At 72.3% G+C, this 57,671-nt stretch carries 45 protein-coding genes (2 of these 45 cut by a window edge); 21 read left to right on the top strand and 24 right to left on the bottom strand.

The features are described from left to right. The 4 genes from ACSYGO_RS19150 to ACSYGO_RS19135 all read left to right on the top strand — a co-directional run. Positions 1-688 carry the 3' portion of an acyl-CoA dehydrogenase family protein gene (locus ACSYGO_RS19150; protein WP_426681082.1) on the top strand. The gene continues 470 nt to the left of window position 1, outside the view, so only the last 688 of its 1,158 coding nucleotides appear in the window; its start codon lies beyond the left edge, outside the window; it ends in the stop codon at positions 686-688. 35 nt (positions 689-723) lie between these two features. Further along, the gene (locus ACSYGO_RS19145; RefSeq protein WP_426681083.1) at positions 724-1,611 is read left to right on the top strand and encodes an acyl-CoA thioesterase; all 888 of its coding nucleotides are present in this window, start codon (positions 724-726) and stop codon (positions 1,609-1,611) included. A gap of 3 nt (positions 1,612-1,614) precedes the next feature. Further along, on the top strand, positions 1,615-2,592 hold the full coding sequence (locus tag ACSYGO_RS19140; RefSeq protein ID WP_460387132.1) for a cation diffusion facilitator family transporter: 978 nt from the start codon (positions 1,615-1,617) through the stop codon (positions 2,590-2,592). A gap of 296 nt (positions 2,593-2,888) precedes the next feature. Next, a complete protein-coding gene (locus tag ACSYGO_RS19135; RefSeq protein WP_460387131.1) occupies positions 2,889-3,317 on the top strand; it encodes a hypothetical protein in 429 nt (142 codons plus the stop codon). 87 nt (positions 3,318-3,404) lie between these two features. Here the strand turns inward: ACSYGO_RS19135 and ACSYGO_RS19130 are convergent, their stop codons facing one another. Together ACSYGO_RS19130 and ACSYGO_RS19125 are read right to left on the bottom strand one after the other, a co-directional pair. Beyond that, positions 3,405-4,193 carry a phosphatase gene (locus ACSYGO_RS19130; protein ID WP_426681086.1) on the bottom strand — a complete coding sequence of 263 codons (789 nt, stop codon included), beginning with the start codon at positions 4,191-4,193 and terminating at the stop codon, positions 3,405-3,407. A gap of 152 nt (positions 4,194-4,345) precedes the next feature. After that, entirely contained in the window at positions 4,346-5,887 is a 1,542-nt protein-coding gene (locus tag ACSYGO_RS19125) for a PucR family transcriptional regulator (RefSeq protein ID WP_460387130.1), read from the bottom strand. A 217-nt stretch (positions 5,888-6,104) separates the two neighbouring features. Here ACSYGO_RS19125 and ACSYGO_RS19120 point away from each other — a divergent pair, with 217 nt between their 5' ends. The 3 genes from ACSYGO_RS19120 to ACSYGO_RS19110 all read left to right on the top strand — a co-directional run bounded on the left by ACSYGO_RS19120 (position 6,105) and on the right by ACSYGO_RS19110 (position 10,319). Then, a complete protein-coding gene (locus tag ACSYGO_RS19120) occupies positions 6,105-7,565 on the top strand; it encodes a sodium:solute symporter family protein (protein WP_432172110.1) in 1,461 nt (486 codons plus the stop codon). 103 nt (positions 7,566-7,668) lie between these two features. Next, positions 7,669-8,637, top strand: a complete 969-nt coding sequence (gene speB, locus ACSYGO_RS19115; protein WP_460387129.1) for an agmatinase — start codon at positions 7,669-7,671, stop codon at positions 8,635-8,637. Next, positions 8,634-10,319: a thiamine pyrophosphate-binding protein gene (locus ACSYGO_RS19110; protein WP_426681089.1), complete on the top strand. Its 1,686-nt coding sequence runs from the start codon at positions 8,634-8,636 to the stop codon at positions 10,317-10,319. The genes speB and ACSYGO_RS19110 overlap by 4 nt, the downstream gene beginning before the upstream one ends. A 69-nt stretch (positions 10,320-10,388) precedes the next feature. Here ACSYGO_RS19110 and ACSYGO_RS19105 read toward each other — a convergent pair whose 3' ends face one another. After that, complete coding sequence (locus tag ACSYGO_RS19105) at positions 10,389-11,192, bottom strand: endonuclease I family protein (protein WP_432172109.1); 804 nt, start codon at positions 11,190-11,192, stop codon at positions 10,389-10,391. A 341-nt stretch (positions 11,193-11,533) separates the two neighbouring features. On the opposite strand from ACSYGO_RS19105, the gene ACSYGO_RS19100 reads away from it, so the two are divergent. After that, the gene (locus ACSYGO_RS19100) at positions 11,534-12,469 is read left to right on the top strand and encodes a serine hydrolase (RefSeq protein WP_345641234.1); all 936 of its coding nucleotides are present in this window, start codon (positions 11,534-11,536) and stop codon (positions 12,467-12,469) included. Between the two features lie 375 nt (positions 12,470-12,844). After that, a complete protein-coding gene (locus ACSYGO_RS19095; protein ID WP_426681091.1) occupies positions 12,845-16,579 on the top strand; it encodes an ABC transporter ATP-binding protein in 3,735 nt (1,244 codons plus the stop codon). A 42-nt stretch (positions 16,580-16,621) separates the two neighbouring features. Here ACSYGO_RS19095 and ACSYGO_RS19090 read toward each other — a convergent pair whose 3' ends face one another. Continuing rightward, positions 16,622-17,098 carry a hypothetical protein gene (locus ACSYGO_RS19090; protein ID WP_426681092.1) on the bottom strand — a complete coding sequence of 159 codons (477 nt, stop codon included), beginning with the start codon at positions 17,096-17,098 and terminating at the stop codon, positions 16,622-16,624. A 155-nt stretch (positions 17,099-17,253) separates the two neighbouring features. Between ACSYGO_RS19090 and ACSYGO_RS19085 the strand changes: the two genes are divergently transcribed. Then, entirely contained in the window at positions 17,254-17,643 is a 390-nt protein-coding gene (locus tag ACSYGO_RS19085) for a hypothetical protein (RefSeq protein ID WP_426681218.1), read from the top strand. Between the two features lie 92 nt (positions 17,644-17,735). Then, positions 17,736-19,184 carry a S28 family serine protease gene (locus ACSYGO_RS19080; RefSeq protein WP_426681093.1) on the top strand — a complete coding sequence of 483 codons (1,449 nt, stop codon included), beginning with the start codon at positions 17,736-17,738 and terminating at the stop codon, positions 19,182-19,184. 28 nt (positions 19,185-19,212) lie between these two features. On the opposite strand, the gene ACSYGO_RS19075 is transcribed toward ACSYGO_RS19080, so the two are convergent. From ACSYGO_RS19075 to ACSYGO_RS19065, 3 genes are all read right to left on the bottom strand, one after another. Then, positions 19,213-19,851 (bottom strand): hypothetical protein, encoded by a 639-nt coding sequence (locus ACSYGO_RS19075; protein WP_460387128.1) that lies wholly within the window; start codon positions 19,849-19,851, stop codon positions 19,213-19,215. Positions 19,852-20,016: 165 nt separating this feature from the next. After that, the gene (locus tag ACSYGO_RS19070; protein WP_426681095.1) at positions 20,017-21,915 is read right to left on the bottom strand and encodes a glycoside hydrolase family 3 protein; all 1,899 of its coding nucleotides are present in this window, start codon (positions 21,913-21,915) and stop codon (positions 20,017-20,019) included. A 653-nt stretch (positions 21,916-22,568) separates the two neighbouring features. After that, positions 22,569-23,480, bottom strand: a complete 912-nt coding sequence (locus ACSYGO_RS19065; RefSeq protein WP_460387127.1) for a LysR family transcriptional regulator — start codon at positions 23,478-23,480, stop codon at positions 22,569-22,571. 88 nt (positions 23,481-23,568) lie between these two features. Between ACSYGO_RS19065 and ACSYGO_RS19060 the strand changes: the two genes are divergently transcribed. Together ACSYGO_RS19060 and aroA are read left to right on the top strand one after the other, a co-directional pair. After that, positions 23,569-24,477, top strand: coding sequence for an EamA family transporter (locus ACSYGO_RS19060; RefSeq protein WP_037765671.1), 909 nt, complete (start codon positions 23,569-23,571; stop codon positions 24,475-24,477). Positions 24,478-24,481: 4 nt separating this feature from the next. After that, on the top strand, positions 24,482-25,717 hold the full coding sequence (aroA, locus tag ACSYGO_RS19055; protein WP_426681098.1) for a 3-phosphoshikimate 1-carboxyvinyltransferase: 1,236 nt from the start codon (positions 24,482-24,484) through the stop codon (positions 25,715-25,717). A gap of 32 nt (positions 25,718-25,749) precedes the next feature. On the opposite strand, the gene ACSYGO_RS19050 is transcribed toward aroA, so the two are convergent. Next, the gene (locus tag ACSYGO_RS19050; protein ID WP_460387126.1) at positions 25,750-27,441 is read right to left on the bottom strand and encodes a caspase, EACC1-associated type; all 1,692 of its coding nucleotides are present in this window, start codon (positions 27,439-27,441) and stop codon (positions 25,750-25,752) included. A 206-nt stretch (positions 27,442-27,647) separates the two neighbouring features. Here ACSYGO_RS19050 and ACSYGO_RS19045 point away from each other — a divergent pair, with 206 nt between their 5' ends. Next, complete coding sequence (locus ACSYGO_RS19045) at positions 27,648-28,292, top strand: GNAT family N-acetyltransferase (protein WP_460387125.1); 645 nt, start codon at positions 27,648-27,650, stop codon at positions 28,290-28,292. An 80-nt stretch (positions 28,293-28,372) separates the two neighbouring features. On the opposite strand, the gene ACSYGO_RS19040 is transcribed toward ACSYGO_RS19045, so the two are convergent. The 4 genes from ACSYGO_RS19040 to ACSYGO_RS19025 all read right to left on the bottom strand — a co-directional run bounded on the left by ACSYGO_RS19040 (position 28,373) and on the right by ACSYGO_RS19025 (position 32,458). Then, complete coding sequence (locus tag ACSYGO_RS19040) at positions 28,373-29,173, bottom strand: sugar phosphate isomerase/epimerase family protein (RefSeq protein WP_432172103.1); 801 nt, start codon at positions 29,171-29,173, stop codon at positions 28,373-28,375. Positions 29,174-29,228: 55 nt separating this feature from the next. Further along, positions 29,229-30,161 (bottom strand): bifunctional helix-turn-helix transcriptional regulator/GNAT family N-acetyltransferase, encoded by a 933-nt coding sequence (locus tag ACSYGO_RS19035; RefSeq protein WP_426681102.1) that lies wholly within the window; start codon positions 30,159-30,161, stop codon positions 29,229-29,231. Positions 30,162-30,630: 469 nt separating this feature from the next. Continuing rightward, positions 30,631-31,227, bottom strand: coding sequence for a dihydrofolate reductase family protein (locus ACSYGO_RS19030; protein ID WP_095934487.1), 597 nt, complete (start codon positions 31,225-31,227; stop codon positions 30,631-30,633). A gap of 181 nt (positions 31,228-31,408) precedes the next feature. Next, positions 31,409-32,458 carry a LacI family DNA-binding transcriptional regulator gene (locus ACSYGO_RS19025; RefSeq protein ID WP_460387124.1) on the bottom strand — a complete coding sequence of 350 codons (1,050 nt, stop codon included), beginning with the start codon at positions 32,456-32,458 and terminating at the stop codon, positions 31,409-31,411. Between the two features lie 919 nt (positions 32,459-33,377). Here ACSYGO_RS19025 and ACSYGO_RS19020 point away from each other — a divergent pair. The 3 genes from ACSYGO_RS19020 to ACSYGO_RS19010 are packed head-to-tail and all read left to right on the top strand — an operon-like array spanning position 33,378 to position 36,504. Beyond that, positions 33,378-34,529 (top strand): Gfo/Idh/MocA family protein, encoded by a 1,152-nt coding sequence (locus ACSYGO_RS19020; protein ID WP_460387123.1) that lies wholly within the window; start codon positions 33,378-33,380, stop codon positions 34,527-34,529. Further along, positions 34,526-35,680 carry a dihydrodipicolinate synthase family protein gene (locus tag ACSYGO_RS19015; RefSeq protein ID WP_460387122.1) on the top strand — a complete coding sequence of 385 codons (1,155 nt, stop codon included), beginning with the start codon at positions 34,526-34,528 and terminating at the stop codon, positions 35,678-35,680. The genes ACSYGO_RS19020 and ACSYGO_RS19015 overlap by 4 nt, the downstream gene beginning before the upstream one ends. Next, positions 35,677-36,504, top strand: coding sequence for a sugar phosphate isomerase/epimerase family protein (locus ACSYGO_RS19010; protein ID WP_432172100.1), 828 nt, complete (start codon positions 35,677-35,679; stop codon positions 36,502-36,504). Before ACSYGO_RS19015 ends, ACSYGO_RS19010 begins: the two co-directional genes overlap by 4 nt. Positions 36,505-36,854: 350 nt before the next feature. Here the strand turns inward: ACSYGO_RS19010 and rbsD are convergent, their stop codons facing one another. From rbsD to ACSYGO_RS18985, 5 genes are all read right to left on the bottom strand, one after another. Then, positions 36,855-37,244: a D-ribose pyranase gene (gene rbsD, locus ACSYGO_RS19005; RefSeq protein ID WP_426681106.1), complete on the bottom strand. Its 390-nt coding sequence runs from the start codon at positions 37,242-37,244 to the stop codon at positions 36,855-36,857. Further along, the gene (locus ACSYGO_RS19000; RefSeq protein ID WP_426681107.1) at positions 37,241-38,143 is read right to left on the bottom strand and encodes a ribokinase; all 903 of its coding nucleotides are present in this window, start codon (positions 38,141-38,143) and stop codon (positions 37,241-37,243) included. Before ACSYGO_RS19000 ends, rbsD begins: the two co-directional genes overlap by 4 nt. Positions 38,144-38,314: 171 nt before the next feature. Continuing rightward, entirely contained in the window at positions 38,315-40,267 is a 1,953-nt protein-coding gene (locus tag ACSYGO_RS18995; protein ID WP_426681108.1) for an ABC transporter permease/substrate-binding protein, read from the bottom strand. Next, positions 40,257-41,825, bottom strand: coding sequence for a sugar ABC transporter ATP-binding protein (locus ACSYGO_RS18990; protein ID WP_460387121.1), 1,569 nt, complete (start codon positions 41,823-41,825; stop codon positions 40,257-40,259). Before ACSYGO_RS18990 ends, ACSYGO_RS18995 begins: the two co-directional genes overlap by 11 nt. Continuing rightward, positions 41,822-42,838 carry a LacI family DNA-binding transcriptional regulator gene (locus ACSYGO_RS18985; RefSeq protein ID WP_432172097.1) on the bottom strand — a complete coding sequence of 339 codons (1,017 nt, stop codon included), beginning with the start codon at positions 42,836-42,838 and terminating at the stop codon, positions 41,822-41,824. The genes ACSYGO_RS18990 and ACSYGO_RS18985 overlap by 4 nt, the downstream gene beginning before the upstream one ends. Positions 42,839-43,199: 361 nt before the next feature. Between ACSYGO_RS18985 and recD2 the strand changes: the two genes are divergently transcribed. Both recD2 and ACSYGO_RS18975 read left to right on the top strand, forming a co-directional pair. Continuing rightward, positions 43,200-45,452 carry an SF1B family DNA helicase RecD2 gene (gene recD2 / locus ACSYGO_RS18980; RefSeq protein ID WP_426681111.1) on the top strand — a complete coding sequence of 751 codons (2,253 nt, stop codon included), beginning with the start codon at positions 43,200-43,202 and terminating at the stop codon, positions 45,450-45,452. A gap of 300 nt (positions 45,453-45,752) precedes the next feature. After that, a complete protein-coding gene (locus ACSYGO_RS18975) occupies positions 45,753-47,042 on the top strand; it encodes a citrate synthase (RefSeq protein WP_028803556.1) in 1,290 nt (429 codons plus the stop codon). Positions 47,043-47,714: 672 nt separating this feature from the next. Here ACSYGO_RS18975 and ACSYGO_RS18970 read toward each other — a convergent pair. The 4 genes from ACSYGO_RS18970 to ACSYGO_RS18955 form a co-directional block, all read right to left on the bottom strand. Further along, positions 47,715-50,006, bottom strand: coding sequence for a heavy metal translocating P-type ATPase (locus ACSYGO_RS18970; RefSeq protein ID WP_432186047.1), 2,292 nt, complete (start codon positions 50,004-50,006; stop codon positions 47,715-47,717). Between the two features lie 110 nt (positions 50,007-50,116). Further along, on the bottom strand, positions 50,117-50,356 hold the full coding sequence (locus ACSYGO_RS18965) for a heavy-metal-associated domain-containing protein (protein ID WP_432172094.1): 240 nt from the start codon (positions 50,354-50,356) through the stop codon (positions 50,117-50,119). A gap of 90 nt (positions 50,357-50,446) precedes the next feature. Then, on the bottom strand, positions 50,447-51,397 hold the full coding sequence (locus ACSYGO_RS18960; protein ID WP_426681114.1) for a PrsW family intramembrane metalloprotease: 951 nt from the start codon (positions 51,395-51,397) through the stop codon (positions 50,447-50,449). Between the two features lie 374 nt (positions 51,398-51,771). Then, positions 51,772-52,443: a TetR/AcrR family transcriptional regulator gene (locus tag ACSYGO_RS18955; RefSeq protein WP_432172234.1), complete on the bottom strand. Its 672-nt coding sequence runs from the start codon at positions 52,441-52,443 to the stop codon at positions 51,772-51,774. Positions 52,444-52,615: 172 nt separating this feature from the next. On the opposite strand from ACSYGO_RS18955, the gene ACSYGO_RS18950 reads away from it, so the two are divergent. Both ACSYGO_RS18950 and ACSYGO_RS18945 read left to right on the top strand, forming a co-directional pair. Then, positions 52,616-55,147, top strand: coding sequence for an MMPL family transporter (locus tag ACSYGO_RS18950; protein ID WP_460387120.1), 2,532 nt, complete (start codon positions 52,616-52,618; stop codon positions 55,145-55,147). Between the two features lie 42 nt (positions 55,148-55,189). After that, a complete protein-coding gene (locus ACSYGO_RS18945) occupies positions 55,190-56,233 on the top strand; it encodes a zinc-dependent alcohol dehydrogenase family protein (RefSeq protein WP_435225861.1) in 1,044 nt (347 codons plus the stop codon). On the opposite strand, the gene ACSYGO_RS18940 is transcribed toward ACSYGO_RS18945, so the two are convergent. From ACSYGO_RS18940 to ACSYGO_RS18930, 3 genes are all read right to left on the bottom strand, one after another. Next, the gene (locus ACSYGO_RS18940) at positions 56,214-56,807 is read right to left on the bottom strand and encodes a GNAT family N-acetyltransferase (RefSeq protein WP_432186050.1); all 594 of its coding nucleotides are present in this window, start codon (positions 56,805-56,807) and stop codon (positions 56,214-56,216) included. The genes ACSYGO_RS18945 and ACSYGO_RS18940 overlap by 20 nt on opposite strands. Positions 56,808-56,855: 48 nt before the next feature. Beyond that, positions 56,856-57,056, bottom strand: coding sequence for a helix-turn-helix transcriptional regulator (locus tag ACSYGO_RS18935; RefSeq protein ID WP_426681118.1), 201 nt, complete (start codon positions 57,054-57,056; stop codon positions 56,856-56,858). A 426-nt stretch (positions 57,057-57,482) separates the two neighbouring features. Continuing rightward, positions 57,483-57,671, bottom strand: partial view of an AraC family transcriptional regulator gene (locus ACSYGO_RS18930; protein ID WP_432172089.1) — the final stretch only. Its footprint extends 876 nt past the window's final position; the window shows 189 of its 1,065 coding nt (coding positions 877-1,065); the start codon falls outside the window, past its right edge — the gene reads right to left on this strand; its stop codon occupies positions 57,483-57,485.

Here is a 57,671-nt window from a genome sequence, read left to right as displayed (position 1 = left end):
GACCTTCATCACCGGCGGCGTCCACGCCGACCGTGTGATCGTCTGCGCCCGTACCTCCGCGCCCACCGCCGAGGACCGCCGCTTCGGCATATCCCTCTTCGCCGTGGACACCAAGGCCGAGGGCTACTCCGTGGGCCGCAAGCTCGACAAGCTCGGCCTGAAGACCTCCGACACCGCCGAGCTCGCGTTCGTCGACGTCAAGGTGCCGGTCGAGGACCTCCTCGGCGAGGAGAACAAGGGCTTCTACTACCTCGGCCACAACCTGGCGTCCGAGCGCTGGGGCATCGCCTTCGGCGCGTACGCGCAGGCCAAGGCGGCCGTCCGGTTCGCCAAGGAGTACGTCCAGGACCGCACCGTCTTCGGCAAGACCGTCGCGTCCTTCCAGAACACCAAGTTCGAGCTGGCCGCCTGCCAGGCCGAGGTGGACGCCGCCGAGGCCGTCGCCGACCGCGCCCTGGAGGCCCTCGACGCGGGCGAGCTGACCCCGGCCGAGGCCGCCAGCGCCAAGCTGTTCTGCACCGAGGTCGCGCACCGCGTCATCGACCGCTGCCTCCAGCTGCACGGCGGCTACGGCTTCATGAACGAGTACCCGATCGCCCGCCTGTACGCGGACAACCGCGTCAACCGCATCTACGGCGGCACCAGCGAGATCATGAAGACGATCATCGCCAAGGACATGGGTCTGTAAGGTCCGCGAAAAAAGTTCACGATACAACTGACGACATGAGTCAGGCACTTCAGTCCCTGCTCGATCTGCTCGACCTGGAGCGGATCGAGCAGGACATCTTCCGCGGCCAGTCCCGCTCCGCCGTCGTCCCCCGGGTCTTCGGGGGACAGGTGGCGGCGCAGGCACTGGTCGCCGCCGGGCGCACGGTCCCCGAGGACCGGCACGCGCACTCCCTGCACGCGTACTTCCTGCGTGCGGGGGACCCCGGCGCGCCCATCGTGTACTCGGTGGACCGCATCCGCGACGGCCGCTCCTTCACCACCCGGCGGGTCGTGGCCGTCCAGCACGGCCAGCCGATCTTCCACCTCTCCGCGTCGTTCCAGACGTACGAGGAGGGCATGGAGCACCAGGCCCCGATGCCGTCCGCACCCGACCCGGAGACGCTGCCGACGGGCGCCGAACTGCTGCCGCGGTACGCGGACGTGTTCGCCGACCCGGTCATCGCGGAGCGCCTGCTGGAGGCGCGCGAGTCCGTCGACCTGCGCTACGTCGACGCACCGCCGTACGGCACCGTCGGGCAGATCCGCGAGCCGCGCTCCCAGGTGTGGTTCCGCACCAACGGCAAGCTCGACGGGGCCATCGACGAACCGCTGCTGCACGTCGTCCTCGCCACCTACGTCTCCGACATGACGCTCCTCGACTCCATCCTGCTCGCGCACGGGCGCGGCGGCTGGGCGGTCGGAGACGTCGTCGGGGCCTCCCTGGACCACGCGATGTGGTTCCACCGCCCGTTCCGCGCCGACGAATGGCTGCTGTACGACCAGGAGTCCCCGTCCGCGTCGGGCGGCCGGGGCCTGGGCCAGGCCCGTATCTACACCCAGGACGGCCGACTGGCGATCTCAGTGATCCAGGAGGGCGTGGTCCGCATCCCTCGGTCAGACTGAGGCATGGCTGAAGAGGCTGGGGCACAGCGGAGCGACGGCGGCGGCGAGAGCACCTTCACGGTGATCGTCGCCGCCGTCGCCAATCTCGGCATCGCGCTCGCCAAGGCGGTCGCCGGCATCATCAGCGGTTCCAGCGCGATGCTGTCGGAGGCCGCGCACTCCGTCGCCGACACCATCACCGAGGGGCTGCTGCTGACGGCGCTGAAGCGCAGCGAGAAGCCGGCCGACGAGGACCATCCGCTGGGGTACGGCCCGGAGCGCTACATCTGGGCGCTGCTCGCCGCCGTCGCCACCTTCGTGGGCGGTGCCGTGTTCTCCCTGTACGACGGCATCCACACCCTGGTCGCGGGCGAGGAACTCGGCGACCCGCTCGTCTCCTACATCGTGCTCGGCATCGCCTTCGTCCTGGAGGGCTTCTCCCTGCGGACGGGCGTGCGGCAGGCGCGGGGCGAGGCCGAGCGCCACGGCGCGCCGTTCCGGCGGTACCTCAGGCGCACCCCCGACACCGCGGTGAAGGCCGTCGTCATGGAGGACTCGGCCGCGCTGGTGGGTCTGCTGCTCGCCGCGGGCGGCCTGCTGGGCGGCCAGCTGACCGGCTCGGGCGTCTGGGACGGCGTCGCGTCGCTGTGCATCGGCCTCCTGCTGCTGTACGTGGCCTGGGTTCTCGGCCGCTCCAACGCGGAGTTGCTCATCGGCCGCGCCCTGCCCCGGCCGGTGCGGGAGCGGATCAGGGCCGAACTGCTGGCCGTCGAGCACGTGGAGGCCGTACTGGAGCTGACGACTCTGGTGCAGGGGCCGCGGGACGCGCTGGTCGCGGCCAAGGTCGACTTCCGTGACGTGTCGACCGCCGCCCAGGTCGAATGGGCCTGCGAGCGGGCCGAAGAGCGTCTGCGGGCGGCGTTTCCCGTGGTGAGCCGGGTGTACCTCGACCCGACGCCGGGCCCCGGCAAGGGCGGGTCAGCCGGGGTGCATGATGCCTGAGTTGCTCTCGAGATGACGTGTGGCGACTGCGGGATTAGGCTCTATGGGTGAAATGCCGCGACGCACGGCATACCGTCCGACGAGGTTCCGTCACCGCGGGAACCCGGTCACAGCGGTCACCCGCGCAACCTGGCGCAGGGGGCTCTGGAGACGTCGGCGGCAGGGCCGTGCTCCTCAGAACGCCGCGGTAAGCCCATAGACCGCGCCGCACCTTCTTCCTTCTTCTGCGGCGGCGGCCATCCACCTCGCGTCGGTCCCTCTGGGAGCCGCGAGAGACGATGGAGAGGTAATTTCCCATGCGATCACAACGCGCCAGGCGCGTCTTCGTGATGTCGGCTGCCGGTCTGCTGATGGCCGGTGGTGCCGCGATCGGCACGGCGGGCACCGCATCGGCGAGCTCGAACCACAACTCCAGCTACAGCAGTTCCTGGAACGACGACGACGACGATTACGGCTACGGCGGCTACGGCGGCTACGACGACGACGACGATTACGGCGGCTACGGCGGCGACCACGGCGGTGGCGGCTACGGCGGCGACCACGGCGGTGGCGGCTACGGCGGCGACCACGGTGGCGGCGGCTACGGCGGCGACCACGGTGGCGGCGGCTACGGCGGCGGCGGTCACGGCGGCGGTGGCGGCGGTGGTCACGGCGGCGGTGGCGGTGGTCACGGCGGCGGCGGTGGCGGCGGCCACGGCGGCGGTGGCGGCGGCGGCGGACACTGATCCGACCGCACCGCACAGGACGATGTGCGACTCCGTCAGCGGAGTCGCACATCGCGCCGGTCCACGGCCCAGAGGCCGTGGACCGGGCTACGCCAGGCCCGCCTCGGCCAGCAGATAGGCCGTCATGGGGTCGTAGTACCGAGGGCTCTTGACGTGGTCGTCCAGGGGGATCGTCACCTGGAGGGTCCCTTCGGCCTCCGCGAGGAACAGCGCGGGGTCGTTGCAGTCGGCGTACCCGATGGAGTCCAGGCCGAGTTGGCCGGCGCAGCCCGCCCACCCGTGGTCCGCGACGACCAGGTCGGGCAGCGGACGGCCCTCGCGCTCCAGACCGGTGAGGATCGCCCGCATCGGCTCGCCGGAGTGGGTGTGCCAGAGGGTGGCGCCGTGCTCCAGGACGGCGACGTCCGCGAACTGGAAGACATAACCCTCGTCGGTCTGCAGACCGTCCGGGATGACGACGATCTCGCAGCCGGCGGCACGCAGGGCCGCGGCGGTCGCGCGGTGCACGTCGAGCAGACCACCCGGGTGCCCGGTCGCGAACAGCACCCGCTGCTCGCCGTCGGCCGCCTTGCGCAACCGGGCCGCGGCCCGCTCCAGCGCGTCCACCGTCAGTTCCGGGTCGATGGTGTCCTGTCCGTACCGGTACTCCGGGTCGTCGCTCACCCCGCAGCGCTCCGCCATCACCGCGAGGACGTCCTGCTCGTCGGTCCAGCGGTCGCCGAGCTCCAGGCCGAGCCAGAAGTTCCGGTCGCCGTTCGCGAGCTTGCGGTAGTGGGAGAGGTTGTTCTCGCGGGGCGTGGCGACGTCACCCGCGATGCGGGTCTGTACGAGGTGGTCGACGAGCTCGGCGCGGCTGGGGGTCCCGGGTATCGGCATGCCTCCCATTGTGCCGGTGCGCCCGGTCCCGGGGGCGGCCGTCCCGACGGCTGGGACACGGGTCACTCGACGGCCGAGGGGCACTCGTGTGCCCGTGCCGGCCCGCGGACCTGCGGCCTTGCCGACGCGCCGGGACGATGCGCCCGAAGACGTCAGTCCTGCCGCAGGGCGAACCACAACTCCATCCGCACATCCGGATCGTCGAGGTCCGCCCCCAGCAACGCGGCACACCGGGCGATGCGTTGGCGCACCGTGTTGCGGTGCACCGACAGGGCCACCGCCGTGCGGTCCCAACTGCCGTGCAGGGAGAGCCAGGTGCGGAGAGTCTCGGTGAGCGCGGGGGTGCCGGCGACGGGGGCGAGCAGGGTGCGGGCGTGGGCCTCGGCGTCCGCGGGAGGGACGAGGTCGGCCAGCACCGGACGCTCGCCGTGCCGGACCAGCGCGGTGCGCGTCGCGCGGGCGCGGGCCAGGGCGCGGGCGGCCTGGGTGTCGGCGGTCGGCCACTCCTGCGGGGTGACGGGTGCGCTGACCCCGCACGTCCAGCCCGCCTGCTCGGCGGGCACGCGGCCGCCGGGGACGAGGACGCGGACGACGTCACCGCCGGCGTCGACCAGCGCGGAGCCCAGCGCCGCCCCGAGCGCGGACGCGGCGACGGCGTCCGGCGCGGGGCCGTCGGCGGCGGGCCGCGCGTGCACGACGACCCAGCGGTCGTCGCCGAGGAGCGGGGCCACGTCCTGCGGCGCGGCCCCCAGCAGCATGCGGACGAGCGCCGCCGTGCGCGCCGCGCCGCTGCCGCTCTGGTGCTCCCCGGTGAGCAGGGAGAGCAGCACGGCCGCCACGGAGGCGATGGTGTGGTCCCCCGGCTCCCGGTGCGGTGCGCCGACGCCGAGCACGAAGCCCCGCCCGGCGCCGAGGGCGTAGGCGGACAGGTGGAGACCGCCCGCGGTGTCGGCGGCGGAGGTGGGGCCGGGGCCCTTGGCCTCTTCGGGCCGCACGACGCCGGCGAGCTCCGCGAGCGCCCTGGCGGCGGGGGACTCGGCGGCCGGGGCCGCCCGGCCCGCCGTGGCCAGTACCGCGCCGTCCGGTCCGTACAGCACGGCCCAGCCGCTCACGCGCCGGGCGAGCTGCCGCAGCACGGCGGGCACCGGGTCCGGCCGCGCCGCGGCGGCGGCGAGGCTCTGCTGGGCCTCCGTGGTGCGCCGCAGCTCCGCCATGCGGGCCTGGGCCATCAGCTGCCAGACGGCGCGCGCCACCCCGGAGAAGGTGGTCTGCGGCGGGACCTCCAGCAGGGGAAGCCCGTGGGTGTCGCAGGCGGCGACCAGGGCGCGCGGCACGGTGTCGTGCACCGGGGCCAGCCCGAACCCCAGTGCCGCCCCGCCCGCCGCCACGATCCGGGAGACGTAGGCGTCGAAGTACTCCTCCAGGCCGCCGGCCCCGCCCGGCCGGGGAGGACCCCCGTCCGGGCCCGCCGCCTGCGGGACGTGCACCCCGGCGGTCAGCAGCAGCTCGCCGCCGAGCAGGTACGGATAGGGGTCCGCCATCTCCGACGTGTGCGCCCAGTGGATCACCGTGCCCTCGTCCACCGGTCCGGCGATCTGGCGCAGGCCGAGGTCCTCCCGGGCCGTCAGCGCACTCAGCGGCACCGGTGTGGTGGGTGGGGTGGGAGGTGCGAAAGGGGCAGATGGGTCCGGCATGGTGGACGTTCCCTCCATCCGGTTCAGGAACAGTGGATGAAACGTACACTTCAGAGTCGCTTTTCGGCCACCTAGGGTCAGTGCCGTCGGCAGCCGCGGGTACGGGCGTATGTCCCCGCGATCCGCTGTCGGTCTCCCGGCCGGGGCGTTGCTCCCGGCCGCGTCCCCCAACCATCTGCACGACACGCCACCGAGAGTGCGCGAAGGAGGGCCCAGCATGGCCGTCGACTACACAGTGATCGTCGTCTACCTGGCCGGCATGCTTGCCATGGGCTGGTGGGGCATGCGCCGCGCCAAGTCCAAGAGCGAGTTCCTCGTGGCGGGACGACGGCTGGGTCCGGCCATGTACTCCGGCACCATGGCCGCCATCGTCCTCGGCGGCGCGTCCACCATCGGCGGCGTCGGCCTCGGCTACCAGTACGGGCTCTCCGGCGCCTGGATGGTGTTCACCATCGGGCTCGGCCTGCTCGCCCTGTCGGTCTTCTTCTCGGCGCGCATCGCCCGGCTGAAGGTCTACACCGTCTCCGAGATGCTCGACCTGCGCTACGGCGGCCGGGCCGGCGTGATCTCCGGCGTCGTCATGTGGGCGTACACCCTCATGCTCGCGGTCACCTCGACCATCGCGTACGCCACGATCTTCGACGTCCTGTTCGACATGAACCGCACGCTCGCCATCGTGATCGGCGGCTCCATCGTCGTGGCGTACTCGACGCTCGGCGGCATGTGGTCGATCACCCTCACCGACATGGTGCAGTTCGTGGTGAAGACGATCGGTGTGCTGCTGCTCCTGCTGCCCATCGCGGTGGTCAAGGCCGGCGGCTTCAGCGAGATGAAGGCCAAGCTGCCCACCGAGTACTTCGACCCGCTGGGCATCGGCGGCGAGACGATCTTCACCTACGTGCTCATCTACACCTTCGGCATGCTGATCGGGCAGGACATCTGGCAGCGCGTGTTCACCGCGCGCAGCGACAGGACGGCCAAGTGGGGCGGCACCGTCGCGGGCACCTACTGCCTGGTCTACGCCCTCGCCGGCGCCGTCATCGGCACCGCCGCCAAGGTGATGTACCCCAAGCTGCCCAGCGCCGACACGGCCTTCGCGACCATCGTCAAGGACGAACTCCCCGTCGGTGTGCGCGGACTGGTGCTGGCCGCCGCGCTCGCGGCCGTCATGTCCACCTCCTCCGGCGCCCTCATCGCCTGCGCCACCGTCGCCAACAACGACATCTGGTCGCGGCTGCGCGGTGTCGTGCGGCGGGACGGCGAGGAGCACGACGAGGTCAAGGGCAACCGCGTCTTCATCCTCGTCATGGGTGTCGCGGTGATCTGTACGGCCATCGCGCTCAACAACGTCGTCGAGGCGCTGACCGTCGCCTACAACCTGCTCGTCGGCGGCCTGCTCGTGCCGATCCTCGGCGGCCTGCTGTGGAAGCGCGGTACCGCGGCCGGCGCGCTGGCCGCCGTCGCCGTCGGCGGCCTCGCGGTCATCGGCCTGATGGCGGGCTACGGCATCCTCGCCAACGAGCCCGTCTACTACGGCCTGCTGTCCTCGCTCGTCGCCTACGTGGTGGTCTCCCTGGCCACCAGGCCGACCGAGGCCGCCGTCCTCGCCGCCTGGCGGGAGCGCCTGGCCGGCCGGGGCACCGAACCCCAGTCCGAGCCGGTCCCGGCTCACCAGTAGAGTCCTCGCAGTCGTACAAAGAAGTACATAGCCGTGCATACATGTACAGGGCTGCGCATAGCTGTAAATACGCGATGACGCGTAAGAGGAAAGGCACTTCACCATGAGCAGCAACGAGACGCCCCGCGGTCCCGTCGACTCGTCCCGCATCCCGCGGTACGCGGGCCCCGCGACCTTCGCCCGGCTGCCGCGCCTCGACGAGGTCGGCACCGCCGACGTCGCCGTGGTCGGCGTGCCGTTCGACTCCGGCGTCTCGTACCGGCCGGGCGCCCGCTTCGGCGGCAACGCGATCCGCGAGGCGTCCCGGCTGCTGCGCCCCTACAACCCCGCGCAGGACGCCTCCCCGTTCGCCCTCGCGCAGGTCGCCGACGCCGGTGACATCGCGGCGAACCCGTTCAACATCAACGAGGCCGTGGAGACCGTCGAGGCCGCCGCGGACGAGATCCTCGGCACCGGCGCCCGCATGATGACCCTGGGCGGCGACCACACCATCGCGCTGCCGCTGCTGCGCTCGGTCGCCAAGAAGCACGGCCCGGTCGCGCTGCTGCACTTCGACGCGCACCTCGACACCTGGGACACGTACTTCGGCGCCGAGTACACGCACGGCACCCCGTTCCGCCGGGCCGTCGAGGAGGGCATCCTCGACACCGAGGCGCTCTCCCACGTCGGTACCCGCGGCCCGCTGTACGGCAAGCAGGACCTCACCGACGACGAGAAGATGGGCTTCGGCATCGTCACCTCGGCCGACATCTACCGCCGCGGCGCGGACGAGGTCGCCGACCAGCTCCGCCAGCGCATCGGCGACCGTCCGCTGTACATCTCCATCGACATCGACTGCCTCGACCCGGCCCACGCCCCGGGCACCGGCACCCCGGAGGCGGGCGGCATGACCTCCCGCGAGCTGCTGGAGATCCTGCGCGGACTGTCCTCCTGCAACCTGGTCTCCGCCGACGTCGTGGAGGTCGCGCCGGCCTACGACCACGCGGAGATCACCGCCGTGGCCGCGTCCCACACGGCGTACGAGCTGACCACCATCATGTCCCGCCAGATCGCGAAGGCCCGGAACAAGTGACTCACGACCACGACCTGGTACTCCGTCCGACGGCGGCACAGACGGAGGCCGCGCTGAACCCGCCCGCCGGCCGCAACGGCGGAGACCTGGTCGTGGAGACCCTCACGGGTCTCGGGGCGACCACCGTCTTCGGGCTGCCCGGCCAGCACGCGCTGGGCATGTTCGACGCGCTGAGCCGTTCCTCGCTGCGGTACGTCGGCCTGCGCGTCGAGAACAACGCGGGGTTCGCGGCCGACGCCTACGGCCGGATCACCGGCGAGGCCGCGCCGCTGCTGCTGTCGACCGGCCCGGGGGCGCTGACCTCCCTGGCCGCGCTCCAGGAGGCGGCGGCGGCCTCCGCCCCCGTCCTCGCGATCAGCAGCCAGATCCCCACCGCGGGTCTCGGCGGCGGACGCCACGGCTATCTGCACGAACTCCCCGACCAGCAGGCGTCGTTCCGGGGCATCGTGAAGTCGGTCCACACGGTCCGTACGCAGTCGCAGATCCCGTCGGCGATCGCGGCGGCCTGGAAGTCGGCGCTGACCGCTCCGCACGGGCCGGTCTGGGTGGAGATCCCGCAGGACGTGCTCCTCGCCGGGACGGACCTGCCGGTCGTGACCGCCGTGGACGCGAGCCCCGAGGACCTGGCGCCGCGCCCCGAACTGACCGCGGTGGCCGCCGACCTGCTGTCGAAGGCGGCCCGCCCGGCGATCATCGCGGGCGGGGGAGTGGTCCGCGCGGACGCCGCGGGCAAGCTGCTCCAGCTGGCGGAGCGGCTCCAGGCCCCCGTCGTCACGACCTTCGGCGGCAAGGGCGCCTTCCCCTGGGAGCACCCCCTCTCCCTCCAGTCCTGGCTGGAGGACCGCCACACCACCGACTTCCTGGAGGACGCGGACGTCCTCCTGGTCGTGGGCTCCGGCCTCGGCGAACTCTCCTCGAACTACCACACGTTCAAGCCCCGCGGCCGGGTGATCCAGATCGAGGCGGACCTCGGCAAGCTGGAGTCCAACCACCCCGCGCTCGGTGTCCACGCCGACGCCCGCCTCGCCCTCCAGGCGCTGCTGGAGACGGTCGCGGAGCGCACCGACCCGACGGCCGCCGAGCGGGTGCGCACGGTCCTCGACAAGGTCGCCGAGCGCATCGGCTCCCAGGAACTCACCCTGGAGCAGCAGGTGCTGGCGTCGGTCCGCCGGGCCCTGCCGGACGACTCCCCGTCGTTCTGGGACATGACGATCCTGGCGTACTGGGCGTGGTCGGCGTTCGACGCGCGCGGTGCGAACACCATGCACTCCGCCCAGGGCGCGGGCGGCCTCGGCTACGGCTTCCCGGCGGCCCTCGGCGCGGCGGTGGCCGACCCCACCCGCCCGGTGCTCGCGGTCTCCGGCGACGGCGGCGCCCTCTACTCGATCGCCGAGCTCGCCGCGGCCCGGCAGCACGACCTGAACGTCACCTGGCTCATCGTCGACGACGGCGGGTACGGCATCCTCCGCGAGTACATGACGGACGCCTTCGGCCGGCCGACCGCGACGGAACTGTCCCGCCCGGACTACGTGGCCCTGGCCGAGTCCTTCGGGGTGCCGGGCGTGCGCACGAGCCCCGAGACCCTGGAGGAGGACCTGGCGAAGGCGCTGGCCACGCCCGGCCCCTCGGTGGTGCTGCTCCCCGCGGTCCTGCGGATGTTCGCGCCGACCCACCTGGGCTGACCGGCCGCGCCGGACACCGTACGGCGGTGAACTCCCCCCTCTGCGGGGGAGTTCACCGCCGTCGTGCGTCTACCAGATCGCCTCGACCCACTCCGGGTGGTCGATGAACGGGTTGCGGTTGTGCTGGTAGGTGTCGTAGATGACCTGGTTGCGCTTCTCCTCGAAGGCGCTCGGCGGGTCCTCGTCGTTCCACTGCTTGAGGACGGACAGCTTGCCGATGTACGGGTTGCTGCCGTTGCTGACCTTCTCGTTGGGCTCCAGGTCGGCGAAGCCGTCGCCCCCGTCGTAGCGGACCGCCATGTAGAGGATCATGCGGGCCACGTCGCCCTTGTCCGCGTCGCGCGGCTCGAAGGAGTCGGAGTCGGTGAGGCTGCCGCCCCCGCCGCTGACCGTGCTGCCGCCGTTGTCGAAGTCCTTGTTGCCGCGGATGCTGTTGACCTGGACGTCCGCGGGGCGCAGGTGGTGCAGGTCGGTGCCGGGTCCGGTCACCTCGCCGAAGTCGCCGTGCGACTTGGCCCACACGTGCTCGCGGTTCCAGTCGCCCGTGTCGCCGCCGTTGAGGGACTTGGCGCGCGAGACGCCGCTGTAGAGCAGGATCACGTTGTTGCTGTTGTTGGGGTCCTGGTCGGTGACCTTCAGCGCGTCCCAGACCGCCGCGTACGAGATCTTGCTCTGGCTGCTGATGATGGTGTGCAGCGAGGACTTGAGGCTCGCACCCGTCTTGCCGACGGCGTTCTTGTAGTACGTGCTGTCGTACGAGGTCGTCGTCGCGCTCGCCGGTCCGGCGGTCGCCGCGGGCAGCGTGAGGCCGACGAGCAGGGCCGAAACGGCCAGTGCCGGCGTCTTCCAGCGGTGCATGTGCGTCACGGGCATGTGGGGGCCGTCCGATCTACGCGGGTTGATTGAGCGGGCAACCGGAGCGTGACATGGACATGTGCACAAGGTGGTGAAGGCGAGGTGACCGTTGTGTGTCGGAAACCCGCAAGTCGCCTGCTGTGTACGCCCTTCGAGGCGCCGGCGGCCTCGCCCTGGAGCGCGACGGGAGACCCGCCCGGCGAGGTGGTTCGGGGCCCGGCCGGGTGGCGCGGCCGGGGCGCCGGACACGGACCACCCCGCGGGGAACGCCCGTACAACTTTCGGCCGGGTGTGTGAGTCAACAGAGGCGAGCGCGCCTCAGGCGCCCTCGTATCGGTTCAAGGGGATGGGAAGCCTCCATGACTCACCGGATATCCCGGGGTGCCCGTGTGCTCGCAGCGAGCCTCGGTGCCGCGGTGGTCGTGCCGTTCGTGGCATCCGCCGCGCCCGCCGCCGCCGCGACGCCTCAGGTCAGCTGCACATCGGCCAAGGCGGGCCTGGCCGCCAAACTGCAGAGGGACATCACCGCCGCGCTCGCGGGCCGTTCGGGCACCGTCGCCGTCGGTCTCTACGACCGGACCACGAAGACGACGTGCTCGCTGCGTTCGAGCACGGCCTACGACTCCGCCAGCGTCGTCAAGGTGACCGTCCTCGCCACGCTGCTGTGGGACGCCAAGAAGCACAACCGCTACCTCACGCAGCGCGAGGCCGACCTCGCCAAGGCCATGATCACCAAGTCGGACAACAACGCGACCACGAGCCTGTGGAACCAGCTCGGCATGACGAAGATCAAGGGCTTCCTCACGGCGGCGGCCATGACCCAGACCAAGCCGGGCACCGGCGGTTATTGGGGCCTGACCCAGATCACCGTGACGGACGAGCAGAAGCTGCTCAAGCTCGTCACCGCCAAGAACACGGTGCTGAGCGACAACTCCCGGGCGTACATCCTCAAGCTCATGGGCCAGGTCATCTCCTCCCAGCGCTGGGGCACACCGGCCGGGGCGCCCTCGTCCGTCGCCGTGCACGTCAAGAACGGCTGGCTGTCGCGGTCCACGCACGGCTGGCGCGTGCACAGCGTCGGCACCTTCAACGGCGGCGGCCACGACTACATGATCACGGTGCTCACCCACGGCAACAGCACCATGAACTACGGCGTCACCACCATCCAGAACGTCGCCAAGGTCATCCACAGGGACCTGGTCCCGACGACGTCCACGAGCAGCGCCACCGTCCAGCGGTACGTGCCGACCAGCACGCCCCAGGAGGCGTTCCCGGCGGTGCCGTCCAACGGCTGACCCGTCCTACGGGTCTCGGAGCGCGGGCATCCGGCTCCGGGACCCGGCCGGGCAGCACCCGGCCGGGTGGATCTTCCGCGTCGTCCCGCGCGATGAACGGCCCGGTCCACCCCCCCGGCGACACCGAGGCGCCCCACGGTCACGGACCGTGGCCGAGTCCGCCCGGCCGCCCCCTCCGTCCGCCCCCTCCGTCCGCCCCCTCCGGCCGTCTCTTCGGCAGGCGACGACGGCCGCGGCACCGTCCACATCGGCCGGACCCTCGTCACCGAGCGTGATTCCGCCGTCGTTCCGTACGGGAATTGTTGCGGAGGGATGAAATCCGGTTGTTTCGGCGTTGGCCCTTCCGGCAGATCAGGACGGACGGAAGGCATCGGCGTGGAGACGCAGCGGGGATGGGCACGGCGACTCGCCGGGTACGCGTGGCGCTACCCGAAGGACGTCCTGCTCGCGCTCGGCTCCTCGCTCGCGGGCATGGCGGTCCTGGCGCTGGTCCCGCTGATCACCAAGGTGATCATCGACGACGTCGTCGGTGACCACACCCGCGGCATGGCTCCCTGGGCCGGCGCGCTCATCGGCGCCGCCGTCCTCGTCTACGGCCTCACCTACGTCCGCCGTTTCTACGGCGGACGCCTCGCCCTCGACGTCCAGCACGACCTGCGGACCGAGATGTACGAGACGATCACCCGGCTCGACGGGCGGCGTCAGGACGAACTGTCCACCGGCCAGGTCGTCGGGCGGGCCACCAGCGACCTCCAGCTGATCCAGGGCCTGCTCTTCATGCTCCCGATGACCATCGGGAACCTGCTGCTGTTCGTGATGTCTCTCGTGATCATGGCCTGGCTGTCCCTGCCGCTGACCCTGGTCGCGCTCGCCGTCGCCCCGGCCCTCTGGTTCATCGCCAAGCGCAGCCGCTCCCGTCTGCACCCCGCCACCTGGTACGCGCAGGCGCAGGCCGCCGCCGTCGCGGGTGTCGTCGACGGCGCCGTCACCGGCGTACGCGTGGTGAAGGGCTTCGGACAGGAGGAACAGGAGACCGGGAAGCTCCGCGAGGTCGGGCGCCGGCTCTTCGCCGGGCGCCTGCGCACGATACGCCTGAACTCCAAGTACACCCCCGCGCTCCAGGCCGTCCCGGCCCTCGGCCAGGTCGCGATGCTCGCGCTGGGCGGCTGGCTCGCCGTGCGCGGACAGATCACCCTCGGCACCTTCGTCGCGTTCTCCTCCTACCTCGCCCAGCTCGTCGGACCCGTGCGGATGCTCGCCGTCGTGCTCACCGTCGGACAGCAGGCCCGCGCCGGTGCCGAGCGCGTGCTGGAACTGATCGACACCCGGCCGTCCATCCAGGAGGGCACCAAGACGCTGCCCGCCGACGCGCCCGCGAGCGTCGAGTTCGACGACGTGTCCTTCGGCTACGAGAAGGGGCGGCCGGTCCTCGACGGGCTCAGCTTCGAGATCCGGCCGGGCGAGACCCTCGCCGTCGTCGGCTCCTCGGGGTCGGGCAAGTCGACGGTGTCGCTGCTCATGCCCCGCTTCTACGACGTGACGCACGGCGCCGTCCTCGTCGGCGGGCACGACGTCCGCGAGCTGACGACCGAGTCGCTGCGCGCCGCGATCGGGCTCGTCCCCGAGGACTCCTTCCTCTTCTCCGACACCGTGCGCGCCAACATCGCGTACGGCCGCCCCGAGGCCACCCAGGACGAGATCGAGACGGCCGCGCGTGCCGCCCAGGCCGACCGGTTCATAGCCGAGCTGCCCGAGGGCTACGACACGAAGGTGGGCGAGCACGGCCTCACGCTCTCCGGCGGCCAGCGCCAGCGGGTCGCGCTGGCCCGCGCCATCCTGACCGACCCCCGCCTGCTGGTCCTCGACGACGCCACGTCCGCCGTCGACGCCCGTGTCGAGCACGAGATCCACGAGGCGCTCAAGCAGGTCATGGAGGGCCGTACGACCCTGCTGATCGCCCACCGGCGCTCCACCCTCAACCTCGCCGACCGCATCGCCGTGCTCGACGCCGGGCGCCTCGCCGACATCGGCACCCACGAGGAGCTCCAGGACCGTTCCGCGCTGTACCGGCGGCTGCTCACCGACCCGGACGAGCTCGGCGGGGTCTCGCCCGGCCACGAACAGCCGTCCGTCCCGGCGGAGGACACCTCGGTACGGGAAGAGCTGGACGCCGAGTTCGACGCCGAGCGGGGCGTCACCCCGCACCTGTGGACCGGCGACCGTGAGCCCAAGGACGACGCGCTCACCGGCATGCCCGCCACCCCCGGGCTGCTCGCCCAGGTGGAGGCCCTGCCGCCCGCCGTGGACACCCCGCACGTCGACGAGGCCCGCGCCGTCACCCCCGAGGACTCCTACGGCCTGCGGCGGCTGCTGCGCGGCTTCGGGACGCCCCTCCTGGTGAGCCTCGGGCTCGTCGCCGTCGACGCGGGCATGGGCCTGCTGCTGCCCGTACTGATCCGGCACGGCATCGACGAGGGCGTCACCCGCATGGCCCTCGGCGCGGTGTGGGCGGCGGCCGGCCTCGGACTGGTCACCGTGCTCGTCCAGTGGGCGGCCCAGATCGGCGAGACCCGGATGACGGGACGGACCGGCGAGCGCGTCCTGTACACGCTGCGCCTGAAGATCTTCGCGCAGCTCCAGCGTCTCGGACTCGACTACTACGAGCGGGAGCTGACGGGCCGGATCATGACCCGCATGACGACCGACGTCGACGCCCTGTCGACGTTCCTCCAGACGGGCCTGGTCACCGCGTTCGTCTCGGTCGTCACCTTCTTCGGCATCATGGGCGTGCTGCTGGTGATCGACGTGCAGCTGGCGCTGGTCGTCTTCGTGACGCTGCCGCCGCTGATCGTCGCCACGTTCTTCTTCCGCCGGGCGAGCGTGAAGGCGTACGAACTCGCCCGCGAGCGCGTGTCGGTGGTCAACGCCGACCTCCAGGAGTCGGTGTCCGGACTGCTGATCCTCCAGGCCTTCCGGCGCGAGGGCTCCGGCGGGCGGCGGTTCGCCGAGCGCAGCGACAGCTACCGCCAGGCGCGGATCCGCGGGCAGCGGCTGATATCCGTGTACTTCCCGTTCGTGCAGCTGCTGTCGTCGGTCGCGGCGGCGGCCGTGCTGATCGTGGGCGCCCACCGGGTGGACGCGGGCACACTGACGACCGGCGCCCTGGTCGCCTATCTCCTCTACATCGACCTGTTCTTCGCGCCCGTCCAGCAGCTCTCCCAGGTCTTCGACGGCTACCAGCAGGCCACCGTCTCGCTCGGCCGCATCCAGGAGCTGCTGCGGGAGCCGACGTCCACGAAGGCCGCCGACGCGCCGATGGAGGTGCGCTCGCTGCGCGGCGAGATCGCCTTCCAGGACGTCGACTTCGCCTACAACGCCGCCGACGGCCAGGACGCGGAGGAGGCCCTCAGCGCGGTGTCGCTGCGCATACCCGCCGGGCAGACCGTCGCCTTCGTCGGCGAGACCGGCGCCGGCAAGTCGACGCTGGTGAAGCTGGTCGCCCGGTTCTACGACCCGACGGGCGGGCAGGTCACCGTCGACGGCACCGACCTGCGGGCCCTCGACATCACCGCGTACCGCCACCGGCTCGGCGTGGTCCCGCAGGAGGCGTACCTCTTCCAGGGCACGGTCCGCGACGCCATCGCGTACGGCCGCCCGGACGCCGCCGACGCCGAGGTGGAGGCCGCCGCCCGTGCGGTGGGCGCGCACGACATGATCGCCACCCTGGAGGGCGGCTATCTGCACGAGGTCGCCGAACGCGGCCGCAACCTGTCCGCCGGGCAGCGCCAGCTCATCGCGCTGGCCCGTGCCGAGCTGGTGGATCCGGACGTCCTGCTGCTCGACGAGGCCACCGCCGCGCTGGACCTGGCGACGGAGGCCCTCGTCAACCAGGCGACCGACCGGCTCGCCGGGCGCCGTACCACCCTGGTCGTCGCCCACCGGCTGACGACCGCCGCCCGCGCGGACCGGGTCGTCGTGATGGACCACGGCCGGGTCGTCGAGGACGGCACGCACGACGAACTGCTGCGGCAGGACGGCCGCTACGCCGAGCTGTGGCGGACGTTCGTGGGGGCGCCGGAGCCGGAGGAACCCGTGGGATCCACCGCCTGACGCCCCCGGCGGCGGGTGCCGGGGGCCGTCCGGTGCCCCGCGTCAGGACCTGGGCTTGATGTCGGAGATCTTCTTCGTGGCGAGGTCGGACTGCACCGTCAGATAGGTGTAGGTCGGGTGCTGGGCGGACCCCCAGGTCAGGCGGACCGTCGACCAGGTGTGGCCCATGCCGCTGTCCCCGGCCGTGACCTTCCATGCACGCGGCACGTCCTGGGCGCGCAGGACGCCGTCCGCGTGTTCGCGGTTCTCCCAGCCGGCCAGGCGCGCACGGAGGCCCGAGGTCAGGTAGAAGCCGCGCAACTGGCTGTCGAGGCGGCCGGATCCGGAGTCGGTCACCGCGTCGATGTAGGCGCCGTAGAAGTCGGCCACCCGGTCGTAGGCGGGTCCGTTGCTGCCGGTGCGCGCCGGTGGCGGAGCGGTGGAACTGGCGACTGCGGGCACGGAGGCGCCGGCCGTGGCGAGGAGGGCCGCCGCGACGAGGACGCGCGTGGTGGTACGAGAGGGCTTCATGCCGGTCATGGATTACCGCCTTTCGTTTTCCGACCAGTTGGACCTCGGGTAAACGGGCACGGTTGCCCCAAACTCGGAAAAAACCTCTCATGGGCGAACGCAACCATCCGCCGTACGTCGTGCGTCCGTACACCAGTACGCTGATTGCTGCGGGAGGGACGACAGTGGACAGTGGTGCGATACGCCGACGGCTGGCGATCGGTACGGCCGTGCTGACCGCCTCCGGTCTGTTCGCCCTGGCGAGCCCCGGCAGCGCGCAGGCCGCCACCTCCTACTGCGCCGGACGCAAGGTCCGCACCCTGCCCTTCTCGACCGGTTCGGTACAGGTCTACAAGCGCGGCGGCTACGTCTGCGCCGTCACCTTCCCCAAGACGCAGGGCGGCCGCCGGACGATGTCCGTCAGCGTGCAGGCGCGCGGCAACCGGCCCGTGGTCGACTCCGGCCACTTCGCCCACCACGCCGGCCCGGTGACCGTGCACGCAGGCCACCGCTGCGTCCAGGTCAAGGGCTCGGTGGGCTCCGGTTCGGTGAACTCGGGCTGGATTCTGTGCTGAGTCGCTGACGCATTCACGCAAGCACCCCTGGTGTCACGGGAGTTGCTCCGCTAGGTTCCGGCGGACATCTGCGTAATCCCAGGGGAGGGTGCATGCGCAAGGCGCTCAGATGGCTGCTGGCGCTCACAGTGCTCATAGGCACGCTGAGTACGGCCGGGGCGGCCACCGCCGCCCAGCCGGAGGCCACCGGCACCAGCGGCACGACCAGCGAGGACATCAAGGACCGGCTGCTCGCGATACCGGGCATGAGCCTCATCGAGGAGAAGCCCTACACCGGCTACCGGTACTTCGTCCTCAACTACACCCAGCCGGTGGACCACCGGCACCCGTCCAAGGGCACGTTCCAGCAGCGGATCACCGTGCTGCACAAGGACACCGCGCGCCCGACGGTCTTCTACACCGGCGGCTACAACGTCTCCACCACGCCCAGCCGCCGTGAGCCGACCCAGATCGTGGACGGCAACCAGGTCTCCATGGAGTACCGCTTCTTCACCCCGTCCCGTCCCGCCCCGGCCGACTGGTCCAAGCTCGACATCTGGCAGGCGGCCAGCGACCAGCACCGCATCTTCCAGGCGCTGAAGCCGATCTACGGCAAGAAGTGGATCTCCACGGGCGGCTCCAAGGGCGGTATGACCGCCACGTACTACGAGCGGTTCTACCCGCGCGACATGGACGGCGTCGTCGCGTACGTCGCACCCAACGACGTCGTCAACCAGGAGGACGCCGCCTACGACCGCTTCTTCGCGGGTGTGGGCACCAAGGAGTGCCGGGACAGGCTGAACGCCGTGCAGCGCGAGGCGCTGGTGCGCCGGGAGCCGCTGGAGAAGAAGTACGCGGCCTACGCCGCCGACAACGGCTACACGTTCACCACCGTCGGCAGCCTCGACCGGGCGTACGAGGCGGTCGTGCTCGACTACGTGTGGGGCTTCTGGCAGTACAGCCTGCTGTCCGACTGCGACGCGATCCCCGCGGACGCCGCGCACGCCGGCGACGACGACATCTGGAACTCCGTCGACACGATCTCCGGCTTCTCGTTCTACACCGACCAGGGCCTGGAGCCGTACACCCCGTACTACTACCAGGCGGGCACCCAGCTCGGCGCGCCCACGATCCACTTCCCGCACATCGAGAAGAAGTACCTCCGGTACGGCTACCAGCCGCCGCGCAACTTCGTGCCGCGGTCCATCCCGATGAAGTTCCAGCCGTCGGCGATGCGTGACGTGGACAGCTGGGTCCGCCACAACGCCCACCACATGCTGTTCGTCTACGGCCAGAACGACCCGTGGGGAGCCGAGCGCTTCCGCCTCGGTTCGGGCGCGCGCGACTCCTACGTCTTCACGGCACCGGGCCTGAACCACGGTGCCAACGTCGCCGGTCTCGCGGCCGACGAGAAGGCGCTCGCGACCGCGCGCATCCTGGAATGGGCGGGCGTGGCCCCCAGCACGGTCCGGTCGGACCCGTCGGCCGCGAAGCCGCTGGCCGCGTTCGACGCGAAGCTGGACCGGCGTGACGTGGAGCGGGAGCCCGCCCTGCGTCCGTGACCCCCGCCGCGTGGGCTGTGTCCGTCCGCTACACGGGGCGGGCGCAGCCCACCGGCCTGTCGCCGCCGAGCTGCACGTACAGCTCCGTGGACGCCGGGCACTTCGCCCGGGTGGTGACCGCCGACGTGACCTTGTACTCCGGCGGGTTCTTGCCCTTGCCGTCGCAGGCCGTCTCGCGGACCTGCCCGGTTCCCGCGCCGTAGACGCAGTCGCCGACGACGGTGCGCGGACCTCCGCCGCCGCCCGGGTTGCCGGGGTGCGGCGGTTCGAGCTTGCGCATGCAGGCGTAGCCCTGGGGGATCGCGCCGTCGCCGTCCTCGTCGGAGGAGGGCCGCGTCTCGCTGATGTGCAGGACGAAGTCGGTGGTCGCGGGGCAGGACGGCCCGTCCGCCACCTTGCCGTCGTAGCGGGCGATCACCCGCGCCGCCGCCCGTTCGCTGGAGCACGGCACCTCGGTGAAGCTGGTCGTGCCGAAGGAGCTGCACTCGTCGCGGGCGAGGAACTCCGCCCCGTAGCCCGACGGCCGCTTCGACGCCGCGACCGTGCCGGGCGTGTCCTGCGCGGAGCCGGAGCTGGTCCAGCGCTGGCAGCCGCAGAGCACGGCCAGGGCCAGCACCAGCGCGCACACCGCCCCGATGGAACCCCGACCCGACCCGCTGGCTCGCATGGCTTCCCCCCGATACCCCCGTCCAGCGTGACCCGCGGCAGCGGGCACACGCCAGACGTGCGGGGGCCTTTGCGCCAGTTGGGGGCGGGGCGCAGGTGGTGCGGCGTAGCCGTCGTACGACGGATGGACCGGGCGTACGACAGCGGGTGTCCGACCCGGGTGGCCCTAGAAGCGCAACCCGTAACCGATCGGATAGAGCTCCTTCGTCGGATCGTCCGCCCGCTGGACCGGCACCGGCAGTTCGCCCCGCGGACGCACCCGCCCGGCGATCACCCGTGCGGCGGCGCGCAGTTCGACGTCCGTCCAGGAGTAGGCGGCCAGACAGGCACCCACGCCCGGGAGCTGGGCGACGTCGTACGGGTTGCGGATCGCGACGGCGATCACCGGGACGCCGGTGGCGACCAGCTGGTCGACGAGCGTCTTCTGGCTGCCGGCCGCCGTCACGTTGTACGTGCCGACGACCACCGCGTCCGCGTCCTTCGCCGCCGCGACCGCCTTGGCGATCGTCGCGGACGAGGGCGCCGTGCCGGTGGACAGGGCCGTCGCCGTGAAGCCCAGTTCGGTGAGGGCACCCGCGAGGACCGTGGTGGGCGGCCCGTCCGACAGGGACGGAGACGCCGGGTCCGCTCCCACGACCAGCACCTTCGGAGTGCGCCGGCGCGACAGCGGCAGCAGGCCCTCCTTGTTGACCAGCAGGGTGGTGGTGCGCTCGGCGATCCGGTCGGCCTCCTTCAGGTGCGCCGGGATGCCCACCACGCGGTCCACACCGGCGTCGCTGACGTACGGGTCGGACAGCAGGCCCAGCTTCGACTTCAGGCGCAGGATGCGCAGGATCGACTCGTCGAGGCGCGCCTCCGTCAGCTCCCCGCCGCGCACGGCGTTCAGGACCGCGTTCCACGCCACGTCCATCGAGGGCGGGTTGAGGAGCTGGTCGACGCCCGCCTTGAGCGCGAGGACGGGCACCCGGTCGTCGCCGTACTTCGTCCGGACGCCCTCCATGCCGAGCGCGTCCGTCACCACGACCCCGTCGTAGCCGAGCTCCTCACGCAGGATGCCGGTGAGGATCGGGTGCGAGAGCGTGGCGGGATCGCCCGCCGGATCGAGTGCCGGGACCATGATGTGCGCGGTCATGATGGAGTCGATGCCGGCCCGGATCGCCGCGCGGAACGGCACGGCGTCCAGCGTCTCCCACACCTCGCGGCTGTGCGTGATGACCGGGAAGCCGAAGTGGCTGTCCACCGCGGTGTCGCCGTGGCCGGGGAAGTGCTTGGCCGTGGCCGCGACGCCCGAGCTCTGGTAGCCCTTCACCTCGGCGGCCACCAGGCCGGCCACCGCGTCCGGGTCGGCGCCGAAGGACCGTACGCCGATGACCGGGTTGGCCGGGTTGACGTTCACGTCGGAGACCGGGGAGTAGTCCTGGCGGATGCCGATGGCGTGCAGTTCGGCGCCGCCGATGCGGCCCACCGTGCGCGCGTCGGACCGCGATCCGCCCGCGCCCAGCGCCATCGCGCCCGGGAACAGCGTCGCGGGCTTGCCCACGCGTGCCACTATCCCGTGCTCCTGGTCGGTGGACACGAGGAGGGGCAGCCCGCCCGGCTGGTCCAGCGAGGCCTTCTGGAGGCCGTTGGAGAGCGCCGCGATCTGGTGCGGATCACGGGTGTTGTGCGCCCAGGCGAAGTAGATGATGCCGCCGACGCGGTACTTGGCGATCAGCTCGGCGGCCGTCCGGATGCCGAGTTCCTTGAGGTTGGCGTCGATGTCGGCCTGGTCGGGCGCGGTGGCCGAGTGGCCGTAGACCCGCGAGACGAAGACCTGCCCGACCTTCTCCTCCAGCGTCATACGGGAGATGAGGGCGCGGAGTTGCCTGTCGTCGTGCCGGCCCGCCGGGGCGGTCGTGCCGGCGGCCTGGGCGGCGGACGCGGTGGTGCCGGTGGCCAGGGCGCCGGTGACGCCCGCCGTCGCGGCGAGAACGGTGCGCCTGGAGGGTCTCGGCGGTCCCGACCGCTCCGACGGTCTGTACGGGTCGTTCGGTGTTGCGGTGCTTCCCGTGCTGGAGTCGCGCACGTGCGCCCCTTCCCTCGTGAAGGAAACTTCCGAGGAGCCACGATTATCCGGAAAGTTTCTTCCAGTCAAGGGTGTGCACAGTAACCCGGGTTGGGGCCGCCACCGGCGCAGTTGGAGGGGGGCGCGCCGGTGACGGCGTGCTGCCGGCCGCAGGCGGCGGAGAGGGTGGTCAGCGATCGCAGCCAGCAGCGAGGCCGACACCGCACTGCGGAGACTCGTCCGGCAGCACGCACATTGGACGAAGGCCGAACCCCCCGGGTTCCCCGCTGCGCCCCCGCCCCCGAAAGTCGTGACGGGGGTGCCCCAGGAGCCGAATGAGACCCCGAAGGCGATGCCCACGCCCGGCGGACGGCGTCGTCGACCGCGGCGCCGACGGGTGTCGCGCCCGAGGCACGGCGGGCGGTGTCGTCGACTGCGGGCAATCGTGCCGCCGGGGCGGCACGGGTGGGCGCAGCGGCACCCCGTCGGCGCCGGGTTGCGCAGCGGGCCTGTACCCGGACCCGAGCGGACCCCGGCCGGACAACCGGCCCGTGCGGGGCGACGCGCGACGCGTGGGCGGAGGCAGACCCGTGGACCGGACGGGGCATCAGCAAGGTGCCCCAGCAGGCGCAGAGGGCGGGATAGCGGGACGGCGGCCCCGGCGGGCCCTGGGATCAGGCGTGCTCCGAGACCAGAGGCCAGTGCCTCTGGAGCGTCCGTACCGTCTCCGCGATGGCCGGCCGCCGCGCCGCCCCCGCCCGCCACAGCGCGTACAACCGCCGTACGGGCATCGGATCCAGCGGCACCTCCACGACCCCTTCCGGCAGGGCCCCGCGCCCGAGCCGCGGAATGAGCGCCACACCGAGCCCCGCGGCGACGAGCGCGACCAGCGTCGGGTTCTCGTCGGCCTGATGCACGATGTCCGGCTCGCACCCCGCCGCCCGCAGCGTCCGCACCAGCCAGTCGTGGCACACCCGCCCCGGCGGCTGACAGATCCACCGCTCGCCCGCGAGGTCCTCGCGTCGCACGGCGGCCCGCCCGGCGAACGGATGCCCCGCGGGGACGAGCAGGTCGCACAGGTCGTCCCCGATCACCGCCTGCTCCACCCCGGCCGGGGCGGGCAGCGGCGCGATGTCCCAGTCGTGCGCGACGGCCAGGTCCACCGCGCCCTTGGCGACCAGGTCGATGGACAGGTGCGGGTCGACCTCCGACAGCCGGGTGTCCAGCGCGGGATGCCGGACCGCGAGATCCGCCAGCACGCCCGGCATCAGCCCGCGCGCCGCCGAGGCGAACGCGGCCACGGTCAGCCGCCCCGCGGGCAGCCCCCGCCGCTCCTCCAGCTCGGTCTCGGCCCGTTCGACGAGCGCCATCAACTCCTGCGCGGTGGCGGCGAGCCGCTCGGCCTGCTCGGTGAGCCGCACACCGCGCCCCTGCCGCTCCAGGAGCACGGTCCTGGTCTCCCGCTCCAGCTTCGCGATCTGCTGGGACACCGCCGACGGGGTGTATCCGAGCGCTGCCGCGGCGGCGCCGACCGTGCCGTGCACGGAGACGGCGTGCAGGGCGCGCAGGCGTTGCAGATCGAGCACGGCCCACCCCTTTCATTAGGAATGCTTCATCCCATCATGCAGCAGACTTTGCTGGTGCTTAACAGTCGACCGGGGTGATCCTCGACCCATGCGACCCGCCCACATCTGCCTCGCCGTCCTCGTCGCCGCCGTCTGGGGCGTCAACTTCACGGTCATCGAGGTCGGCCTCGACCACTTCCCGCCCCTCCTCTTCTCGGCGCTCCGTTTCCTGGTGGCGGCCCTGCCCGCGGTGTTCTTCGTGGGCCGGCCCAAGGTCGCCTGGAAGTGGATCGTGTCGGTGGGACTGGTGCTGGGCGTGGCGAAGTTCGGGCTGCTGTTCATCGGGATGGACGCGGGCATGCCGGCGGGGCTGTCCTCCCTCGTCCTGCAGATCCAGGCCGTCTTCACGGCGCTGATCGCCTTCGCGGCGCTCGGCGAACGCCCCACCCGCGTACGGCTGGCGGGCATGGCGGTGGCGCTGTGCGGAGTGGGCCTGGCCGCCCTGGACGAGGGCGCGTCCGGCCCCCTGGGCGCCTTCGCCCTGGTCGTCGCCGCCGCGGCCTGCTGGGGCCTGTCCAACGTCCTCACCCGCAAGGCGTCCCCGCCCGACTCGCTCAACTTCATGGTGTGGGTGAGCACCGTCCCCGTCCTGCCGCTGCTCGGCCTGTCGCTGCTGACGGAGGGCCCGTCCCGGGACCTCGACGCGCTGCGCGCCCTGGACCCGCAGGGCGCGGCGGTCATCGTCTACGTCGCCTGGATCACCACGGTCTTCGGCTTCGGCGCGTGGGGCCGGCTGCTGCACCGGTACCCCGCCTCCACCGTGGCCCCCTTCTCGCTCCTCGTGCCGGTCTTCGGCATGTCCTCGGCCGCGCTCCTTCTGGGCGAGCCGGTCGGCCCGCTGCGGTGGGGCGCGGCGGCGTTGCTGGTCGGAGGCGTGGCGCTGACCTCGTTCGCGGCGCCGACACGGGTCCATCTGGCGGACGTTCCAGCGCAGGAGCGTGCGCGGGAGCCAGCATGAGGGCATGGCCGTCGTCGACATCCCCGGTTCCAAGTCCATCACCGCCCGCGCCCTCTTCCTGGCGGCGGCTGCCGACGGGGTCACCACCCTCGTGCGCCCGCTCCGCTCGGACGACACGGAGGGCTTCGCGGAGGGGCTGACCCGGCTCGGCTACCGCGTCGGACGGGCCCCGGAGGCCTGGCACGTGGACGGCCGCCCGCAGGGCCCCGCCGTCCCCGAGGCCGACGTCCACTGCCGGGACGGCGCGACCACCGCCCGCTTCCTGCCGACGCTGGCGGCGGCCGGCCACGGCAGGTACCGCTTCGACGCGTCGGCCCAGATGCGCCGCCGACCGCTGCTCCCGCTCACCCGGGCGCTGCGCGACCTGGGGGTGGACCTGCGGCACGAGGAGACCGAGGGCCACCATCCGCTGCGCATCGCGGCGGCCGGGGTGACGGGCGGCGACGTGACCCTGGACGCGGGCCAGTCCTCGCAGTACCTGACGGCGTTGCTCCTGCTGGGCCCGCTGACCCGCGAGGGCCTGCGGATCGAGGTCACGGACCTGGTGTCGGCGCCGTACGTGGACATCACCGTCGCGATGATGCGCGCCTTCGGGGCTCATGTGCGCCGCGACGGCGACGTCTTCACCGTGCCGCCGGGCGGCTACCGCGCCACCACCTACGCCGTCGAGCCGGACGCCTCCACCGCGAGCTACTTCTTCGCGGCGGCCGCGCTCACCGGCGGCGAGGTCACCGTACGGGGTCTCGGCGAGGAGGCGCTCCAGGGCGATCTGCGGTTCGTGGACGTGCTGCGCCGCATGGGCGCGCGGGTGGACGTCGGCCGTGACGCCACCACGGTGTCGGGCACCGGGCGGCTGGCCGGCGTCACGGTGAACATGCGGGACATCTCCGACACGATGCCGACACTGGCCGCGATCGCCCCCTTCGCCTCCGGACCCGTGCGCATCGAGGACGTCGCCAACACCCGGGTGAAGGAGTGCGACCGCCTCGAAGCCTGCGCGGAGAACCTGCGGCGGCTGGGCGTCCGAGCGCTGACCGGCCCCGACTGGATCGAGATCCACCCCGGCACCCCCGCCCCGGCCGAGATCAGGACGTACGGGGACCATCGCGTCGTCATGTCGTTCGCCGTCACCGCGCTGCGCACCCCCGGGATCACGTTCGACGACCCGGGGTGCGTCCGCAAGACGTTCCCGGCCTTCCACGAGGCGTTCGCGCGGCTGCGGGCGGCACTGCCGGCCTGACGCCGGTCCGGGCCGCCGTCCGGCCGCCGGGTTCAGCCGCGGATCTCGACACGCACCAAGAGGTTGCCGCGGCCGCCGCCCTGCAGGTGCGTCACCCCCTGGCCCGGGAGCCGCAGGGTCCGGCCGTCCGGGAAGTTCTGGGGGAGGGCGATCGTCTTCTGGCCGTCCAGGGTGTCCACGGTGAGCGTGCCGCCCGTCGTCGCCAGGGCGCGGGAGACGGTCACGGTGCGGTGCAGGTCGTCGCCCACACGCCGGAAGACGGGGTGGGGGAGTTCCACGATCTCGACGTACAGGTCGGCCGGCTCGCCGCCGCCGGGACCTGCCTCTCCCTGGCCGGCGAACTTGATCCGGGTGCCGTTGTCGACGCCCGCCGGGATCCGCACGGTGATCGTGCGGCGGGAGCGGACCCTGCCGTCGCCGTCGCAGGCGGGGCAGCGCGTGGGCAGGACCGTGCCGTAGCCCTCGCACTTCCGGCAGAGGCGGGTGTCGGCGGCCTGGCCGAAGAAGCGCCGCGGGCCGGTCTCGCCGCGGCCCCCGCAGGCGTCGCACTCGACGGGCCGGGTCCCCGGTGGCGTCCCCTCTCCCGAGCAGGCCGAGCACACCACGGCCGTGTCCAGCTGGAGTTCCCTGTCGATGCCGAACGCTGTCTCCTCCAGCGGGAGTTCGAGCCGGATCAGCGCGTCCGAGCCGCGGCGGCCGCGCGACCGGCGGCGGCCGGCCGTCCGTGTCCCGCTCCGTTTCCTGTCTTTGTCCGAGGCGAAGAACTGGTCCATGACCTCGGCCAGGTCCAGCTGCTCCGCGGACGTGGCCCCGGCCGTCGATGGAGCCCCCGCCGTGGACGGAGCCCCCGCCGTGGACGGAGCCCCGGACACGGGCGTGCCGAAGGTGTCCGGGGCGGGCGGCGTCCGGGGCGGCGGCGTGGTGAAGGCGTCCTGCGCGGGCGGCGTGCGCGGCATGGGTGGAATGCGGGTGTCCCCGGCGCGCGCCGTCCGCGCGATCGTCACCTGGTACTCCAGGTCGGCCCACATCCGCGGGGTCTGCTTCACCCCGGCGCCGTGCAGGGACTCGTACACGTAGTCGTACAGCTCGGTGACCGTGATCCGGCCGTCCCCGTTCAGGTCCGCCGCCCCGGTGCCCAGACCCTCGATCAGTGCGCCCGTGAACAGGGAGGGCTGGGGCGTCATGGACTCGACGCGCTTGCCCTCCCACGCGTACTCGGTGCGGCTGGTCGCGGTCAGCACCACGCGGCCGTGGCCGCCGAGTTCGTCGCGCAGATGGACCTGGTCGTCCGCGGACTTCGCGCCGTGCAGGAAGGCGCCGCTGTAGCAGCAGTCGAGGAGCACGACGACCGTGCGGGCGCGGCAGCGTTCCATGCGGTCGCGCAGGAAGGCGGCCGGGACGGCGCTGGAGGCGGGCAGGTCGCGGTCCGTGTCGCGCGCGGCGAAGTACAGGCGCCCGTCGTCGTCCTTGATGCCGTGACAGGACACGTGCAGCAGGAGCAGGTCGTCGCGGCTGCGGTCCATGAAGAAGCGGTCCACCGCGCGCATCACCCGACTCGCCGGCGCGTCCTTGACCTGATCGGTCCGGAAGCCGCCGATGCGGGGGTCGGACAGCACGCCGGCGAGGCCCGCGCAGTCCTGTGCGGGTGAGCGCAGCGCGTGGAACCTGCCGTCGTCGTACGCCCCGGTCGCGATCAGGAGGGCGTCCCTGCGGCCTGCGCCCATCTCGTCCCCCGTTTCCGAACTGCGCCCATTCTAGGGGTGAACACCCCTTCAGGACGCGGGAGTCGACCGAGGTCCCGTGGGGCACAGCGGTCCGCCCGGTTATTCCGTTCGACGGGCCCGGAGGCGTACGGAAGACTCTGCCGGGCCGCGGCGAGCCGTTCGCCGGGCCGGCCCTGCGGCCGTGCGGGACGAAGGGGTGCCGGGCGTTGGGCTTTCATCTGGAGGGGCCGGTTCTCGAAGGCGCGCTCGTGCGTCTGGAGCCGCTCGGTCACGGTCACACGGCCGACCTCGTCGCGGCGGCGGAGGAGAAGCGCGACTCGTACGCGTTCACCTGGGTGCCCAGGGCCGCGGAGGTCGGCGACTACATCGACGCGCAGCTCGCCCGTGCCGCGGACGGACGGCTCGCCCCGTACGCCCAGGTGTCCGTCGCCACGGGGCGCGCGGTCGGCGCGACCTCCTACTGGGAGCCGCGCTGCTGGCGGTCGGACGACCGGCTCGACGCGATCGAGGTCGGCTTCACCTGGCTCGCCGCGTCCGCGCAGGGCACGGGCGTGAACGCCGAGGCCAAGCTGCTGCTGTTCCGGCACGCCTTCGAGGAGTGGGACGTCTCCCGCGTCGACCTGAAGACCGACGCGCGCAACAGCCGCTCCCGCGCGGCGATCGAGAGCGTCGGCGCCCGCTTCGAGGGAGTCCTGCGCAACTGGTCCCGCTCCTGGGCCCCGGGCGAGGACGGCCGGCTGCGGGACTCCGCGATCTACTCCATCATGGCGGACGAGTGGCCCGCGTGCCGCGACCGGCTGACGGAACGGGTGCGCCGGGCGGTCCTGGCGGCCGGGGAGAACGTGGCCTAGCCGTACGCCGCTTCACCGCACCGGCGGACGTACCGGGAGGCGTCGGACGCGGCGCGGGGGAGCCGGCGGGACCGCCGCTCTCACGCGGAGTCGTTCAGCAGGCGGGCCAGGTGCTCACGGCCCGCGGTCAGCAGGTCCGGCAGCGGGGCCGCACCCTCGTACCAGCGCTTCTCGTACTCCCAGCACAGCCAGCCGTCCCAGCCCCGGCGGGACAGCAGTTCCACGCACTCGGCAAGCGGCAGGGCGCCCGCGCCGAGCGGGAGCGGGGTGCTGTCCTCGGCCGACGCGATGTCCTTGACCTGGACGTATCCGAGGTACGGGGACAGGGCCGCGTAGGTGTCCGAGGGCTGTTCGCCACCGAGCCAGGTGTGCATCACGTCCCACAGCGCGCCCACCTGCCGGTGCCCGACCGGTCCGAGGATCCGGATCACGTCGGCGCCCGTGCGGTGCGAGTCGTGGGTCTCCAGGAGGATGCGGACCCCCACGTCGGCGGCGTGCTCCGCGGCCGTGCCGAGGCGGCGGGCCGCCGTCGCGTCGGACTCGCCCGGATCCTGGTCCGCGTCGCCGCCCGGGAAGACGCGCACGAACGGCGCGCCCAGGTCCCGGGCCAGGTCGACCAGCTCGCGGATCTCCTCCAGCACGGGGGCGTCGTCGCCCGGCGCCGCCACCCGGGCGTACCCCGCGAGGCCCAGGATCTCGATGCCGAGCGACTTGAACGCGGCCGCCGCGTCGGCCCGTTCGGCCGCGGTGAGGCCCGGATGCACGGGCTCCTCGGGATGGGCGCGCAGTTCCACGCCGTGGTAGCCGTGCGCGGCGGCGAGCCGCACGACGTCGGGGACCGGGAGCCCGGGTACGCCCAGGGTGGAGAACGCCAGTTTCATGGGGCGGACCCTACGGGCTGGTGTTGCCGCGAGGAAGGCGGCAGTCGAGTCCCGGTCATTCGTGTCCGCCGTGCAGGTCCCGGCGCCAGTCCTGGCCGACGAGGTCCGCCCCGAAGGAGCGGTGGGGCTTCTCGGAGACCAGGACGAAGCCGTGGCGCTGGTAGAGCCGGCGGGCGGCGGCCAGGACGTCGTTGGTCCACAGGACGAGCTCGCGGTAGCCGACGCCGCGGGCGAAGTCGACGCAGGCGCCGATCAGCCGGTCCCCGATGCCGAGCCCGCGCGCGTCGGGCTCGACGAGGAGGAGGCGGAGCCGGGCCGTGCCGGGCGCGTCGTCCCGGACGCACATCACGCAGCCCACGGGCCGTCCGTCGAGCTCGGCGATCCACACGCGTTCCAGGTGCGGGTCGTGGTCCCCGGCGAAGTCGGCGACGATCCGCGCGACGAGGCTCTCGTAGTCGGTGTTCCAGCCGTACTCGGCCGCGTACAGCGCGGCGTTGCGCTGCACGATCCAGCCGAGGTCGCCGGGGCCCGGCTCACGCAGTACGACGTCCTCGGGGCCGGGGGAGCGGCCGTCGCCCAGGATCGTGCGGACCGTGCGCATCGCTTCGGCGAGCCGCGGCCGGTCGGCGGGCGGCACGGTCGCGAGCAGCGTACCGACCGTCTCCCGGGCCCGCTCGTCGAGCAGGCCGGCGGCGTCCCGGCCGCGCGCGGTCAGGGTGATGCGACGGCGGCGCGGATCCGTCTCGGAGGGGGCGCGCTCGACGAGTCCGTCCTGCTCGAACTTGTTGAGGATGCGGCTCAGATAGCCGGAGTCCAGCGAGAGCTCGGTCCGCAGGTCGGCGGCGTCGGCGCCCCGGGAGTGGGCGAGCTCGTAGAGCACCCGGGACTCCGTGAGCGTGTACGGGGCGTAGAGGTGGCGGCCGTAGTCGAGCGCGCCGATGACGTTCGTGTAGAAGCGGTTGAAGGAGCGGATGTCCTGGACGGTCATGGTGGGCTCCGCGAGGTCTGCTCTGGGCGGTCCCTGGAGGATCGGCCCCCGGATCACTGACTCAGTCAGAGATGTCGACGCTCCGAGCATAGGCCGAACCCTCACGCACCGCCTACCCCCGGGTCCCTCGGCCTCTGCCGGGCCGCCGCGCACCCCACACCCGGAGAGGCCCTCCGTCGTGGTCGGGCCGCCTGGACCGCTCGCCCCGGGGCTTTCGGCCTCTGCCGGGCCGCCGGATGCCGCCCGCCCCTGGAGCGGCTCTCCGTCGTGGCCTCGCCACCTGGACCGCTTGCCCCGGGCTTTCAGCCTCTGCCGGGCCGCCGGATACCGCCCGCCCCCCGGAGCGGCCTTCCGTCGTGGTCGGGTCACCGTGCACCACTCGCCCCGGGTCCCGCTCAGGCCGGGCCGCCGTGCCCCGGCGGCCCCTCCCCCTCGGCCGGGGTGGCACACTCCGCCCCCCGGCGTGCCCTCACGCCTCGTCGGCCGGCCGGTAGACGCACACCTCCACGCCCGTCTTGCCCGTGGCGGAGGAGACCAGTTCCAGCGGGCGCTTCACCCCGTCGACGGGGAAGATCGACTTGCCGCCGCCGAGGATCACCGGCATCCGGATGAGCTGGAGCTCGTCGACCAGGCCCTCGCTCAGCAGGGTCCGTACGAGGGTGGGGCTGCCCATCATCGCCAGGTCCCCGCCTTCGGCCGCGCGCAGCTCCCGGACGCGGGCGACGGCCTGGTCGCCGGGGATCAGCGTGGTGTTGTTCCAGGTGAGGTCGGACTCGTCGAGCGTGCCGGACACCACGTACTTCGGGAGGGAGTTCATCCGGTCGGCGAACGGGTCGCCCGCGCGCTCGGGCCACGCCGCGGCCATCGTCTGCCAGGTGCGGCGTCCGAAGAGGAGCGCCTCGGCCTTGCCGAGCCCCTCGGCGAAGGCGCCGCCCACGACCTCCGGGTCGAAGTAGGGGTGGGACCAGCCGCCGTGGGCGAAGCCGCCGTCGGTGTCCTCCTCGGGGCCGCCGGGCGCCTGCACGACACCGTCGAGGCTGATGAAGGCGCTGATCACGATACGCATGGGAGGTGCTCCTCTTCGTCGTTCTTCATCGTTCGTTCCGTTACGGCAATGAAGACCGCGGTGCCGCCGAGAACTCATCGCTCCGCGCACCGCGTTCTGGAACGGGCCCTTCGCGGGGCGCCGGGCCCGTGGTCCGCGTGTGCTCCGAGCCCCGCGGCACCTCCGCGCACCCCGGGGTGCCTCAGCCCCGTGGCACCCCGGTGGACCCGCGGACCATCAACTCCCCGCGCACCGTGGCGATCCCGCCCGGCGGCGGCTCCTCGCGCCCCATGGCGATCCGCCCGGCACGGGCGCCCGCCTCGGTGAGGGGGAGCCGCACGGTGGTGAGCGCGGGCACCGCGTCGATGCTGAACGGCAGGTCGTCGAAGCCCGCGACGGACACGTCGTCGGGGATGCGCAGACCGGAGTCGCGCAGCGCGGCACAGGCGCCGAGCGCGACCGTGTCGTTGGCGGCGACGACGGCCGTCAGGGACGGGTCGCGGCGCAGCAGTTCGAGGGTCGCCTCGTATCCCGAGCGGCGGTCGTAGCGGCCGTGCACGGTCCACCGCGGATCGTCCTCGACGCCGTGCGTGGCCAGTGCGGCGCGGTGGCCCTCCAGCCGGTGCCGGGTGGTCGTGCGCTCCTCGGGGCCCGCGATGTAGCCGAGTCGCCGGTGGCCGAGGCCGATCAGGTGGTCGGAGAGCTCCCGGCCGCCGCCTCGGTTGTCGAAGGTGAGCGCGATCGCCTCGGGGGCCTCGGGCGCGGGCGGGCGTCCGCAGAGGACGACCCGGGTGCCCGCCTCGGCCAGCCTGCGCAGCTTCGCGGAGACGGCCGCCGCGTGCGTGGCGTCCTCGATCGCGCCGCCGGTGAGGACGACGGCGGCGGCGCGCTGGCGCTGCAGGAGCGTGAGGTAGGTGAGCTCGCGCTCGGGGGAGCCGCCGGTGTTGCACACGACGCCCAGCCGCTCGCCGCCGGCGCGTCCGCCGGGTCCGCCGATCTCGGACTGGATCGCGGCCGCCATGATCCCGAAGAAGGGGTCGGCGATGTCGTTGACCAGGATGCCGACGAGGTCGGAGGTCGCCGCCGCGAGCGAGCTCGCGGGCCCGTTCAGCACATAGTCCAGCTCGTCCACCGCACGCAGTACCCGCTCGCGCGTGGACGCCGCGACGGGATAGTTCCCGTTCAGCACCCGGGACACGGTCGCGGGCGAGACCTGTGCGCGGGCCGCCACGTCCGCCAGGGTCACGGTCATCTCGTCGTCCTCCGGTCACGCATCTCGTTGTCCTCGTTCTCAGGGACGCGGACGCGCGCCATGCGGTCCGTGCCCACGCCCCAGCCGTACACCGTCCGACCGCGGCAACCTGCACCGCAGTCGTACACCCCCCGACCGCGGCAACCTGCACCCCAGCCGTACACCGCCGACTGCGACGACCTACGCCACCGTCGTACACCGTCCGTCCCGCGACGACGTACGCCGAAGCAGCATGCCGCCCGACCGCGGCAACCCGCACCACAGCCGTACACAACCCGCACCCCAGCCGTACACCGCCCGTCCCGCGACGGCGTGCACCTCGGCCACGCCGCCCGTCCCGCGACGACGTACGCCGAAGCGTCACCCCCGTCCGGACGGACCGCCGTCAGGACGGACCCCCGTCCGGACGGCCGGAGACCGCACGCCGCGGCCGTCGGCCGTCCGGCCGCACGCCCGCGGCATGCCCCCGGGGTCCGGGGCCATCCCGCGGTCGTACGCCGGGCAACCGCACCGCCGTACGCCGCGACGACGCCCGCCGTAACGGCGTACACCCGCACGCCGTGCGGCCGTCGGGCCGTCCGTCGTGCCGCCGTACGTCATTCCGTCGCACGCCGTGCGGCCGTCCGGCCGTACCTCGTGCGGCGGTCCCGGCCGCACGTCGTACGGCCGTGCCCGTGGGCAGCCGCGAGGTCCCAGGTCCGTGGCCCGGACCGGTCGCGCACGGCTGTCACGTGCGGGTACATCCGACCGCGCGCATGGCCTCCACGTCCAGCCGTCCGGAGGGTCGAACATCTCCTCGCCCGCGCGGTCTTGTCCGATCGGCCCGGCAGAGGCTAGCTTCTCTTCAGATAGAAAGCGCTTGCTGTTCTGCTCACCAGTAGGGCGTGACGGCGCGGAACTCGCGTACGAAGGGAATGACGTGACACGCAAGACGGTGCGGATCGCCATGAACGGCGTGACGGGACGCATGGGCTACCGCCAGCACCTCGTCCGCTCGATTCTCGCCCTGCGCGACCAGGGCGGCCTCGACCTCGGGGACGGCACCGTGCTGTGGCCCGAACCCGTCCTCGTGGGCCGCCGCGAGCACGCCCTGCGGGCCCTCGCCGAGCAGCACGGCCTCGAGCACTGGTCGACGGACCTGGACTCCGTCCTCGCCGACCCGGCGACCGACATCTACTTCGACGCGCAGGTCACCTCCGCCCGCGAGGAGGCCATCCGGAAGGCCGTCGCCGCCGGCAAGCACATCTACACCGAGAAGCCCACCGCCACCGGCCTCGACGGCGCCCTCGAACTGGCCCGGCTCGCCCACGAGAAGGGCGTCAAGCACGGCGTCGTCCAGGACAAGCTCTTCCTCCCCGGCCTGCTGAAGCTGAAGCGGCTCATCGACGGCGGCTTCTTCGGGCGGATCCTGTCCGTCCGCGGCGAGTTCGGCTACTGGGTCTTCGAGGGCGACTGGCAGAGCGCCCAGCGCCCCTCCTGGAACTACCGGGCGGAGGACGGCGGCGGCATCGTCGTCGACATGTTCCCGCACTGGGAGTACGTCCTGCACGAGCTGTTCGGCCGCGTCACCTCCGTGCAGGCGCTCACCGCCACCCACGTCCCGCAGCGCTGGGACGAGCAGGACAAGCCGTACGACGCCACCGCCGACGACGCCGCGTACGGCATCTTCGAGCTGGAGGGCGGCGCCGTCGCCCAGATCAACTCGTCCTGGGCCGTGCGCGTCAACCGCGACGAGCTCGTCGAGTTCCAGGTCGACGGCACCGAGGGCTCCGCCGTCGCGGGGCTGCGCAACTGCCGCGTCCAGCACCGGTCCGTGACCCCCAAGCCGGTCTGGAACCCGGACATCCCCGCCACCTACTCCTTCCGCGACCAATGGCAGGAGGTCCCCGACAACACGGAGTTCGACAACGGCTTCAAGGCCCAGTGGGAGCTCTTCCTCAAGCACGTCTACGCCGGTACGCCCTACCACTGGGACCTGCTCGCCGGCGCCCGCGGCGTCCAGCTCGCCGAGCTGGGCCTGAAGTCCTCGGCCGAGGGCCGCCGCCTCGACGTGCCGGAGATCTCCCTGTGACCCTCCGACTCCCGGACGCGGCCGGCCGGCTGAGGACGTACCGGCCGCGCACCGAGCCGCTCACCGTCACCGCCGGGGCGCCGCTCGTCTCCCGCACGGTCTACTCGGCCGCGCACGTCGTCGCCGACCCCTACGCCGACGTCTCGCCCGACTCGCCCGCCGCGGTCGACTGGGACGCCACCCTCGCCTTCCGCCGCCACCTGTGGTCGCACGGCCTCGGTGTCGCCGAGGCCATGGACACCGCGCAGCGCGGGATGGGCCTGGACTGGGCGGGCGCGGCCGAACTCGTCCGCCGCAGCGCCGCCGAGGCCCGCGCCGTCGGCGGCCGGATCGCCTGCGGAGTGGGCACGGACCAGCTGACGGGCCCGGCCTCCCTGGCGGAGATCCGCGCGGCCTACGAAGAACAGCTCGCCGTGGCCGAGGAGGCCGGCGGCCGGGCGATCCTCATGGCGTCCCGGGCGCTGGCCGCGACCGCCGCCGGACCCGAGGACTACCTGGAGGTCTACGGCCATCTGCTCCGGCAGGCCGCCGACCCGGTGATCCTGCACTGGCTGGGCCCGATGTTCGACCCGGCCCTGGAGGGCTACTGGGGCTCGTCCGACCTCGACGCCGCGACCGCCACCTTCCTGGAGGTCATCGCCGCCCACCCGGACAAGGTCGACGGCATCAAGGTCTCGCTGCTGGACGCGCAGCGGGAGGTCGATCTGCGCCGCCGCCTCCCGGACGGCGTCCGCTGCTACACCGGCGACGACTTCAACTACCCGGAGCTGATCGCGGGGGACGAGCAGGGCTTCAGCCACGCGCTGCTCGGCATCTTCGACCCGCTGGGCCCGCTCGCCGCGCAGGCGGTACGGGTCCTGGACACCGGCGACGTCAAGGGCTTCCGTGAACTCCTCGACCCCACGGTCGAGTTGTCCCGCCATCTGTTCCAGGCGCCGACGCGCTTCTACAAGACGGGCGTGGTGTTCCTGGCCTGGCTGGCCGGACATCAGGAGCACTTCACCATGGTGGGCGGACTCCAGTCGGCCCGCTCGCTGCCGCACTTCGCGCGTGCCTACGAACTGGCGGACGGACTCGGCCTGTTCCCGAACCCGGAGCTGGCCGAGGCGCGGATGAAGTCCCTGCTGGCCCTGTACGGAGTGACCTCATGAGCCTCGCCCGCTTCTCCATCAATCAGATGACGGTCAAGCAGCTGTCCCTGCCGGAACTCGTCGACGCCTGCCGGGAACTGGGCGTCCCCGGCGTCGGTCTGTGGCGCGAGCCCGTCCGGGCCCACGGACTCGAGGCCACGGCCGAGCTCGTCCGCGACGCCGGCCTGACGGTGACGACACTGTGCCGCGGCGGCTTCCTCACCGCGACCGACCCGGCCGAGCGCGCGCGGGCCCTGGACGACAACCGCGCCGCGGTCGACGAGGCGGCGACGCTCGGCACCGACACCCTGGTGCTGGTGTCCGGCGGTCTGCCGGCCGGCTCCAAGGACCTGCACGGCGCGCGGGAGCGCATCGCCGACGCCCTCGGCGAACTGGGCCCGTACGCCGCCGCCCGAGGTGTGCGGCTGGCCGTCGAACCGCTGCACCCCATGTACGCGGCGGACCGCTGTGTGGTGTCGACCCTCGCCCAGGCCCTCGACCTCGCGGAGCGTTTCCCCGCCGAGCAGGTCGGCGTCACGGTCGACACGTACCACCTCTGGTGGGACGACACGGCACCCGCCCAGATCGCCCGCGCGGGTGCCTCCGGCCGCATCCACTCCTTCCAGCTGGCCGACTGGACCACCCCGCTGCCGGAGGGCGTCCTCAACGGCCGCGGCCAGATCGGCGACGGCGCGATCGACATGCGTGAGTGGCGCTCGTACGTCGAGAAGGCCGGGTACGACGGCCCGATCGAGGTCGAGCTGTTCAACGACGCGCTGTGGGCGCGCGACGGGCGGGAGGTGCTGGCCGAGACCGCGCAGCGGTTCCTCACCCACGCCGTCTGAGGTGCCCGGCGCCCGGAACGGGGTGCCGGAAAAAATCTTGGAAAGCCCGTGCAACCCTCCCCGTACCTCGCGGGTCGTACTTGGCATCAGGACTTCTGGAGGGGGGATCTGGGGGGATCCGCGGGGGTTCTGATACGGAGGGGAAAGCCGAGGGGCCCGGTCGACGGACCGGGCCCCTCGAAGTCTTCCGGCACGTCGTCCGGCACGTATTCCGGCATGGATGTCCGCACCCGTCGCCACCGGCAGGCCCCCGCGGTCGGCACCGGCGCGGCGCGCGACCGCGGTCCGCCGCCGAGGCCCGTCCGTGCCGCCGGGGCCCGCGGGACCGGCCGGAACGCCGCGGGACCGGCCTAGAAGAAGACCCCGCAGTGCAGCAGCACATTCGCGTAGGGCCGTGCCTCGCCGGTGCGGACGATCAGCTTCGCGCCCGCCGACAGCGCCTTGAGCTCCTCGTGCGGCACGAGTTCGAGGGCGGGGAAGTGCCCCGTGAGCAGCCGCGTTGCCGCCGGGTTGGCCTCGCGGACCTCGCGCGCGGCCGTCGCGCCCTCGATCACCAGCTCGTCCAGCAGACCTTCCAGGACCTCGGCGAAGGACGGCACTCCGGCCCGGAACGCGAGATCGACGAGGAGCGGGCCGGCGGGCACGGGCATCCCCGCGTCGCACACCAGGACCCCGTCGCCGTGGCCCAGCCCGGCGAGCGCGCCCGCGAGATGACGGTTCAGGATTCCGGCCCTCTTCACAGCGCCGCGACCTCCTCGGCGGTGGGGAAGGACTCCTGCGCCCCCGGCCGGGTGACGGCGGCGGCGCCGACCCGGGCGGCGTACCCGGCGGCCTGTGCCAGCGACTCCCCGCGGCCCAGCCGCCAGGCCAGCGCCGCGGTGAACGCGTCGCCCGCACCCGTGGTGTCCACGGCCGCCACCGGCACGGACGGCACCCGGACCCGGGCACCCGCCCGCTCGGCCACCAGCGCGCCCCGGGCGCCCAGCGTGATGACCACCGAACGCGGGCCGAGCGCGAGCAGGGCCTCCGCCCAGTCCTCGGGACGCTCCCCGAGCTCCGTGCCGGCGATCACCCGCGCCTCGTGCTCGTTCACGATCAGCGGGTCGCAGGCCGCGAGCACCTCGGCGGGCAGGGCCTGCGGGGGCGAGGGGTTGAGCACGAAACGACCGCCGTCCGCGAGATGCCGTACGGCCTCCGCGACCGACTCCAGCGGTACCTCCAGCTGTGCCGACACCACCCGGGAGGCCTGGAACAGGCTTCCCGCCGCGCGCACGTCCTCGGGCGTCAGCCGCCCGTTGGCGCCGGGCGAGACCACGATGCTGTTGTCCCCGGACGGGTCCACCGTGATCAGCGCGACGCCGGTGGGCGCCCCGCCGACCAGCACGCCGACGGTGTCGACGCCGGCCTCCCGCTGCGAGTCGAGCAGCAGCCGGCCGTGCGCGTCGTCGCCGACCCGGGCCAGCAGGGCGGTACGGGCGCCGAGGCGGGCGGCGGCGACCGCCTGGTTGGCGCCCTTGCCGCCCGGGTGGACGACGAGGTCGGAGCCGAGCACCGTCTCGCCGGCCGCGGGCCGCCGCTCGACCCCGATCACCAGGTCGGCGTTGGCCGACCCCACGACCAGAAGGTCGTAGTCGTACATGAACTGTCTCCCTGCTTGGGTGGGTCGGGGCGGCGGTGCGGCATCGCGCCGACCGCCGTCGGGTGCGCCGGACGGCGTCCCCCGGGTTCCCGCACATCCGGGCGGGTGCCCGGGGACGGGGCGTACGGGAGGCCGGTGCGGCCTCCCGTACGCCCGCCGTCCGTGGCCGGGTCAGCCGCCGAAGCCGGCCACGTTCTCCTTCGTGACCACCTTCACCGGCACCTTCACCGTCTCCTCGACCTTCTTGCCCTCGGCGGCCTTCAGCGCGTTCTCCACCGCGATCCGGCCGAGCTCCTTGGGCTGCTGGGCGACGGACGCGTACAGCGTGCCCGCCTGGACCGCCTTGAGCCCGTCGGGGGTGCCGTCGAAGCCGATGACCGACACCGACCTGCCCGCCTTGGAACCGAGCGCCTTGATCGCGCCGAGCGCCATCTCGTCGTTCTCGGCGAAGACGCCCTGGATGTCGGGGTGGGCCTGGAGCAGGTTCGTCATGACGTCGAGACCCTTGGTGCGGTCGAAGTCGGCGGGCTGCCGGGCGACGACCTGGATACCGGGGTAGGCCTTGAGGCCCTCGGCGAAGCCCGCGCCGCGCTCACGGCTCGCGGACGTGCCCGCCAGACCCTGAAGGATCACGATCTTGCCCTTGCCGCCCAGCTTCTCGGCCAGTGCCTGGGCGCCCAGCTTGCCGCCTTCGACGTTGTCCGAGGCGACCAGCGCCGCCGTGTCCGCCTTGTTCACACCCCGGTCGACGCCGACGACGGGGATGTCGGCCTTGTTCGCCGAACGGACCGCCGGGCCCGCCGCGTCCGAGTCCACCGGGTTGACGATGATCGAACCGATGCCGGAACTGGTGAAGTTCTGGAGCTGGTTGGCCTGCTGCGAGGCGTCGTTCTGGGCGTCCGTGACGGTCAGGTCCGCGCCGAGCTTCTTCGCCTCCTGCTGCGCACCCGCCTTGATCTGGACGAAGAAGGGGTTGTTCAGGGTGGACAGCGACAGGCCCACCTTCTGCGTCGTCGACGAGGACGAACCGGTGTGCAGGAAGGACATGGCGCCGACGACGGCCGCCGCGACCACCGCGGCGATGACGTACGTCGCCGCCTGCTTGCCCTTGCCGCCCGGGGTGCCCGCCCCGGCGGCGACCGGAGTCGCCCCGGCCTTGCGCCGCACCGTGTCGAGCAGCACCGCCAGAGCGATCACCACACCGATGACGACCTGCTGCCAGAAGGCCGACACCGACAGGAGGTTGAGGCCGTTGCGCAGCACCGCCAGGATCAGCGCGCCGATCAGCGTGCCGGACGCCTTGCCCGTGCCGCCGGCCAGCGAGGCGCCGCCGATGACGACCGCGGCGATCGCGTCGAGCTCGTAGCCCTGAGCGGCCTGCGGCTGCGCGGAGGAGAGCCGGGAGGCGAGCACGATGCCCGCGGCGGCCGCGAAGAGACCGGACAGGGCGTAGATGGCGAGCTTCTGCTTCTTCACGCGCAGCCCGGACAGACGCGCGGCCTCCTCGTTGCCGCCGATCGCGTACATGGAGCGGCCGATGTAGGTACGGCCCAGGATCACCGCGGTGATCAGGCCCATCACGACCATCACCAGGACCGGGACGGGCAGCCAGCCGCCGAGGGTGTCACCGAGGTGCGAGATCGAGTCGGGGAACGGGATCGGGCTGCCCTGCGAGATCACCAGGGAGAGTCCGCGGCCCACCGAGAGCATGGCGAGCGTCGCGATGAACGGCGGCAGCTTCCCGTACGAGATCAGCACGCCGTTGACCAGGCCGCAGGCGATGCCCGTGGCGATCGCGAGGATCACCGCGATCCAGACCGGCACGCCCTGCGAGGTCGCCGTCCAGGCGAGGACGGTGGCGGAGAGCGCCGCGACCGAACCGACCGACAGGTCGATGCCCGCCGAGACGATGACGAAGGTGACGCCGAAGGCGAGGATGGCCGTCACGGCCGCCTGGACGCCGATGTTGAGCAGGTTGTCCGTCGTCAGGAAGTCGCCGGACAGCGCCGACATCGCGATGACGAGGACGATGAGCGCGGTGAGCGCGCCGTTGTCGAGCAGGAGGCGGCGGACCGCCGAGGCGCCACTGGCGCGCGATGTGCTCTGATGCGTGTCAGTGGCCACGGGAGCCCTCCACAGCGGTTTCGGAGTCGGAGTCGGTAGTCGGTGTGCTGACGGCGAGCGCCATCACGGAGTCCTGCGTGGCCTCGTCGGCGGACAGTTCGCCCGCGATCCGGCCCTGCGCCATCACGAGGACGCGGTCGCTCATCCCGAGGACCTCGGGAAGGTCGCTGGAGATCATCAGGACGGCGGCACCGGCGGCGGTCAGTTCGTTGACGAGTTGGTAGATCTCGACCTTGGCGCCGACGTCGATGCCGCGGGTCGGCTCGTCGAGGATCAGCACCTTGGTCTCGGCGAGCAGCCACTTGCCGATGACGACCTTCTGCTGGTTGCCGCCGGAGAGGGTGCGCACATGCTGGCCGAGGCCCGCCATCCGGACACCGAGCTGTTCGGCGATCCGGGCGGCCGCGGTCCGCTGGCCTTTGAGGTCGACGAGCCCGCCGTGCGTGGCGGCGCGCAGGGTGACCAGGCCGAGGTTCTCCTCGACGGAGGCGTCGAGGAGAAGGCCCTGGCCCTTGCGGTCCTCGGGGACGAGCCCGATGCCGGCCCCCATCGCGGCGTTCACGTCGTGCCGGCGCAACGCGGCCCCGGCGACCTTCACGGCGCCCTTGTCGTACGGGTCGGCGCCGAAGACGGCGCGCGCGACCTCGGTGCGGCCCGCGCCCACCAGGCCCGCGATGCCGACGACCTCGCCGGCCCGCACCTCGAAGCTCACGTCGTGGAAGACACCGTCCCGGGTGAGCCCCTCGACGGTGAGCAGCGCGCCGTCGGCCGCCGCTCCGTCGCCGGCGCCGTCCCCGGACACGGGGCGCACCCGCGGGTACTGCTGCTCGATGGAACGGCCCACCATCAGGCGTACGAGTTCGTCCTCGGGCGTGGACGCGGGCACCTGGCCCACGCTCTTCCCGTCACGGATCACCGTGACCCTGTCCCCCAGGGCGGCGATCTCCTCCAGGTGGTGGGTGATGAAGACGATGCCGACACCGTCCTCGCGCAGGGCACGCACGATCGCGAAGAGCTTCTCGACCTCCTCGGAGGTGAGCACGGCGGTCGGCTCGTCCATGATCAGGACGCGGGCCCGCAGACTCAGCGCCTTCGCGATCTCGACCATCTGGAGGCGGGCGATGCCCAGTTCGCGCACCCGTGCGCGGGGGGACACGTTCACGCCGACGCGCCGGAGCAGCTGCGCGGCGTCCGCCTCCATCGTCTTGCGGTCGATCATCCCGAAGCGGCGCGGCTGCCGGCCCAGGAAGATGTTCTCGGCGACCGTGAGATCGGGGACCAGGTTGAACTCCTGGTAGATGGTGGCGATCCCGAGGCGCTCGGAGTCCTGCGCCCCATGGATGCGGACCTCCTCGCCGTCGACGAGGACCCGCCCGGCGTCGGGGTGGTAGGCGCCGGAGAGCATCTTGATGAGCGTGCTCTTGCCGGCGCCGTTCTCGCCGAGCAGCACGTGCACCTCGCCGCGGCGCAGGTCGAAGTCCACGCTGTCGAGCGCGACCACGCCCGGGAACGTCTTGCGGATCCCTTCGATGCGCAGCAACTCGTCCTGGTCGCTCACGACTCGCTCCTGTTCGTTGCGGGGGACTCGCCGCACGAGCGACGTACGACGAGCCGGGCGGGGAGGGTGACCGACTGCGGGGGGCGCCCCTCGATGCGGTCGACCAGGGCGCGTACGGCGGCCCGCCCCAGGTCCTTCGTCGGCTGCGCGATCGCCGTGATCGGCGGATCGGTGTGCACGAACCACGGGATGTCGTCGAACGCGGCGAGCGCGATGTCCTCGGGGACCCGCATCCCGCGCGCGCGGACGGCGTCCAGCGCGCCGAGCGCCATCAGGTTGTCGGCGGCGAAGACGACCTCGGGCGGCTCGGGCAGGTCGAGGAAGCCCTCGGTGACCCGCCGCCCGCTCTCGGCCTGGAAGTCGCCCTGCCCTATGTAGGCGTCCGGCAGCGGGAGTCCGTGCTCGAAGAGGGCCTCCCGGAAGGCGTGGACGCGCTCGCTGCCGGTGGTGGTGGCCGCGGGTCCCGCGATGATCGCGAGCCTGCGGTGTCCCAGGGCGTACAGATGCGCCACGAGGTCCCGGACGGCCGAGCGGCCGTCCGCCCGTACGACGGGCACCTCGACGCCGGCGATCCAGCGGTCCACGAAGACCATCGGCGTCCCCGTGCGCGCGGCGTCCAGCATGCCGGGGGAGCCGCCGTCGGTGGGGGAGACCAGCAGTCCGTCGATGCGCCGGTCCAGCAGGGTCCGTACGTGGTGGTCCTGGAGGTCGGGCCGCTCGTCGGCGTTGCCGATGATGACGCTGTAGCCGAGGGCGCGGGCCTCCTCCTCGACGGACCGGGCCAGTTCGGTGAAGTACGGGTTGAGCACGTCGCTGATGACCAGGCCGAGGGTGCGCGTCTGGTCGGTGCGCAGTGAGCGGGCGACGGCGTTCGGGCGGTAGCCCAGGTTCTGTACGGCGGCCATCACGCGGGTGCGTGCCTCCGCGCTGACCGACGGATGGTCGTTCAGGACGCGCGAGACCGTGGCGACGGATACGCCGGCCTCGGCGGCCACGTCCTTGATGCTCGCCATCGCCGCTCCACCTCCTCGTGGAATCGATTACACGAGGGATTGGAAACGATTACACGCGCGGAGACAACCCCCTGAGACCGGATCGTGACGAACAGAACACCGGCCCTGCACACGGCCGGCCAGGCACTTCACGGGCCGGGGCCGGTGCTCGGGGTGCGGGGCTCGGGCTCGGGCTCGGGGCTCGGGGCTCGGCAATCGAGGGCGGCGCTCCACCGAGCCCACCGGTCCCCGGTCCCTGTTCCCCGGTCCCCGTCCCCGGTCCCCGTCCCCGGTCCCCGGTCCCTGTTCCCCGGTCCCCGTCCCCGGTCCCCGTCCCCGGGCACGCCCCACCGCTGTCACACCGCACCGGTACGGTCGGACCATGGCTCAGCAGGCGGGGACCCCATCGGCCGAGCGGCGGCTCGCCGTGCTCGAAGGCGTACTGGAACGCATCACGTACGCCAACGAGGAGAACGGCTACACGGTCGCCCGCGTCGACACCGGCCGCGGCGCCGGCGACCTGCTCACGGTCGTCGGCTCGCTCCTCGGCGCCCAGGTCGGCGAGTCGCTGCGCATGGAGGGCCGTTGGGGCTCTCACCCGCAGTACGGCAAGCAGTTCACCGTGGAGAACTACACGACGGTCCTGCCCGCCACCGTCCAGGGCATCCGCCGCTATCTGGGATCGGGCCTGGTCAAGGGCATCGGGCCGGTCTTCGCCGACCGCATCACCCAGCACTTCGGCCTGGACACCCTCCAGATCATCGAGGAGGAGCCGAAGCGGCTCATCGAGGTCCCGGGCCTGGGCCCCAAGCGGACCAGGAAGATCGCCGACGCCTGGGAGGAGCAGAAGGCGATCAAGGAGGTCATGCTCTTCCTCCAGAGCGTCGAGGTGTCCACCTCGGTCGCGGTCCGGATCTACAAGAAGTACGGCGACGCGTCGATCTCCGTGGTCAAGAACCAGCCGTACCGCCTGGCGGCCGACGTCTGGGGCATCGGTTTCCTCACTGCCGACAAGATCGCCCAGTCCGTCGGCATCCCGCACGACAGTCCGGAACGCGTCAAGGCCGGCCTCCAGTACGCGCTGTCCCAGTCCACCGACCAGGGCCACTGCTATCTGCCCGAGGAGCGGCTGATCGCCGACGCGGTGAAGCTCCTCCAGGTGGACACCGGCCTGGTCATCGAGTGCCTGGCCGAGCTGGCGGCACCGGCCGAGGAGGACGAGGACCCCGGCGTCGTCCGGGAGAAGGTGCCGGGCCCCGACGGCGGCGAACCGGTGACGGCGGTCTATCTGATCCCCTTCCACCGTGCCGAACTCTCCCTCTCCGCCCAGCTGTTGCGCCTCCTGCGGGCCGGCCAGGACCGGATGCCGGCCTTCGGCGACGTGGCCTGGGACCGGGCGCTGGACTGGCTGAAGGGGCGTACGGGCGCGGAGTTGGCCCCCGAGCAGGAGGCCGCCGTCCGGCTGGCGCTCACCGAGAAGGTCGCCGTGCTGACCGGCGGTCCCGGCTGCGGCAAGTCGTTCACGGTCCGCTCCATCGTGGAACTGGCCCGCGCCAAACGGGCGAAGGTCCTCCTGGCCGCGCCCACGGGCCGTGCCGCCAAGCGCCTCGCGGAGCTCACCGGCGCCGAGGCCTCCACCGTGCACCGCCTCCTGGAGCTCAAGCCGGGCGGCGACGCGGCGTACGACAAGGACCGTCCGCTGGACGCCGACCTGGTCGTCGTGGACGAGGCCTCCATGCTCGACCTGCTGTTGGCCAACAAGCTGGTCAAGGCCGTTCCACCGGGCGCCCACCTGCTGTTCGTGGGCGACGTCGACCAGTTGCCCAGCGTCGGCGCGGGCGAGGTGCTGCGCGACCTGCTCGCCGACGGCAGCCCCGTCCCCGCGGTCCGTCTGACCCGCGTCTTCCGCCAGGCCCAGCAGTCCGGGGTGGTGACCAACGCCCACCGGATCAACTCCGGCCTGCACCCGGTCACCGACGGCATGAAGGACTTCTTCCTCTTCGTCGAGGACGACACCGAGGAGGCCGGCCGGCTCACGGTGGACGTGGCCGCACGGCGCATTCCGGCCAAGTTCGGCCTGGACCCGCGCCGGGACGTGCAGGTGCTGGCGCCCATGCACCGGGGCCCCGCGGGCGCGGGCCACCTCAACGGCCTGCTCCAGCAGGCGATCACCCCCGGCCGCCCCGACCTCGCCGAGAAGCGCTTCGGCGGACGCGTCTTCCGCGTCGGCGACAAGGTCACCCAGATCCGCAACAACTACGAGAAGGGCGAGAACGGCGTCTTCAACGGCACCGTGGGCGTCGTCACCTCGCTCGACCCGGTCGACCAGCGGCTCACGGTCCTGACCGACGAGGACGAGGAGGTGCCCTACGAATTCGACGAACTCGACGAGCTGGCCCACGCGTACGCCGTGACCATCCACCGCTCCCAGGGCAGTGAGTACCCGGCGGTGGTGATCCCGGTCACCACGGGTGCGTGGATGATGCTTCAGCGCAATCTGCTCTACACCGCCGTCACGCGCGCGAAGCGACTGGTCGTCCTCGTCGGCTCCCGCAAGGCCCTGGGGCAGGCGGTGCGCACGGTGTCCGCGGGGCGCCGGTGCACGGCCCTCGACCACCGGCTGGCCCAGCACTGAGACCACCGGCCGGCCCGGCACTGGGACCGCCGGAAGTCCGGGACCGCGGGACCATGGAGAGGCCCCTGCCGGTGCCCGGACGGCCCCCGTCACGAAAAATGATCGATCAAACGAGTCGTAAAGGTCACAGAGCACTTCCGGAACCGGCGCGAGGGGAGGCAGGATGTGCAGGTTGGCGGCACTGAGTGCCGCCAATAGGCCCAATGGTCGACCCCGAGTGCACTCTCCAGGGCCAAATGGGGGATGGTAGAGACAGTCAGGGCACCTCGAAGAAGAGGCACAACGTCGGTGAGGGATGACGTGAGCGACAACTCTGTAGTACTGCGGTACGGCGATGGCGAGTACACCTACCCGGTGATCGACAGCACCGTCGGCGACAAGGGCTTCGACATCGGAAAGCTCCGCGCCCAGACCGGGCTGGTGACGCTGGACAGCGGATACGGGAACACCGCCGCCTATAAATCCGCGATCACCTACCTCGACGGTGAGCAGGGCATCCTCCGGTACCGCGGCTACCCGATCGAGCAGCTGGCCGAGCGCTCCACCTTCCTGGAGGTGGCGTACCTGCTGATCAACGGCGAGCTGCCGAACATCGACGAGCTCTCCACCTTCAAGAACGAGATCACGCAGCACACCCTGCTGCACGAGGACGTCAAGAACTTCTACAAGGGCTTCCCCCGCGACGCCCACCCGATGGCCATGCTGTCCTCGGTCGTCTCGGCGCTGTCCACCTTCTACCAGGACAGCCACAACCCGTTCGACGAGAAGCAGCGCAACCTCTCCACGATCCGCCTGCTCGCCAAGCTTCCGACGATCGCGGCGTACGCGTACAAGAAGTCGATCGGCCACCCCTTCGTCTACCCGCGCAACGACCTCGGGTACGTCGAGAACTTCCTGCGCATGACCTTCTCGGTCCCCGCGCAGGAGTACGACCTCGACCCGGTCGTCGTCTCCGCGCTCGACAAGCTGCTGATCCTGCACGCGGACCACGAGCAGAACTGTTCGACCTCCACCGTGCGTCTGGTGGGCTCCTCGCAGGCGAACATGTTCGCCTCGATCTCCGCCGGCATCTCCGCCCTGTGGGGCCCGCTGCACGGCGGCGCCAACCAGTCCGTCCTGGAGATGCTGGAGGGCATCCAGGCCTCCGGCGGCGACGTCGACTCCTTCATCCGCAAGGTGAAGAACAAGGAGGACGGCGTCCGCCTGATGGGCTTCGGGCACCGCGTCTACAAGAACTTCGACCCCCGGGCGAAGATCATCAAGGCGGCGGCGCACGACGTCCTCTCCGCGCTCGGCAAGTCCGACGAGCTGCTGGACATCGCGCTCAAGCTGGAGGAGCACGCGCTCTCCGACGACTACTTCGTCTCGCGCAGCCTCTACCCGAACGTCGACTTCTACACCGGCCTGATCTACCGCGCCATGGGCTTCCCGACCGAGATGTTCACGGTCCTGTTCGCCCTCGGCCGCCTCCCGGGCTGGATCGCCCAGTGGCACGAGATGATCAAGGAGCCGGGTTCCCGCATCGGCCGCCCGCGCCAGATCTACACGGGCGTCGTCGAGCGCGACTTCGTCCCGGTCGAGGCCCGCTGACCCGCTGACGAGCGACGCGTGACGACCGGGGGCCCGCCTCCCGGTCGCCGTGGCGGTCCAGGAGCCCGAGCCGAAGGGCGCACCGGAGGTGTTCCACACCTGCCGGGGCGCCCTTGAGCCGTTTCCGCCGGAACCGGAAGCGCTCTGCCGGCGAACCGACCCCGGACAGACGGAAAGCGCCCTGCTGCCGGTCCCCCCACGGGCCGGCAGTCAGGGCGCTTTCCTTGTCCCGGTGCGGATTCCCCCCACGGGATCCGGCCGGGCGTCTGTGGAACAGCGCCTGAATCGCTGCGAGCAAAACGAGCAAAACCATCGGTACTGCGGTGCGGCCTGTACTGCGGTGCGATCTGCCGGGACCCGTACGACGGGAGGGCCGCTCAAAGCTCCCCGGTGTACGCGCCCCGGCACCGCAATTTCCGGGAATGTCCCCCAAGACATCCCCAGATGTCAGTCACGCCCCCCAAGACGCTTCTGACATCGCCAACTTAGACTCACGAACCCCTTCGGTGGTTACGTTCACATCACTGTGATCTGCGTCTCTTGCATATGTCCCGAAGATGCGCAAGAGCCCCGGTACGTCAATGGGGGCCCAAGCGTAAGGAAGATGCGCGAGCCTTGTGAAGAGCTTATGTGAGGCTGCGGTTGGACTCTAGGGGGACTCTTACTCCGACGTCATGAGAATGTCCTGAGCCGAAGGCTGTTCGTCACCACGAACACCGAGGAGAAGGCCATCGCCGCCCCCGCGATCATCGGGTTCAGCAGTCCGGTGGCGGCCAGCGGCAGCGCCGCCACGTTGTACCCGAAGGCCCAGAACAGATTCCCCTTGATCGTCGACAGGGTGCGCCGTGCCAGCCGGATCGCGTCCGCGGCCACCCGCAGGTCCCCGCGCACGAGCGTCAGGTCGCTCGCCTCGATCGCGGCGTCCGTGCCCGTGCCCATCGCGAGCCCCAGGTCGGCGGTGGCGAGCGCCGCCGCGTCGTTGACCCCGTCGCCGACCATCGCGACGGTCCGGCCCTCGCCGCGCAGGCGCTCCACCACGGCGACCTTGTCCTGCGGCAGGACCTCGGCGATCACGTCCTCGGAGCCGATGCCGACGGCGCGCGCCACGGCCTGCGCGACCGCTCGGTTGTCACCGGTGAGCAGCACCGGCCTGAGCCCCAGGGCGCGCAGTTCGCGTACGGCCTCGGCGCTGGTCTCCTTGATCGCGTCGGCGACGGTCAGCACGCCGACCGCCACGCCGTCCCGGGTGACCACCACGGCGGTACGGCCCTCCGCCTCGGCCGCGTCCTTCGCGCGGGCCAGCTCGTCCGGGAGCGGGCGCCCGTCGACGGCGGGCGCGTCGGGCAGGACCCGGCCCACCGTGACCTCGTGGCCCTCCACGTGTCCGCGCACTCCGCGCCCGGGCACGTTCTCGAAGTGCTCGACCGGCGGAAGCGCTCCGGTGCGGTCCTGGGCGCCTGCCGCGATCGCCTGGGCGATCGGGTGCTCGGAGGCGTGTTCCAGGGCTCCGGCGAGCCGCAGGACGTCCTGCTCGGTGTCTCCCGCGACGACGTGGACCTCCTGGAGCCGCATCCTTCCCGTCGTCACCGTGCCGGTCTTGTCCAGGACGACCGTGTCGACGCGGCGGGTGGACTCCAGGACCTCGGGTCCCTTGATGAGGATGCCGAGCTGGGCGCCGCGCCCCGTGCCGACCATCAGGGCGGTCGGCGTGGCCAGGCCCAGCGCGCACGGGCAGGCGATGATCAGCACCGCGACGGCCGCGGTGAACGCGGCGACCGTGTCCCCGGTGACGCCGAGCCAGGCCCCGAAGGTGCCGACCGCGATCAGCAGCACGACGGGCACGAAGACGCCGGAGATCCGGTCGGCGAGGCGCTGCACCTCGGCCTTGCCGTTCTGCGCGTCCTCGACGAGCCGTGCCATCCGCGCGAGCTGGGTGTCCGCGCCGACCCGGGTGGCCTCGACGACGAGCCTGCCGCCCGCGTTCACCGTCGCACCCGTCACCTCGTCCCCGACGGTGGCGTCCACCGGCACCGACTCGCCCGTCAGCATGGAGGCGTCGACGGCCGAGGAGCCCTCCACGACCGTGCCGTCGGTCGCGATCTTCTCGCCGGGCCGTACGACGAAGCGGTCGCCGACCTGGAGCTGCCCGACCGGGACGCGGACCTCGCGGCCTCCCCGCAGGACGGCCACGTCCTTCGCGCCGAGCTCCAGCAGGGCCCGCAGTGCCGCTCCGGCGCGCCGCTTGGAGCGGGCCTCCAGATAGCGGCCCAGCAGGATGAAGGCGATGACGCCGGCGGCGACCTCCAGGTAGAGCGTCGACGCGCCGTCCGTGCGGGAGACGGTGAGCTCGAAGCCGTGCCGCATCCCCGGCATCCCGGCGTCGCCGAGGAACAGGGCCCACAGGGACCAGCCGAACGCGGCGAGGGTGCCGACCGAGACCAACGTGTCCATGGTGGCGGCGCCGTGCCGGGCGTTCGTCGCCGCGGCCCGGTGGAAGGGCAGCCCGCCCCAGACCACGACGGGCGCGGCCAGCGTCAGCGAGAGCCACTGCCAGTTGTCGAACTGGAGGGCCGGGATCATCGACAGCAGGACGACGGGCAGGGCGAGCAGGGCGGAGACGAGCAGGCGTCCGCGCAGGGCGGCCAGCTCGGGGTCCTCGCCGGAAGCCGCCGTCCGCGTCCGGTCACCGTCCCCGGGAAGGTCCTCGGGGAGCGGGGGCGGCGGGGGTTCCTCCGCCGTGTACCCCGTCTTCACCACGGTGGCGATCAGGTCCGCGACCCGTACCCCCTCGGGGTATGAGACCTTCGCCTTCTCCGTCGCGTAGTTGACGGTGGCGCTCACGCCGTCCATGCGGTTGAGCTTCTTCTCGACGCGGGCCGCGCAGGAGGCGCAGGTCATGCCGCCGATGGTGAGTTCGACTTCCGAGGTCGTGGCTATCGGTGTCGCAGCGGTGGTGCTCGTCACGTCCGTACTCCAGGGAGCGGACCGGGCCGCACGGAGCCAGTATCAGCTGGTCGGTACGGCCCGGTGGGGAGAGTTGCGTTTCAGAGGCGCGTGCAGGGGTCCGGCGCGGGTCAGGCGGGGCCGACGAGCTCGAAGCCGGCCTCGTCCACCGCGGCGCGGACGTCGGCCTCGGCGAGCGGGGCCACGGAGACGACGGTGACCTCACCGGTCGAGGCGACGGCCTTCACCGAGGTGACACCCGCGATCCCGGAGATCTCGCCGCCGACCGAGCCTTCACAGTGTCCGCAGCTCATTCCGCTCACCTTGTAGACGGCGGTGACGGAACCCGGGGTTTCGGTCTGGGCGGTCATGTCGTTCTCCTCGTCTGGACCTGTGTGGTGTGCGTGTGCGGAGGGGGTCCTGTTGGGCCAGGTTCCCTCGATACTCACCACACTATACCCCTAGGGGGTATTTCTCCAAGCAGGTGCGCGGCGCGCCAGGGAGCGCACCCAGGCGATCCCGGCCAGCGCGACGAGGACCAGGCCGCCGACCGAGAAGAGCGTGAAGAGGTGTCTCTGTTCGTCGGTGGACCACGGCAGGTGTCCCTGGGCGAACAGTGTCCGGTCCAGTCCCCTGGCGGTCAGCCGGGCCACCAGCCAGAGGGCGATCCCGTGCGTCGAGTCCCACAGTGCGTGCAGCAGCGCCACCCCGGCCCAGGCGGCGACCACCGGCGAGGCGGGCCGGAAGCGCCCGTTCGGGCGGCGGCAGGCCAGCAGTGCGGCGCCGGTGACGGCCGTCCACAGGCCGTGCCCGAAGGGGGTGAGCACCCCGCGCAGGATCTCGGTCTCCAGCAGCGCGCGCAGATCGATGCCCTGGAGCGAGACGGTGGCGTTGAAGGCGTAGCCCGCGCTCTCCAGGGCCGCGAACCCGAACCCGACGCTCGCGCCCAGCACCAGGCCCGCCCGCGGCCCGCGCACGCGGGGGTGGCGGTGCAGCATGAACACCAGTGCGGCGAGCTTCGCCGCCTCCTCGATCAGCCCCGCGCCCACGTACATCCCCCACGAGGGGTGGAGCAGGTGGCGCTCCGTCATCGAGGCGCCCACGACGCCGAGGGTCCCGCCGGTCAGGAAGCAGCCCAGGATCAGATGGACGCCCAGGTCGCGGCCGTGTCGCTGGTACGCCCAGAGCACGAAGGCGACCGGGGCGAGGAAGCTGCCGAGCAGGATCAGGGTCGGCAGCAGGGCGGTCTCCCGTGTCGCGTACGTGACGGTCGCCGTCAGTGCCCAGAGCGCGAGCCCCACCGCGAGGCAGCGCCACCAGAGGCCGGCGTGCGGGCGGGGGTACGGCAGCGGGGGCTGTGAGGGGCCTGGAATGCGGGCCCGGGGCGCGCCGGGCGGCTGATTCTGGGTCACGGCTCATCCCTCGGGCTCGGACAGTCTGATCCGACGTCGGTGCGATCCGATGCGGCGCGCGACGAGGGGCCGGTGGCCGGTCTCCCCTGCGGCGCGCATCGATTCAACGAGTCGATTTGTCCGAACCTTATGGGAAATGTTCCCTATGTCGCAGGCTGGGACGCTCATTCTGATCACGGCCGTCGCGGCACTCGCTCCGCCGCCGGTGGCGGGCTTCGGCGGGGGGCGGTACCTGTGGGGCGTGGCGGGGGCCGGTCGGCCGGTCCCGGAGAGGCGTGGTGAGGGCGGGTCGGCCGGTCCCTGCGAGGGGGGTGCTGAGGGTCGGCGGTCGGTCTCTGGGGGCGTGGTGAGGGCCGGTCGTCGGGGCCGGTCCGTCAAGGGAGCGGGGGCGCGGCGAGGTCGGGGACCGGTGCGGCGCCGTCGCGCGTCAGGGGTTCGAGGTAGCGGAAGAGGGCGTTCTTCAGCTCCTGGACATAGGCGTCGCGCTCGGCCTCCTCGTGGGCGAGGACCAGCTCCAGGCCGGCCTTGTACATGCCCAGGCACATCTGCGCCGTGCGCATGACGTCGGCGTCCGGCGCGTCGGGCAGGAACGAGCGGATCAGACCTTCGATCCGCGCGACCAGCGTCTGGTGCAGGGCGTCGTGCTCCTCCGTGATGCGGCCGGGGACGTCCGGGCCGTGCATCAGGGCGAAGAACACCGGGTGCTCGCAGTTGAAGGCGATGAACCGGTCCACGGCGGCGCCGACGGCCTGCTCCAGCGGTGTCGCCGGGTCGACCGGTGCGAGGGCCTCGCCGTACGTCTCGCGCATCTCGTGCATGAGCCGGTCGCCCAGCTCGATCGCGATGGCCTCCTTGTTCGGGAAGAACTGGTACAGCGTGCCCGGCGAGACGCCCGCCTCGCGTGCGATGGCGTTGGTGCTCGCGGCCGTGTAGCCGGTCGTGCAGAAGACGGCGGCGGCGGCCTCCAGCAGCTGGGCGATGCGGCGCTCGCCGCGGGCCTGCCGGCGGCGCGGCCTCTCGTCGCCGGCCTGCTGCTTCTCGGGCATCTCGGGCACGAGTTATCCCCAGCTCTCCGAACGCGATTGACAAACGCGAGTGCTCGCTCGCATTCTGGTGAAACGCGAGCGATCTCTCGTGTTTGCCAGTCTATGGCAATGGTCGATCCATGCTGCCTGCTCGTGCGCAGGCAGCGGGTCACGGTGAAGGGGACACCGCACGATGACCGACGTCAAGAGCGCAGGTGAGGACCGCGGGAGGGGCGGCGGCGACCGGGCGACGAGCGTCGGCGGAAGCGGCGCCGACCCGGCCGACGCGAGCCGGGAGGACGGCGGCGGAGACGGAGTGGGTCGAGGTGACGGCGGCGGGGACGCGCTGAGCGTGGACGGCGGAGACCGCCGGACCGGAGCCGGTGACGTGTCGACGGCCGGCGCGGGCGACGACACGTCGAGGACCGGCGCGGGTGACGGCGTGCGGATCGGCGGCTGGACCCGGTTCGTGACCGCGCGCCCCCGGCTCTCCCTGCTCGTCGCACTGCTGATCACCGCGCTCGCCGTGGTCGCCGGCAGCGATGTCGCCGACCGGCTGGGCAGCGGAGGCTGGGAGGACCCGGCCGCGCAGTCGACGTACGCGACCAAGGCGCTGGAGCGGGAGTTCCCCGCCTCGCAGCCCAATCTGCTGCTCCTCGTCGACTCGGGCGGCGCCTCGGCCGACGACCCCGCGGTCGCCGCGGAGGCGAAGCGGCTCACGGCACGGCTGGCCACCGAGCGGGGCGTCACCGGCGTCGGCTCGTACTGGCAGTCCGGTTCCCCCGCCCTGAAGGCGAAGGACGGGCACGAGGCGCTGATCGCCGCGCGCATCACGGGCGACGAGAAGACGGCGGGCGAGACCCTGGACCGCCTCGCCCCCTCGTACCGCGGGAAACACGGCCCGGTCGAGATCGAGGTCGGCGGACCCGTGGCCGTACGGCACGAGATGCAGACGACCATCCGTGAGGACCTCACCCGGGCCGAGCTGATCGCCCTGCCGGTGACCCTCGTGCTGCTGGTGATGGTCTTCGGCAGCGCGGTCGCGGCCCTCCTGCCGCTCGGCGTCGGCATCATCGCGATCCTCGGGACGAACGCGGTGCTGCGCGGCCTCACCGAGTTCACGGACGTCTCCGTCTTCGCGATGAACCTCACCACGGCACTGGGGCTCGGCCTCGCCATCGACTACGCCCTGTTCATCGTCCGCAGGTTCCGTGAGGAACTGGCCGCCGGGTCCGTGCCGCTGGCGGCCGTCGCCACGACCCTGCGCACCGCGGGCCGTACGGTGCTGTTCTCGGCCCTCACCGTCGCCGTGTCGCTGGCCGCGATGCTGCTCTTCCCGCAGTACTTCCTGCGCTCCTTCGCCTACTCGGGCATCGCTGTGGTGCTGCTGGCCGCGGGCGCGGCCCTGATCCTGCTGCCCGCGGCGCTGATCCTGCTCGGGGCCCGGGTGAATGCCCTGGACCTGCGGCGCCTGTTCCGCCGGGGCGAGCAGCGGACGACCGGAGGCGGAGCCGCCTGGGGACGCATGGCCTCCCTCGTGATGCGCCGGGCCCCGCTCTTCGCGGTGGCCACCACGGTCGGCCTGATCGTGCTCGGACTGCCCTTCCTGGGCGTGAAGTTCGGCACGGCGGACGACCGGCAGCTGCCCTCGGACGCCGAGTCCCATGTCGTCCAGCAGCACATCCGCGACGGGTTCCCCGGCAGCCCCGGCGGCGGCCTGGAGGTCCTCGCCGAAGGACCGGCGACCGAGACCCAGTACGCGCAGTACAAGGCACGGATCGCCGCGCTTCCCGAAGTGCTCCGCGTGGACGGACCCCTGGTGCAGGGCGACTCGGCGTACTTCACGGTGCTGCCGAAGGGCGAGGCCGTGGACGAGGAGGCACAGCACCTCGTCGGCGAACTCCGCGCGACGGACGCGCCGTTCGACACATCGGTCACGGGCACCGCCGCCGTCCTGGTCGACTCCAAGCACGCGATAGCCGACCGGCTTCCCTGGGCCGCGGCGTTCATCGCCGTCGTCACCCTGTTCTTGGTCTTCCTGCTGACCGGCAGTGTGCTCATCCCCGTCCAGGCGGTCCTGCTCAACGCGCTCAGCCTGACGGCGATGTTCGGCGCCGTGGTCTGGGTCTTCCAGGACGGTCATCTGTCCGGACTGCTCGACTTCACCAGCCCGGGTTCGATAGAGACGACCCTCCCGGTGCTCATGTTCTGCGTCGCCTTCGGCCTCTCGATGGACTACGGAGTCTTCCTCCTGTCCCGCATCAAGGAGGAGTACGACCACACAGGCGACCACCGGGAGGCGGTCCGCTTCGGCCTCCAGCGCACCGGCGGTCTGATCACCGCGGCAGCGGTCATCCTCGCGGTGGTGATGGTCGCCATCGGCACCTCGCGGGTGACCAACACCAAGATGCTCGGTCTGGGCATCGCCCTCGCGGTGCTGATGGACGCGATGGTCGTCCGCAGCCTGCTGGTCCCGGCGGTCATGCGCCTCACGGGCCGCGCCACCTGGTGGGCGCCGGGACCGCTGCGGCGGTTCCACGACCGGTTCGGACTCAGCGAGGGCGAGTCCCCGGCGGAGACCGCACCGGACGGGGCCGATGACGCCCGCCGGTCCGGCCCGGAGGACGACGCCGGGCGTCGGGGCGACGAGGAGGCGCAGGCCGGCGAGGAGGAGCAGGGCCGTGAGGAGGGCCGGGACCGGGACAAGGCCGAGGCGCGCGGCTAGCGTTCGCTGCGGAAGCTGATCTCCGGGCGGAGGGCGAGACGGATGCGGGCAGTGGTGTTCGAGCGGTACGAGGAACCGGCCGAGGTACGTGAGGTCGCGGACCCGGCGCCCGCGGAGCACGGGGTCGTGGTGCGCGTCGAGGCCACCGGGCTGTGCCGGAGCGACTGGCACGGCTGGATGGGCCACGACCCCGACATCGTCCTGCCGCACGTGCCAGGCCACGAACTGGCCGGAGTCGTCGAGGCGGTGGGTGCCCGGGTGACCGGCTGGCGTGCCGGCGACCGGGTCACCGTTCCGTTCGTGTGCGCCTGCGGAAGCTGCCCTTCGTGCGCGGCGGGCGACCAGCAGGTGTGCGAGCGCCAGACCCAGCCGGGCTTCACCCACTGGGGCTCCTTCGCCGAGTACGTGGCACTCGACCACGCCGAGGTGAACCTGGTCGCGGTGCCGGACGAGCTGTCCTTCGCGACGGCCGCCTCGCTGGGCTGCCGGTTCGCCACGGCCTACCGCGCGGTGGTCGCGCAGGGCCGGGTGACGGCGGGGGAGTGGGTCGCCGTGCACGGCTGCGGAGGCGTGGGCCTGTCGGCGGTGATGATCGCGGCGGCGTCGGGCGCCCGGGTCGTGGCCGTCGACGTGTCGCCCGCGGCGCTCGACCTGGCACGGAAGTTCGGGGCGGCGGAGTGCGTGGACGCGTCCCGGACCGGGGATGTCGCCGAGGCCGTCCGGGAACTGACGGGCGGCGGCGCCCACCTGTCGCTGGACGCCCTCGGCTCCGAGGCCACCTGCGCGGCCTCGGTGCACGGGCTGCGCCGCCGCGGCCGGCACGTCCAGGTCGGTCTGCTGCCCTCGCCGACCGGTGCCACCCCGGTCCCGATGGCCCGCGTGATCGGCCTGGAACTGGAAGTGCTGGGCAGCCACGGGATGGCCGCGCACGCCTACCCCGGCATGCTGGAGCTGGTCCGCGCCGGTGTGCTGCGGCCCGACCTCCTGGTCACCTCGACGATCCCGCTGGACGCGGCGCCGTCCGCGCTGGCGGCGATGGGCACGGCGCCGGGGTCGGGGGTGACGGTCATCGAGCCGTGGAGCTGACCTGGCCCTCCGGGTGGCCTCGGTGGGCGGCCCATTCGTGGTCGAGGACCGCCATGAGCACCTCGTCGACCCATTCACCGTCACGCAGTGCGGCCTCCCGCAGGACGCCCTCCACCACGAAGCCGACCTTCTCGTACACGCGCCGGGCACGGTGGTTGTTGCCGTAGACGCCCAAGGAGATCCGGTGCAGGCCGAGTTGTTCGAAGCCGTGGCCGACGATGAGACGGACGGCCTCGGTGCCGAAGCCCCGGTCCCGGCCGCGGGGGCCGATGAGCGTGCGGAAGGAGCAGCTGCGCTGGACGGGGTCCCACTCGTTGAGGACGACCTCGCCGACGAGTTCGCCGGTGGCGGGGTCGGTCACCGCGAGGTCGAGCCGGTCGGGCTGGGTGGCGCGGGCGCCGTAGACGGCCCGCAGGCGTTCCAGGGTGAAGGGGGTGTCCGGCTGCGACGGGAAGGTGAAGCGAATGACGTCGGGGTCGTCGAGGATCTCCAGGATCGCCTCCGCGTCGTCCGCGGTGAACGGGCGCAGCACGGTCTTCTCGCCGGTGAGGACGGGTTTCATGGAGAAGTTCATGCGAAGAAGGGTGCCCCACCCGGAGGTGGGGCAGCTGGGCGGGGCGGCTCAGTCGTCTCGGCGGCCCCGGTTTCCCGGGCGGGAGGCGACCCAGGCCCGGACGGTGTCGGCGTACCAGTAGGGCTTTCCCCGCTCCACATGGTCGGGCGGGGGCAGCAGTCCGTGCTTGCGGTACGACCGGACGGTGTCCGGCTGCACCTTGATGTGCGCCGCGATCTCCTTGTACGACCAGAGCCTACGGTCGGTCATGAGTGGCACCTCCCTGCGCGCACCGCGGCGGCGACCGGGGGCGGCCGTCGGGGGAGCCGGGCGCTGCGCTGGCGATCACAAAGCCTGTGCTCCGTGAACGACGCGGCGTGAGCGCCGGGCAGCGGCTGTGAACCGGGTGTGACGCAAGACCCGCGTACACGCGACATGTGTGACAGGGGGGTGGTTTTTGTGACACGAGTGATGCATGGGCGAACGAGCGAAGAGGCGTACGCAGGGTGGCCGTGGGCATCAAGTGCCTTCTGAGCACAGGACACGGATGAACGCGCGCAGCGGAGCCGTCGGCGGGCCGGGCCCTCGTCCCCCGGGGCTCTCCCGCCGTGTTCGCGCGGGAGCTGCCCTCGCCGGGCCCGGCCCACCGGCTCCCCGCATCCCCCCTGGTGCGTGGCCGGAAGGATCAGCGTGCCGTCAGCGCGTCCCGTGGGTCTTGGAAAAAATCGCATTCGGGTCGATCACGTTCCGACGGAGCGCCGTTCCCCCGGAGCGGTCCGGGCCCGGTCGGGAGGGGGCCGCGCGTCGGCCGGGAAGAGCGGTGTCCCCGTCGGCCGGGAGGAGCAGGCTGGTGGCCTCGCCCGCCATCCGGTCCGCACCGGGAGG

Source organism: Streptomyces krungchingensis (assembly GCF_054729265.1).
This window is presented reverse-complemented; position numbering and strand designations above follow the sequence as displayed.

Coding starts and splice junctions, on each gene's coding strand:
- ACSYGO_RS19145 (WP_426681083.1), top strand. CDS start 724: ATGAGTCAGGCACTTCAGTCCCTGCTCGATCTGCTCGACCTGGAGCGG.
- ACSYGO_RS19140 (WP_460387132.1), top strand. CDS start 1,615: ATGGCTGAAGAGGCTGGGGCACAGCGGAGCGACGGCGGCGGCGAGAGC.
- ACSYGO_RS19135 (WP_460387131.1), top strand. CDS start 2,889: ATGCGATCACAACGCGCCAGGCGCGTCTTCGTGATGTCGGCTGCCGGT.
- ACSYGO_RS19130 (WP_426681086.1), bottom strand. CDS start 4,193: ATGCCGATACCCGGGACCCCCAGCCGCGCCGAGCTCGTCGACCACCTC.
- ACSYGO_RS19125 (WP_460387130.1), bottom strand. CDS start 5,887: ATGCCGGACCCATCTGCCCCTTTCGCACCTCCCACCCCACCCACCACA.
- ACSYGO_RS19120 (WP_432172110.1), top strand. CDS start 6,105: ATGGCCGTCGACTACACAGTGATCGTCGTCTACCTGGCCGGCATGCTT.
- speB (WP_460387129.1), top strand. CDS start 7,669: ATGAGCAGCAACGAGACGCCCCGCGGTCCCGTCGACTCGTCCCGCATC.
- ACSYGO_RS19105 (WP_432172109.1), bottom strand. CDS start 11,192: ATGCCCGTGACGCACATGCACCGCTGGAAGACGCCGGCACTGGCCGTT.
- ACSYGO_RS19100 (WP_345641234.1), top strand. CDS start 11,534: ATGACTCACCGGATATCCCGGGGTGCCCGTGTGCTCGCAGCGAGCCTC.
- ACSYGO_RS19090 (WP_426681092.1), bottom strand. CDS start 17,098: ATGACCGGCATGAAGCCCTCTCGTACCACCACGCGCGTCCTCGTCGCG.
- ACSYGO_RS19080 (WP_426681093.1), top strand. CDS start 17,736: ATGCGCAAGGCGCTCAGATGGCTGCTGGCGCTCACAGTGCTCATAGGC.
- ACSYGO_RS19075 (WP_460387128.1), bottom strand. CDS start 19,851: ATGCGAGCCAGCGGGTCGGGTCGGGGTTCCATCGGGGCGGTGTGCGCG.
- ACSYGO_RS19060 (WP_037765671.1), top strand. CDS start 23,569: ATGCGACCCGCCCACATCTGCCTCGCCGTCCTCGTCGCCGCCGTCTGG.
- aroA (WP_426681098.1), top strand. CDS start 24,482: ATGGCCGTCGTCGACATCCCCGGTTCCAAGTCCATCACCGCCCGCGCC.
- ACSYGO_RS19050 (WP_460387126.1), bottom strand. CDS start 27,441: ATGGGCGCAGGCCGCAGGGACGCCCTCCTGATCGCGACCGGGGCGTAC.
- ACSYGO_RS19040 (WP_432172103.1), bottom strand. CDS start 29,173: ATGAAACTGGCGTTCTCCACCCTGGGCGTACCCGGGCTCCCGGTCCCC.
- ACSYGO_RS19035 (WP_426681102.1), bottom strand. CDS start 30,161: ATGACCGTCCAGGACATCCGCTCCTTCAACCGCTTCTACACGAACGTC.
- ACSYGO_RS19030 (WP_095934487.1), bottom strand. CDS start 31,227: ATGCGTATCGTGATCAGCGCCTTCATCAGCCTCGACGGTGTCGTGCAG.
- ACSYGO_RS19025 (WP_460387124.1), bottom strand. CDS start 32,458: ATGACCGTGACCCTGGCGGACGTGGCGGCCCGCGCACAGGTCTCGCCC.
- ACSYGO_RS19010 (WP_432172100.1), top strand. CDS start 35,677: ATGAGCCTCGCCCGCTTCTCCATCAATCAGATGACGGTCAAGCAGCTG.
- ACSYGO_RS19000 (WP_426681107.1), bottom strand. CDS start 38,143: ATGTACGACTACGACCTTCTGGTCGTGGGGTCGGCCAACGCCGACCTG.
- ACSYGO_RS18985 (WP_432172097.1), bottom strand. CDS start 42,838: ATGGCGAGCATCAAGGACGTGGCCGCCGAGGCCGGCGTATCCGTCGCC.
- recD2 (WP_426681111.1), top strand. CDS start 43,200: ATGGCTCAGCAGGCGGGGACCCCATCGGCCGAGCGGCGGCTCGCCGTG.
- ACSYGO_RS18965 (WP_432172094.1), bottom strand. CDS start 50,356: ATGACCGCCCAGACCGAAACCCCGGGTTCCGTCACCGCCGTCTACAAG.
- ACSYGO_RS18955 (WP_432172234.1), bottom strand. CDS start 52,443: ATGCCCGAGAAGCAGCAGGCCGGCGACGAGAGGCCGCGCCGCCGGCAG.
- ACSYGO_RS18950 (WP_460387120.1), top strand. CDS start 52,616: ATGACCGACGTCAAGAGCGCAGGTGAGGACCGCGGGAGGGGCGGCGGC.
- ACSYGO_RS18945 (WP_435225861.1), top strand. CDS start 55,190: ATGCGGGCAGTGGTGTTCGAGCGGTACGAGGAACCGGCCGAGGTACGT.
- ACSYGO_RS18940 (WP_432186050.1), bottom strand. CDS start 56,807: ATGAACTTCTCCATGAAACCCGTCCTCACCGGCGAGAAGACCGTGCTG.
- ACSYGO_RS18935 (WP_426681118.1), bottom strand. CDS start 57,056: ATGACCGACCGTAGGCTCTGGTCGTACAAGGAGATCGCGGCGCACATC.